Source organism: Pseudomonas sp. GW821-FHT01C01 (genome assembly GCF_059422645.1).
Genome location: NZ_JBWKXF010000001.1, coordinates 230,686 through 288,356, shown reverse-complemented (window position 1 = coordinate 288,356; position 57,671 = coordinate 230,686). Strand labels below are relative to the sequence as shown.

Annotated in this window: 46 protein-coding genes and 3 pseudogenes (2 of these 49 only partly in view); 25 read left to right on the top strand and 24 right to left on the bottom strand. The window is 57.5% G+C overall.

Annotated features, from left to right (window positions below):
• Nucleotides 1-80, top strand: the 3' portion of a protein-coding gene (locus AC07XF_RS01145) for a hypothetical protein (RefSeq protein ID WP_495025060.1). 352 nt of this gene lie to the left of the window's left edge; only the last 80 of its 432 coding nucleotides appear in the window; the start codon falls outside the window, past its left edge; the stop codon is at nucleotides 78-80.
• A 568-nt stretch (nucleotides 81-648) separates the two neighbouring features.
• Here the strand turns inward: AC07XF_RS01145 and AC07XF_RS01140 are convergent.
• Together AC07XF_RS01140 and AC07XF_RS01135 are read right to left on the bottom strand one after the other, a co-directional pair.
• The gene (locus AC07XF_RS01140; RefSeq protein ID WP_495025059.1) at nucleotides 649-2,034 is read right to left on the bottom strand and encodes a DEAD/DEAH box helicase; all 1,386 of its coding nucleotides are present in this window, start codon (nucleotides 2,032-2,034) and stop codon (nucleotides 649-651) included.
• Nucleotides 2,031-2,612, bottom strand: coding sequence for a VspR family transcription factor (locus AC07XF_RS01135; protein ID WP_495025058.1), 582 nt, complete (start codon nucleotides 2,610-2,612; stop codon nucleotides 2,031-2,033). Before AC07XF_RS01135 ends, AC07XF_RS01140 begins: the two co-directional genes overlap by 4 nt.
• Nucleotides 2,613-2,723: 111 nt before the next feature.
• Between AC07XF_RS01135 and AC07XF_RS01130 the strand changes: the two genes are divergently transcribed.
• Together AC07XF_RS01130 and AC07XF_RS01125 are read left to right on the top strand one after the other, a co-directional pair.
• Nucleotides 2,724-2,978, top strand: a complete 255-nt coding sequence (locus tag AC07XF_RS01130) for a helix-turn-helix domain-containing protein (protein ID WP_495025057.1) — start codon at nucleotides 2,724-2,726, stop codon at nucleotides 2,976-2,978.
• Nucleotides 2,979-3,626: 648 nt separating this feature from the next.
• Nucleotides 3,627-4,615, top strand: a pseudogene (locus tag AC07XF_RS01125) (site-specific integrase); the annotation flags it as partial.
• A 10-nt stretch (nucleotides 4,616-4,625) separates the two neighbouring features.
• On the opposite strand, the gene AC07XF_RS01120 reads toward AC07XF_RS01125, so the two are convergent.
• Together AC07XF_RS01120 and AC07XF_RS01115 are read right to left on the bottom strand one after the other, a co-directional pair.
• Nucleotides 4,626-6,938, bottom strand: coding sequence for an AAA family ATPase (locus tag AC07XF_RS01120; protein ID WP_495025056.1), 2,313 nt, complete (start codon nucleotides 6,936-6,938; stop codon nucleotides 4,626-4,628).
• A gap of 255 nt (nucleotides 6,939-7,193) precedes the next feature.
• Nucleotides 7,194-8,801, bottom strand: coding sequence for a tyrosinase family protein (locus AC07XF_RS01115; RefSeq protein WP_495025055.1), 1,608 nt, complete (start codon nucleotides 8,799-8,801; stop codon nucleotides 7,194-7,196).
• A gap of 649 nt (nucleotides 8,802-9,450) precedes the next feature.
• On the opposite strand from AC07XF_RS01115, the gene AC07XF_RS01110 reads away from it, so the two are divergent.
• The 4 genes from AC07XF_RS01110 (at nucleotide 9,451) to AC07XF_RS01095 (ending at nucleotide 13,576) form a co-directional block, all read left to right on the top strand.
• The gene (locus AC07XF_RS01110) at nucleotides 9,451-10,200 is read left to right on the top strand and encodes a DJ-1/PfpI family protein (protein WP_495025054.1); all 750 of its coding nucleotides are present in this window, start codon (nucleotides 9,451-9,453) and stop codon (nucleotides 10,198-10,200) included.
• Between the two features lie 115 nt (nucleotides 10,201-10,315).
• Nucleotides 10,316-12,496, top strand: a complete 2,181-nt coding sequence (locus AC07XF_RS01105; protein WP_495025053.1) for a multicopper oxidase family protein — start codon at nucleotides 10,316-10,318, stop codon at nucleotides 12,494-12,496.
• Nucleotides 12,497-12,539: 43 nt separating this feature from the next.
• Nucleotides 12,540-12,809 carry a hypothetical protein gene (locus AC07XF_RS01100; RefSeq protein ID WP_495025052.1) on the top strand — a complete coding sequence of 90 codons (270 nt, stop codon included), beginning with the start codon at nucleotides 12,540-12,542 and terminating at the stop codon, nucleotides 12,807-12,809.
• Nucleotides 12,800-13,576 (top strand): copper chaperone, encoded by a 777-nt coding sequence (locus AC07XF_RS01095; RefSeq protein ID WP_495025051.1) that lies wholly within the window; start codon nucleotides 12,800-12,802, stop codon nucleotides 13,574-13,576. The genes AC07XF_RS01100 and AC07XF_RS01095 overlap by 10 nt, the downstream gene beginning before the upstream one ends.
• A 95-nt stretch (nucleotides 13,577-13,671) precedes the next feature.
• Here AC07XF_RS01095 and AC07XF_RS01090 read toward each other — a convergent pair.
• The 7 genes and pseudogenes from AC07XF_RS01090 to AC07XF_RS01060 form a co-directional block, all read right to left on the bottom strand.
• Nucleotides 13,672-13,838: pseudogene (locus AC07XF_RS01090) on the bottom strand (VOC family protein); the annotation flags it as partial.
• Between the two features lie 390 nt (nucleotides 13,839-14,228).
• Nucleotides 14,229-14,555: a hypothetical protein gene (locus AC07XF_RS01085; RefSeq protein ID WP_495025050.1), complete on the bottom strand. Its 327-nt coding sequence runs from the start codon at nucleotides 14,553-14,555 to the stop codon at nucleotides 14,229-14,231.
• A gap of 513 nt (nucleotides 14,556-15,068) precedes the next feature.
• Nucleotides 15,069-15,779: an SDR family NAD(P)-dependent oxidoreductase gene (locus AC07XF_RS01080; RefSeq protein WP_495025049.1), complete on the bottom strand. Its 711-nt coding sequence runs from the start codon at nucleotides 15,777-15,779 to the stop codon at nucleotides 15,069-15,071.
• Between the two features lie 66 nt (nucleotides 15,780-15,845).
• Nucleotides 15,846-16,346: a nuclear transport factor 2 family protein gene (locus AC07XF_RS01075; RefSeq protein WP_495025048.1), complete on the bottom strand. Its 501-nt coding sequence runs from the start codon at nucleotides 16,344-16,346 to the stop codon at nucleotides 15,846-15,848.
• Nucleotides 16,347-16,494: 148 nt separating this feature from the next.
• Nucleotides 16,495-17,379 carry a LysR family transcriptional regulator gene (locus AC07XF_RS01070; RefSeq protein WP_495025047.1) on the bottom strand — a complete coding sequence of 295 codons (885 nt, stop codon included), beginning with the start codon at nucleotides 17,377-17,379 and terminating at the stop codon, nucleotides 16,495-16,497.
• Between the two features lie 141 nt (nucleotides 17,380-17,520).
• Nucleotides 17,521-20,313 carry a 2-oxoglutarate dehydrogenase E1 component gene (locus tag AC07XF_RS01065; RefSeq protein ID WP_495025046.1) on the bottom strand — a complete coding sequence of 931 codons (2,793 nt, stop codon included), beginning with the start codon at nucleotides 20,311-20,313 and terminating at the stop codon, nucleotides 17,521-17,523.
• A gap of 217 nt (nucleotides 20,314-20,530) precedes the next feature.
• On the bottom strand, nucleotides 20,531-21,559 hold the full coding sequence (locus tag AC07XF_RS01060; RefSeq protein ID WP_495025045.1) for a GlxA family transcriptional regulator: 1,029 nt from the start codon (nucleotides 21,557-21,559) through the stop codon (nucleotides 20,531-20,533).
• A 302-nt stretch (nucleotides 21,560-21,861) separates the two neighbouring features.
• Here AC07XF_RS01060 and AC07XF_RS01055 point away from each other — a divergent pair, with 302 nt between their 5' ends.
• Complete coding sequence (locus tag AC07XF_RS01055; RefSeq protein WP_495025044.1) at nucleotides 21,862-22,941, top strand: NAD(P)H-dependent flavin oxidoreductase; 1,080 nt, start codon at nucleotides 21,862-21,864, stop codon at nucleotides 22,939-22,941.
• Between the two features lie 693 nt (nucleotides 22,942-23,634).
• On the opposite strand, the gene AC07XF_RS01050 is transcribed toward AC07XF_RS01055, so the two are convergent.
• Nucleotides 23,635-24,288 (bottom strand): methyl-accepting chemotaxis protein, encoded by a 654-nt coding sequence (locus AC07XF_RS01050; RefSeq protein ID WP_495025087.1) that lies wholly within the window; start codon nucleotides 24,286-24,288, stop codon nucleotides 23,635-23,637.
• A gap of 2,068 nt (nucleotides 24,289-26,356) precedes the next feature.
• Between AC07XF_RS01050 and AC07XF_RS01045 the strand changes: the two genes are divergently transcribed.
• Complete coding sequence (locus AC07XF_RS01045) at nucleotides 26,357-26,503, top strand: helix-turn-helix domain-containing protein (RefSeq protein ID WP_081501637.1); 147 nt, start codon at nucleotides 26,357-26,359, stop codon at nucleotides 26,501-26,503.
• On the opposite strand, the gene AC07XF_RS01040 is transcribed toward AC07XF_RS01045, so the two are convergent.
• Entirely contained in the window at nucleotides 26,497-26,817 is a 321-nt protein-coding gene (locus AC07XF_RS01040) for an Abi family protein (RefSeq protein WP_495025086.1), read from the bottom strand. The genes AC07XF_RS01045 and AC07XF_RS01040 overlap by 7 nt on opposite strands.
• Nucleotides 26,818-27,863: 1,046 nt before the next feature.
• Between AC07XF_RS01040 and AC07XF_RS01035 the strand changes: the two genes are divergently transcribed.
• Both AC07XF_RS01035 and AC07XF_RS01030 read left to right on the top strand, forming a co-directional pair.
• A complete protein-coding gene (locus AC07XF_RS01035; RefSeq protein WP_495025043.1) occupies nucleotides 27,864-28,730 on the top strand; it encodes a hypothetical protein in 867 nt (288 codons plus the stop codon).
• Entirely contained in the window at nucleotides 28,708-29,130 is a 423-nt protein-coding gene (locus tag AC07XF_RS01030; RefSeq protein ID WP_495025042.1) for a hypothetical protein, read from the top strand. Before AC07XF_RS01035 ends, AC07XF_RS01030 begins: the two co-directional genes overlap by 23 nt.
• 574 nt (nucleotides 29,131-29,704) lie before the next feature.
• On the opposite strand, the gene AC07XF_RS01025 is transcribed toward AC07XF_RS01030, so the two are convergent.
• Both AC07XF_RS01025 and AC07XF_RS01020 read right to left on the bottom strand, forming a co-directional pair.
• On the bottom strand, nucleotides 29,705-30,541 hold the full coding sequence (locus AC07XF_RS01025; protein ID WP_495025041.1) for a hypothetical protein: 837 nt from the start codon (nucleotides 30,539-30,541) through the stop codon (nucleotides 29,705-29,707).
• A 563-nt stretch (nucleotides 30,542-31,104) separates the two neighbouring features.
• Nucleotides 31,105-32,643: an LA2681 family HEPN domain-containing protein gene (locus AC07XF_RS01020; protein ID WP_495025040.1), complete on the bottom strand. Its 1,539-nt coding sequence runs from the start codon at nucleotides 32,641-32,643 to the stop codon at nucleotides 31,105-31,107.
• 327 nt (nucleotides 32,644-32,970) lie between these two features.
• On the opposite strand from AC07XF_RS01020, the pseudogene AC07XF_RS01015 reads away from it, so the two are divergent.
• Nucleotides 32,971-33,358, top strand: a pseudogene (locus AC07XF_RS01015) (site-specific integrase); the annotation flags it as partial.
• On the opposite strand, the gene AC07XF_RS01010 reads toward AC07XF_RS01015, so the two are convergent.
• The 4 genes from AC07XF_RS01010 to AC07XF_RS00995 all read right to left on the bottom strand — a co-directional run bounded on the left by AC07XF_RS01010 (nucleotide 33,344) and on the right by AC07XF_RS00995 (nucleotide 36,157).
• Complete coding sequence (locus AC07XF_RS01010) at nucleotides 33,344-33,577, bottom strand: hypothetical protein (RefSeq protein WP_495025039.1); 234 nt, start codon at nucleotides 33,575-33,577, stop codon at nucleotides 33,344-33,346. The pseudogene AC07XF_RS01015 and the gene AC07XF_RS01010 sit on opposite strands and share 15 nt — an antisense overlap.
• 110 nt (nucleotides 33,578-33,687) lie before the next feature.
• The gene (locus tag AC07XF_RS01005) at nucleotides 33,688-34,449 is read right to left on the bottom strand and encodes a PAS domain-containing protein (RefSeq protein ID WP_495025038.1); all 762 of its coding nucleotides are present in this window, start codon (nucleotides 34,447-34,449) and stop codon (nucleotides 33,688-33,690) included.
• Between the two features lie 12 nt (nucleotides 34,450-34,461).
• Complete coding sequence (locus tag AC07XF_RS01000; protein WP_495025037.1) at nucleotides 34,462-35,109, bottom strand: response regulator; 648 nt, start codon at nucleotides 35,107-35,109, stop codon at nucleotides 34,462-34,464.
• Entirely contained in the window at nucleotides 35,078-36,157 is a 1,080-nt protein-coding gene (locus AC07XF_RS00995) for a sensor histidine kinase (RefSeq protein WP_495025036.1), read from the bottom strand. The genes AC07XF_RS01000 and AC07XF_RS00995 overlap by 32 nt, the downstream gene beginning before the upstream one ends.
• A 290-nt stretch (nucleotides 36,158-36,447) precedes the next feature.
• On the opposite strand from AC07XF_RS00995, the gene AC07XF_RS00990 reads away from it, so the two are divergent.
• The 9 genes from AC07XF_RS00990 (at nucleotide 36,448) to folD (AC07XF_RS00950) (ending at nucleotide 47,601) form a co-directional block, all read left to right on the top strand.
• Complete coding sequence (locus tag AC07XF_RS00990; protein ID WP_495025035.1) at nucleotides 36,448-36,960, top strand: dimethylamine monooxygenase subunit DmmA family protein; 513 nt, start codon at nucleotides 36,448-36,450, stop codon at nucleotides 36,958-36,960.
• On the top strand, nucleotides 36,957-37,886 hold the full coding sequence (locus AC07XF_RS00985; protein WP_495025034.1) for a PDR/VanB family oxidoreductase: 930 nt from the start codon (nucleotides 36,957-36,959) through the stop codon (nucleotides 37,884-37,886). The genes AC07XF_RS00990 and AC07XF_RS00985 overlap by 4 nt, the downstream gene beginning before the upstream one ends.
• A 9-nt stretch (nucleotides 37,887-37,895) precedes the next feature.
• Nucleotides 37,896-38,912, top strand: a complete 1,017-nt coding sequence (locus AC07XF_RS00980) for a heme-dependent oxidative N-demethylase family protein (RefSeq protein WP_495025033.1) — start codon at nucleotides 37,896-37,898, stop codon at nucleotides 38,910-38,912.
• A 32-nt stretch (nucleotides 38,913-38,944) separates the two neighbouring features.
• A complete protein-coding gene (locus AC07XF_RS00975; protein WP_495025032.1) occupies nucleotides 38,945-40,075 on the top strand; it encodes an aminomethyl transferase family protein in 1,131 nt (376 codons plus the stop codon).
• A 29-nt stretch (nucleotides 40,076-40,104) separates the two neighbouring features.
• Entirely contained in the window at nucleotides 40,105-40,971 is an 867-nt protein-coding gene (gene purU / locus AC07XF_RS00970) for a formyltetrahydrofolate deformylase (RefSeq protein ID WP_495025031.1), read from the top strand.
• Between the two features lie 46 nt (nucleotides 40,972-41,017).
• A complete protein-coding gene (locus AC07XF_RS00965; protein ID WP_495025030.1) occupies nucleotides 41,018-42,385 on the top strand; it encodes a trimethylamine monooxygenase in 1,368 nt (455 codons plus the stop codon).
• Between the two features lie 14 nt (nucleotides 42,386-42,399).
• Nucleotides 42,400-44,742, top strand: a complete 2,343-nt coding sequence (locus tag AC07XF_RS00960; RefSeq protein ID WP_495025029.1) for a trimethylamine N-oxide demethylase — start codon at nucleotides 42,400-42,402, stop codon at nucleotides 44,740-44,742.
• A 160-nt stretch (nucleotides 44,743-44,902) separates the two neighbouring features.
• Nucleotides 44,903-46,582, top strand: coding sequence for an APC family permease (locus tag AC07XF_RS00955; RefSeq protein WP_495025028.1), 1,680 nt, complete (start codon nucleotides 44,903-44,905; stop codon nucleotides 46,580-46,582).
• Between the two features lie 95 nt (nucleotides 46,583-46,677).
• The gene (gene folD / locus AC07XF_RS00950) at nucleotides 46,678-47,601 is read left to right on the top strand and encodes a bifunctional methylenetetrahydrofolate dehydrogenase/methenyltetrahydrofolate cyclohydrolase FolD (RefSeq protein WP_495025027.1); all 924 of its coding nucleotides are present in this window, start codon (nucleotides 46,678-46,680) and stop codon (nucleotides 47,599-47,601) included.
• A 124-nt stretch (nucleotides 47,602-47,725) separates the two neighbouring features.
• On the opposite strand, the gene AC07XF_RS00945 is transcribed toward folD (AC07XF_RS00950), so the two are convergent.
• The 5 genes from AC07XF_RS00945 to glnT all read right to left on the bottom strand — a co-directional run bounded on the left by AC07XF_RS00945 (nucleotide 47,726) and on the right by glnT (nucleotide 53,642).
• Entirely contained in the window at nucleotides 47,726-49,051 is a 1,326-nt protein-coding gene (locus tag AC07XF_RS00945) for an ammonium transporter (RefSeq protein WP_116263715.1), read from the bottom strand.
• A 235-nt stretch (nucleotides 49,052-49,286) separates the two neighbouring features.
• Nucleotides 49,287-50,609 (bottom strand): FMN-binding glutamate synthase family protein, encoded by a 1,323-nt coding sequence (locus AC07XF_RS00940; RefSeq protein ID WP_495025026.1) that lies wholly within the window; start codon nucleotides 50,607-50,609, stop codon nucleotides 49,287-49,289.
• 20 nt (nucleotides 50,610-50,629) lie between these two features.
• Nucleotides 50,630-51,313, bottom strand: coding sequence for a protein glxC (locus AC07XF_RS00935; protein ID WP_495025025.1), 684 nt, complete (start codon nucleotides 51,311-51,313; stop codon nucleotides 50,630-50,632).
• Nucleotides 51,314-51,324: 11 nt separating this feature from the next.
• Nucleotides 51,325-52,230, bottom strand: a complete 906-nt coding sequence (locus tag AC07XF_RS00930) for a class II glutamine amidotransferase (RefSeq protein ID WP_008003702.1) — start codon at nucleotides 52,228-52,230, stop codon at nucleotides 51,325-51,327.
• A gap of 77 nt (nucleotides 52,231-52,307) precedes the next feature.
• The gene (gene glnT, locus AC07XF_RS00925) at nucleotides 52,308-53,642 is read right to left on the bottom strand and encodes a type III glutamate--ammonia ligase (RefSeq protein WP_495025024.1); all 1,335 of its coding nucleotides are present in this window, start codon (nucleotides 53,640-53,642) and stop codon (nucleotides 52,308-52,310) included.
• Nucleotides 53,643-53,929: 287 nt separating this feature from the next.
• Here glnT and AC07XF_RS00920 point away from each other — a divergent pair, with 287 nt between their 5' ends.
• The 4 genes from AC07XF_RS00920 to AC07XF_RS00905 all read left to right on the top strand — a co-directional run.
• The gene (locus tag AC07XF_RS00920; protein WP_008003699.1) at nucleotides 53,930-54,529 is read left to right on the top strand and encodes a helix-turn-helix domain-containing protein; all 600 of its coding nucleotides are present in this window, start codon (nucleotides 53,930-53,932) and stop codon (nucleotides 54,527-54,529) included.
• A gap of 240 nt (nucleotides 54,530-54,769) precedes the next feature.
• Nucleotides 54,770-55,636: a formyltetrahydrofolate deformylase gene (purU, locus tag AC07XF_RS00915; RefSeq protein WP_495025023.1), complete on the top strand. Its 867-nt coding sequence runs from the start codon at nucleotides 54,770-54,772 to the stop codon at nucleotides 55,634-55,636.
• Nucleotides 55,633-56,538: a bifunctional methylenetetrahydrofolate dehydrogenase/methenyltetrahydrofolate cyclohydrolase FolD gene (gene folD, locus AC07XF_RS00910; protein WP_495025022.1), complete on the top strand. Its 906-nt coding sequence runs from the start codon at nucleotides 55,633-55,635 to the stop codon at nucleotides 56,536-56,538. The genes purU (AC07XF_RS00915) and folD (AC07XF_RS00910) overlap by 4 nt, the downstream gene beginning before the upstream one ends.
• Nucleotides 56,520-57,671: the 5' portion of an FAD-dependent oxidoreductase gene (locus AC07XF_RS00905; protein WP_008003692.1), read on the top strand. It continues 90 nt past the right edge of the window; the window shows 1,152 of its 1,242 coding nt (coding positions 1-1,152); its start codon is at nucleotides 56,520-56,522; its stop codon lies off the right edge, out of view. Before folD (AC07XF_RS00910) ends, AC07XF_RS00905 begins: the two co-directional genes overlap by 19 nt.

The following is a 57,671-nucleotide window of genomic DNA, read 5'->3' as shown; positions in this document are numbered from 1 at the left end:
CGCAGGATGTGCTTTTTTCCGATGCCGGTAAGCTACTGCTCGCAGCTACGGACGAGGTGTCAGGCATTACCCATGGATAGATCAAGCGCCATTCCAGTACCGCATTGGTCCATCTATGTCTCGCGCCCCTCAGCCGCTGTTCGACACCATCGAGTGCTTCCACGAGCTCAATTTTCTTCAGCTCGGTAAGGACTGTCTCACTTTCCAGCAATACCGATTTTACGTATTCCTTTCATTACTGCCTCTCGTGAGCGCTGGGAACGGGGCTTGATTGCTGCGCTCGTCGTATGATCACCGGCAGCCATGAAGTGCTTAAGCAAGCGCTACTGGCCAATTCGCCTAGGTTCATATGGAGCCCAATAAGGTATAGAAGCGAGCAGTAACGGTACCCTCCTCCACGGATTGAATCTGCAAAAACGTCTTCTTTGGGGCGAAGACGGCCCGTCCGTACACCAAACTGAAGTCTCTTCACGAAATAGAATCCCCTTCAAGTTTCCAGCTGAAAAACGATCCTTGGGCTTCGAGTGTAAAAGAAAGGCGGCAGTTGGCTGAATTCAGCGGAGCGGTGGATCACAGTGTTCCAACACAGGCGGTCGTTTTGGTCATTTGGCCAAGAACGATATGGTCTGGTAATGGATAAAAAACACATCAGAAAACGGCCAGCAGCTGCTGGCGATAACTTTTCGAGAAGCTTATTTGATAAGTCGATATGGGGGCCAAATCGACTTGCGATAAAAACTTCTGCGCTGTAGCGGTAGGCGCTGAGCTTCCTGGTTCTCCAGGGAGAGTTTGCACGGATCTATCCAACTCACCGTCTATTGAGCAAGGCTCAAATTCAGATGCACTTACAGCGCAGACAACAGCCAAATCATCCGGCAAATCATCGGCGATGCGCTGGGAGAATCGCTTCAGTGTCGGCTCTGCCAAGACGAACAGCCAAGCCTGATCGTCAATCTCGCCCATACGGCGAAGGACTCTTCCCAAGACCTGGCGGTAATGCAGTTCAGTACGAATTCGACTGAGGTAGCAGCAAACCTGGAGCCGAGGGATATCAGTTCCCTCGCTGATCATTCCCACAGCAACAATCCAACGGCAGTCACTATTTTTGAACCCGTTGATTACCAGCTGCGCATCTGGGGTTCTGGTGGTCACGACTTGGAAGCTTTCGCCCTTGCCCTTTAGCGCCAAAGCAACTTGGTGGGCATGTTCGATATTCGTAGCAACAACCAAGCCCGCGGCATTCGGTTTGAGCATTCGCACTTCATCGAGTTTCTTGCTTCCCAGATCGAGCAACTGGTTGAGCGCGTCCTCATGACAAACCAGGTCCTCGTATGAGACCGGAGATTCACGCAGCAGCTTAGCGATGCTGGGAAAAAGTTTGACGGTGCTATCGTTCGCGAAATCCTCTTTGAGCCTCAGCATCTGGTTATCTACCAGAACGATGCGAGGCGACCGGCAAACCCCGTCGGAAATGGCTTCTTTGAGGCCGTAGCGATAGTCGCAAATCAATCGGCCTTCCGGGTTGGAGTAACGAGCCAGCGCAATGCCTCTGTCATCGGAACGCCATGGTGTGCCCGATAGTGCCAAGGTGAAGGCAGCACGATCCTGCATTTTCAAAAGAATTTGTTGCCCCCAAGCGTTGCTCAAAAGCGGATCGTATCCGGAGCAGTGATGGATCTCGTCGAATACTGCAAACACGCGGTAGTCGTCGAAAAGCCGCCAGAAAGCTTCATCCTGGTGTTCCATCGCTTGATAGGTACTCGCGGCTCCTACGGCACCGATAAGTCCATCCAGGCGCCTCCCCAATACTGCAGAGAATGTCGAGCGAAAGCCGTCGACGACTTGGCATGACGGAGCAAAACAGAGCACGAGATCAATCTTGCCCTGCTCCAACAGTTGTCGAGCCAGCTCCGCGGCCATTCGTGTCTTTCCTGCCCCTGGAGTGGCTTGACAGAAGAAGTGCGGCGTTCTGGTGTAGTGTTCCAGTGCAATTTCAATGCATTGGCTCTGCCATTTTCTCGGCGATGCTTTCATCGTGCGGACATGACCGTCTTGAGCGTCTTTTCGACCGCTCGGAGATGCCCTAAAAGACGTGAGCTTCGGTCTCGAGCTTCCAGATACTCACCTTCGACTTGGTCTTTCAGATGCGGCATTTCGTCGAGCAGCTGCTTATAGCGCTCCGCCTCTCCCATCGAGGAAAGGAAGTCGAGACGAATCTCTTTGAGTATGGATTCCAGGTGCTCGATCACATCTGGGCCTGACTGCTCCGGGTCAATGCTTTGTAAGGGCTGGTGAATCGGTTTACTCACCGGCTTAGCACTGCTCTCGTACCCATTATCGATGAGCTCCACCTGCAAGTTCGCCGGAATACTCTGCCAGTGATAGATCTGCCCCCGCTTTTGTCGTTTTTCATCCTGAATGACCCATCCGGTCCGCAGCATGCGTCGGATCTGCTCATAGACATATCGACGCAAGTCGCTGCTGTTGAAAGTCATACCCGTCAGGTGAGCAGCGTATGCGTTACGTAGATCCTGGGTCGTAAACTGGCGTAGGTGCCCCTGCTGAAACAGGTCGTAGAGTCGCCTGTCGACGATGAATGAATCGGATTTCATGCAGGCACCTGGAAAGGAAATTCGCGGAACGGCCAAAATGCGGATTATAATCCGTGGTTGATTCATCCGCAAACGCAGGATAGTGCCGCCTCAGTGGGAACCGAGGCGGTTATGCATCAGCTTGCAAAGGCGTTGGGCGAAAGAATACGGATACAACGGAAGGCCAAAGGATTTTCCCAAGATGCCTTGGCGCACTCGTGCAGTGTCGATCGTAGCTATATGGGGCGTATTGAGCGCGGTGAAGTGAACATCACCGTAGAAAAACTATATCGCATCGCCACCGTGCTGGAATGCGAGCCTCAGTTCCTCTTGCCCGAAACGTTTTCTCTCCACGAGTTAGCTTCTGATCTGGCGGCAAGCGACTGAGCCAAGATTAGCCACCAAGCAAGCATTGAATGGAATTTAGCTATCCATCTCACTTTTTGCTCCGGACCGATTGCCTTCGCAATGGGCTCTTCCCTGCCGTTCGAGTTCGGATTGATCTGCGGCAGCGACCCAAACAACCGTTCTGCCGCCGTATCGGTTCATTATTTCTCAGACGCCTCTCTATTCAGTATTTGATTCCTAACAAGCCCTAAATCAGTGCCGCGATGGGCGTTGATTCCGCATGGAAAATTAATAACTCGAACGCTTGTGCCACAATCGCCCCCCGCGATCTTCTCGTTGCACAGATTGTTGACACGGTAAGTTTTGAGCAATAAGGTGGGTTCACTCGCTCTGGGATTCGCGGGCGTGAAGCCTCCCCCTAGAGACACAAGACAGGCTCACTCTAGTAGTGGGTCTTTTTTTTATCCGTACCGCAGAGAGTGGCCTGTCAACGCTCCAGGGCAGATGACGATTTTATGGGCGCGGCATGATCCAGGTTGTGGAGTGACTAGGCCCTAGAGACATCGCCTCCCTCAGCCGCTGATCGACACCTTCGAGTGCTTCCACTAGCTCAATTTTCTCCAGCTCAGCAACGAGCGCTCTACTGTCCAGCAATATCTCAAAAGTTTCGATGACTGTTGCCGCGCCATGGACAGCTACTTGGTAGCGCGGGGTTTCTTGAAGTCCTACGCCGGCAACCAATCAACCTTCAATTCCTTCAGAACGCACGTCGAACGCTTGCTGCTGTGGGCGGTGATTGTGGCTCGTAAACCTCTACTGGATCTGCGCCGCTCCGATGCGGAACAATTCATGAAGTTCTGTCTTAACCCGCCCGCGGACTGGGTCGGTCCCATGATCAAATCTAGGTTCAAACGCATCGGTGGCCGTAAGCGGCTTGAATCAGATGAATACATAGTGAATCCTGATTGGCGGCCATTCTTGCACCGTTTCTAAACGTGAGCGCAAGTTGGCGGCTGAGACGATGAGCGATCTCTCCTCACGTACTTACCATATGGCCCAGGGAGCGGTGGCTCAGGTCTTCGCTGTCTGCGGCAGCTTCTTTCAACACGTGATGGATGAAGGCCTTACGGAAGCGAATCCGTTTCGCTCGATCAAACAGAAGTCCATCTACAAGCAGCGAAACACACTGGACGTCGCGTCTCGGTCGCTGACCGAGTTGCAGTGGGCTTCGTGATTGATACAGCGGAACAGATGGCCGACGACGAACCTCGCCATGAGCGAACGCTTTTTGTCGTGGCGACGCTGTTTGCGATGTACCTTCGGGTCTCTGATCTGGTCGGGCGTGACAACTGGCGGCCGACAATGGGAGATCTGCGACGGGACACAACTGGCAACTGGTGGTTCCACGTCGTTGGTAAAGGCAACAAAGCCGCCAAGATCAGCGTGCGAGACGAATACATCGAGCGCTATCTGGTGAGGTATCGCCAATCTCTACAGCTCTCTCCCCTGCCCTCACCGCAGGAAAAACGCCATTAATTACCACGCTAAAAGGTCGCGGTGGGCTGTCGGATCGATATGTACGATCGTTTCTTCAAGCGGTGTTTGATCTCGCGCTGCACCGTATGCAGAGTGAAGATTGGAGTGAGGATGAGATTGATAAACTTCGCCCTGCCTCCAAGATTCCATCTAGCTGAATTTTCTCATCTGGATGAACCCCAGCGCGCCTTTGGCAAACGGCAGCAGCTCCGCAGCATTGATTTCTACCCTGGTACATCCCCCAGAGGTGTCATGATGAAATGCTGCAGCGAACTCGTTAAAACTGACCAGCTCTGCATGAATCGGATGCAAAAGTGCCAGGGGATTTGGGGCGACCGCCTCTTTGACTTGGCCCAGCATGTCGCCCACCGTCTGCCCTTCAGTGAATTTTTTGGGAAAACATCGATGCAGGTGCCCCTCAACCAGCAGACGCAAGGATTTGGCCACTTCGAGCAAGCTGACGGTAGGGTCTCCGTCGATGAATCGCTCAACGAGTTGGTAATGCTTGTAGTATTCCGAGGAGCAATAGTCATCCAGATCGAAATCGTCCAGCCGACTGTAATCCTCCGAATCCCGATGTAGGGAAAGCTCTCCTGTCTTTCCAAGCTTTTTACGCGCTACACGCCGTTTGACCTCACGCAGAAAGTGAGCATCGTGGGCCAAAGCGATGACTTGCGAGCATTGCTTGACCATCTGCAGCACTGCCTCAACCGTGTTATGACGGCGATGCTTATCCAAGCTGGTGAAAACGTCGTCGAGTACTACCGTAGCGCCGGATCGATTAGCGTCGGAGAACAGTCGGGCAAGGAAGAAAGCAAACGCCAACGTCCTTTTGTCCCCTTCGCTCAAAGCTGAATGGAACGAAAAGTCCCCTCCCGCGCCGGGGCCAACGATGACAGTGGCGCCTCTCACCTTCAGCGCATATTCAGAACGCAAGCCTCCACCTTTATAGGTGGGTGCCAAGGCTTGGATCTCGAAAGGAGCCGCGAATTTACGAAGCCAATCGTTAATGGATATTTGAAAATCCTTCAGCGTTTGCTCCATCAACCTGTCTAGCTCAGTACGAGCAGTATCTCTCGCGATCTCTGCGGACTTCAGCTTCGTCTTTGCAGTGGCCAGCTCTCCAACAAGAGCAACAACCGGAGCGTCAAACCTCATCTTGGCGAGCATGAGCGCGGATCGAGATGCCTCAAGTCCCGTAATATCCGGTTTAGCTAGCTTCGCCTTGTATTCAGCGATCTCATCGTTGAGCTTGATAATTTTTTGATTGAAGCCCGTCGCAATCTGGGCAAGCTCATTCAAACGCTCTACCACTTTCAGGAATGGCGCGGAATCGAGTGCAGTCAGCGGATCTCCTTCCTTTTGACTGATTATCATAAGCAGGTCTGCCTCAACCTCATCGAGCACTAGCCGCGCGGCCAGATTGTCGAGAACAGGAATATCGGCGATTTCCAGGCTTTCAGCCCATACGCTTCGAAGGCCCTGGTTGTATTCATTGGCAGCACTCCACCCCCCAAGATTCTGATCACCAAGCCTCAACAGCACAGTCTGACGAAGTGCAGTAATGCGACGCTGGTATTCAGAGTAGGAACCGTCGAAATACAATTTGTAAGCCTTGAGCAAACTCAGCTCATTCGTTGCTTGGCCGCAAAACGGGCATTCATCTTCTGGAATATGCTGGAGTCCCTCGGCAGCCCATCGCTCAGTTGCTGGCCCACTGTGTTTGGCAAAATGGGCTTTCGCTGTTTGTTCTGCGGTGACTGAAATGCTCTCAAAGGAGCCTTCCAGAAGGCTGGGCAGACCTTCGAAATTAAACGCAGGAATATTCACCATTTTGAAAGCTGGACGGCTCAATATCTGTTGGGATGCCCGTGCTTCGTTCAGTTGCCTATCGGTCTCAACAATCTGGGCGTCGACATCTTTAATTGGCTTGAGCTTGGTAAATTGGCTAACCGACAAATTGCCTTTGTACCCCTGCAATTTTCCCTCGGCGGCGGCGACTTTCGCAGTACAGTCCCGCACAGTCGCGGACTCAGTGTCGAATTTCGTCCGTTGGACCACAGCCGCGTCGCCAAGCGCCAGATTGAGTAGCGCCTCCCGTTGCTCGGGAAGAACACCGGCCGTTGCGTATACATTGTGATCTACAAAAGCCTGGTTGAAGACGTGTAGGTTCGGTTGCTGCCCCTTCCAGGAGCTTCCATCGAATTCGGTACTGAAGGGCGGTGAGCCGACCCCAGGATGGAATCGGAAATGGACTTTCTGGGAGGTCACTGCGCCAATAGTTTTGCGGTCGATCAGATTCTGAGCATCGAACGTTGAACACGCCAGTAGAATCGATGACAGCGTCGACTTCCCACGGGCGTTGTCGGCGTAAATTAGGCTGACTTTTTCCAGATCTATGGGTTTCGTGATCCCTTTTTTGATGACACCGACGTTATCGATACAAATGATTTTTTCGAGCATGCGAATCCGATTCCTCTACGACTGTCCCTATTTTAGGAGATCTGCAATTCCCAGGACTGATGTGCAGTAGTTCAAGCTAACCTGGGCAACTCGGTCTTTGTTCCTGCGTGCATGACCAGGGCGAGATGAGAACCCGAACGCATCAATTGCTCAGGCTCAGATCGTGATCCGTCCCCATCGACAAGCCCCCCCAGGCGCAGCGACCGAAGATTACCTTCGGCCGCCGCGCCAACAGTGGTCAAAGCCTGCTGTGGGTCAGTAGGTTTCCAGCTTAAACGGCGCGTCCGCAGTGGTGGCGTTGCCGGTGCTGAGCAGACCTGCCGCATTTGGCCGCTTCAGGACAGTGTCACGGGTCTGTATTTCCACCTCGATACTGTCGTCGTCAATCGCCGAGTTATCGGCGTTGAGTGGCAGCTTGAAGGTGGCCTTGGCTTCCAGGTGCGTCTGGCAGTTCATGCAACCTTCGACGTGCCAACGGCTGAGGATCGGCCGGGTACCTAGGTACTCGCGCTTGCCGTCGACCTTGACGTAGGCCGAGATCAGGAACGAACCACGGATTTTCGCGCGGTTGATACGGCTGACCCGCAGGGTCTTGCCGGTTGGCTGCGGTGCCTCGGCCTTGAACAGCAACTGCTTGGCGGGTTGGGCATAGGCATCCAGGGAACCGGCGCCATAGACGTAGCCCAGTTGCTTCTCGATGTTGATGCAGTCACGGGTGGTGAAGGGTTTGCCGTCGGCCTTGACGAAGGGGTCCAGGGTGGTGTCCAGGCTCAGTATGGCGTTCGGGTCCAGGCCCGCACCGCCCGCAGGGGGTTGCACGCCGTCGGGTTTATAGTAAGTGGCTCCGGGATCCTGGGGGTCGATGCTGAATTCATCAGTGGCCCCTTGCCGGCGCTGCCAGGTCCAGAACACATAGTCGATAAAGCAGTGGTGGAAGAAGAAAACCGGGTCCAGGCCAGCGGTTTCATTCTCGCCCATATCGCCATTGGCCCCGGGAATCGCCGAACTGTCGCCCTGGCCCGGGTAGTCGAAACCACCGACCGCCAGGTGCATGAAGTTGTGGGGTTCCTCCAGCGACACATAGTGAGGGCCCTCCGGGACGGCGTCGTTCTTCGCGCCGGCGGAGGTGGTATTGGAGAACAGCGTGTAGCTCGGAGAGTCGAGGCAGGCTTCGAAGCGACTGAACACCTCGCCGCGCCACTTGCCACCAATCTTGATCTTGCCGCTCAGCCAGGTGCTGACGTTCTCATTGAGGTAGGTGATGTTCTTCGCCGTGTCCTTGAACTGCGCGTTGTGTGCCGCCGTGGCAACGCGGTCCGATTCGGTGCCCAACAGCCCGGACAGCGGATAGCGCACGGTCTCGTAGCCCTCGGGTTTGCTGTAGATGATCGGTGTGTCCTTGACCTCATCGGTGATGGCTTGCGGGAACACGAAAGAGCGCAGCGGGTTTTCGATCTTCTGACCGTCGATCACGAAGTATTCCTGGGTCAGGGCCGAAGGCAGGCCATTTTCTCGTGACTCGTCGCTACATTCATCCCAGAACGGCAGGGTGACGTTTTCACATTTGGGGATACTGCGCAGCGCCTCTTCCAGGCGCCAGAGATAGGCACGGTGCCAGCTCGGAAAGAGCACCGTGCCATGCTGGCAGTAGCCGCCCCACCAGTTAGGGTCGGTCTTGCCTTCACCACGGAACGGTTCGCCATGCAGACCACCGATGGAGAAGAAGGAGTTGGGGTGGCTGGCGGGAAGATCCTTGACGCCTTTCCAGGCGCGGATCAGTGCTTCAAGTTCATCTTTCTTGCCGTGGTCATAGTCGTACTGAACATCACTGAGAGAACGGCGTACACGAGGGGCGGATGACATGGTGACCTCCTTGTTGCCAGAAGTCCCGAAAGGCTCGGGGGGTACTGCTCCGTCGTCAGCATATATGGGTTCTAGCAACGTGCCAGTACGAACGCCAATACACAGACCAGCGGCTCATATTGGTCGAAAACAGATGGGCGACAAGGTCAGGATTCAGATTATTGACTAGGAGTTGCCGACGGACCGTCCTTCCCTACTGAGCGGCCAGTGATCTGGACGTTGACCCACACCCCATACCAGGACATCGTTGTACTCGACGATGGTTGGGTTCAATTTTCGATCAAGCAATACCAGCTTCGCCTCTGTGAATTCAGCACTGGCACTGAACATGAGTGAGTTCGTCAGCCCCATCTGGGCGCTGTATACCTGACGATTTCAGCCTGTGGGTTCCCCCCGGTTCCTCGCTAATCACTCCCCCACACCTCCATTGATATCCCCAGCGTCGCTCAATACCACTCAGCACCTGCCTGAGAAAACGCCTTGCAGGTGGAAGAGCGCCAACTATGCTCCCCAGAAGCTGCCCTTGGGTATTGGTTTCAGGCAGCAGGACCTCCGGTTTTGCCGTCCGGACATCGCAACGTTGATTAGCAGGACGCTACACACCTGACGACGCAAGCGCGTTCGCCGCAGTGTTCCCCAGGAGGGAGCCATGCCCGCACCAGGACAGTACTTGATTGCAATCCCGGTCTACGATGGCGTGGACTTGCTCGACGTCAGCGCCCCGTACGAGCTGTTCAACTGGATGGCTCAGCTCGAACCGCAGCACAACCCCGCAGCCCCACCCCGAGTAGTTCGGCTGATTTCCCTTGATGGGCCGTCCATCACCACCCGGGACGGCTTGACGCTCGGTGGCGATTTACCGATTTTCGATCAACATTCTGAATACATCAGTCTGCTGTGGATTCCCGGCGGCGAACCTGACGACTTGCAGCGCCTGATGGGCGATCACCAGCGTATGACCTGGCTGTTGCGACAAGGCGAGGCCGCGAAATTTTCCGCCTCCGTCTGCGAGGGGGCATTGCTGGCAGCCGCGGCCGGCTTGCTGGACGGTTACAATGCGACGACTCATTGGGCCTTCATCGCCTGCCTGAAACTCTTCACGCGCGTTAATGTGGTGGAAGGCTATCCGCGCTACATCGTCGACAGACAACGCATCACCGGTGGTGGTATTTCGTCGGGGCTGGATGAGGCATTGAAAATCATCGCCTTGATCTCCAGCGAGATCGTCGCCCAACAAGTGCAGTTGACCATCCAGTACAACCCCGCCCCTCCCTTCACCAGCGGCGACCCTTCCGTGGCCCAGCCGCCGGTCTACACCCCAGGCGCCGGACGCACCTGCGACTTTACCGGCATGGCCACGACCATCGCCAATGTGCTCAAGAGCAGAGGTTCTTCGTAGGAAACGTGCAGCCACCGCAGAGTTTATGCCGCTTCCCATGTAATTCAGCTGATCAAAGGACACGCGGCCGTCAAGGCTGTCGCACACATTCGCGCAGTGGCGCAGGGAGCACAACATGACTTCGCTTCGTATAGTCCTGGCCGGGTTGATGGTCTGTACAGCCTCCACGGCAGCGCTCGCCGAACTCGCCGCCCAGCCTTTCCTCGCACCGCCCAGGCTCCTTGAAAAAGGACCGACGGGCACGCTGAAGGCGACCGAACTGGCCGTTCCGGAAGGTGGTTGCAACCCGGCGGGTGACATAACACGTGACGGTCAGACCGTCGAACTCAACCTGCAAGTGCAGAAGCGCGAAAACTATATCTACAACCCGGGCAATCCCGACGGCGCCAAGGACAAGGTTAAGCTACGTTCCTATGGAGGCTGCCTGTCGGGACCGCTCATCGATGTGCAGCCAGGTAATACCCTGCGGGTGCACCTGGACAACCAACTGGAGAAAAACGATCCCAGCTGTCCGGGGGGAAGCGATCCGGCGAATGGTGGGGCTGGTTGCTTTAATACGATCAATTTGCATTACCACGGGATGCACGTCTCGCCGTCGGGCAACAGCGACAACGTGCTGTTGAACATCGCGCCACAAACCAAATTCGAATACGAGATCAACATCCCCACCGATCACCCTTCGGGCACCTTCTGGTACCACGCGCACCGGCATGGTTCCACAGCGCTGCAAGTTGCGAGCGGTGCCGCGGGCGCCCTGATTGTGCGCGGCAACCGCCCCTACACCGGCAGCAATCCAGGCGACATCGACACCATTCTCAAGAACGCTGCCGGGAAGCCCATTACCGAACAAGTCTTTCTGTTCCAGCAAATCCCGTATGCCTGTTTCGACGACAAGGGCGCCATCATTACGCAAAAGGATGGCACCTGGACGTGTCCCAGCGGCAAAACAGGTGTGGTAGAGAACTTCGATGCCCAACTCTCCTCGGCCACTGTCTGGGATGAGAGCGGTCGGTTCACCAGCATCAACGGCGTGGTGCAACCGACCCTCCAAGGCATTGCCGCAGGAGATATCCAACGCTGGCGCTTCATTCACGGGGGTATCCACGACACCGTGAACCTGCAGATCGTGCCCATGAACACGACCAATCCCAAAGCCAGTCTCGCGCTCAAAGGTGTGCTCAGTGGTACACCGAAGGAACAGGCTGCGCTGATCGCCGACCTGTGCCCGGTGACCGTGCCCGATTCCAGCACACCGGTCGAGCTCGTCCCTCAATTCGAGATCGCCGCCGACGGACTCACGCGCACCGCCATTCGCCCCATCGGCGTGAACAAAAAGAGCGTCAGCGGTGGCGTTGGCAGCAACTTCCTGCAACCCGGTTATCGCAGTGATGTGTTGCTGATGTTCCCCCGCGATGGCACCTACTGTGTGCTGAACCAGGCGGCAACACCCGCAGAACGCGCCAATGCCGGCCCCAATGGTGGCCCGGGCGGCCAGGGCCCGAACGAAACCCAATTGCTGGCAACGGTGATCGTCTCTGGCGGCAAGGTCGTGACCGACGATCCGCAAAGCTATATCCAGCAAGCGCTCTACGACGCCAACAAAACGGACCCATCGCTGCCCGCCACGGCCCTCGAAGGATTGCGTACCGGCAATCTGAACCCTTGGCGCGGGATGGACGACCTCAAGGATGCGGTGGTCAACAACGACATCCAGAAGGCTGACTTCTTCATCGGCAATCCTCCATTCCCGCCCTCACCGCCTGCCACCCCGCCGAGAAAGCCGGGAGATCCGTGGACAGGCGCATTTGGCTTCTTCATCAACTACAGGTCCTATGACCCGGAACGCATCGACTTCACTCGCCAGGTCAACACCACCGACGACTGGGTGCTGAGCTCGCAGGGCGAACCTCATATCTTTCACATTCACGTCAACCCGTTCCAGGTGATGGACGTGCTCTACGCCAAACCCGGCGAGAAACCCAAAAGTATCTTCGGCCCCAATGGCGAGTGCCTGGTTCCGGCCGACGAACTGGGCCTGCAAAACCAATACTGCGGAATGTGGCACGAGTTCAAGGACACCCTCTTCGTGCAGAACGATTACCAGGTGTTGGTGCGCACGCACTACGACCGTTACATCGGCGAGTTCGTCATCCACTGCCACATCCTCGACCACGAAGACGGCGGCATGATGACCAATATCCAGATCGTTCCAGACCTCAAAGCCGTTGGCGGCGGCATTGGCATGACCGGCATGAAGCACGCCTCGAATCAACCGTCGGACCCCCATCAACATTGATGGGTAATCCCTTTGCACGACAATTGACGACAAGGAGTCGGGCATGACAATTAACTCAACAACCGCGCCTGTCACCCACCCCACCTGGTATGGGCAGATCCGCGATATGTTCACCTCCGAGGACCGGGGACACATGGCCAGGCAAGGCCTCGACCTGGCCAACTACGGCGTGGAGGTGAACCACGCCGGCAACATCTACCAACAAGTGGCGGCGGGCAACATGCCGTCGGGGCAACCCTGCTCCCCTGACTGGGTGGGTAAGCGTTCTCAAGCGAAGTGGTGTCGTGAGTGGCGAGCGACCTTATGCGGTTAGGCCCTGTTCTACGCAGTTTTACTTACGCCCCCTGGCCATTGCTTTTGGCCACGGCGGGACTCGGCCTGGCCCTTTCCGCTTACAACGAGGTCAACACAGAAGGTCCCGCGTTTTGCGTGGCCGTGAATGGGCTATCGATCATCACCAGTTGGCCCGCTGCACTGCAAGCGGAGCTCGCACTGAACCCACTCCACCGAATCCTGGTGGGTTGGGCCTTGATGCTTCTGGCCATGATGCCGCCCCTTTTGGCGATGCCACTCATCCATGTCTGGCGCTCTAGCCTGCCGAGCAGGCGAATACGAGCGTCAGTCGGGTTCCTGCTCGGTTACTGTGCGCTGTGGATGGCCGTCGGCCCCATCCTGATAGCCCTGGCGCTGCTGCTACAGATTGCTGTCGTAGAAAACGCCCTGGTCGTGGCACTGCTGATCGCGATGCTATGGAGCGCGAGCCCGTGGCACCACGCAGCACTCAATCGTGGCCATCAACGGCGGCGAATCGGCCTGTTCGGCTGGGCTGCCGACAGGGATTGTCTAATCTTAGGCATGACGCATGGCGTCTTTTGTATTGTTTCGTGCTGGGCCTGGATGTTAGTGCCGCTTGTTAGCGGGGCATGGCACTTTCCGATGATGTTGTTCGCAGGCGTAATCTTGCTTGCTGAACGGCTCACGCCTCCTGGCCCACCACGCTGGGGCTGGCACCCGGTTTTTTCACCGATTTACCTTTACACCCTCCTCACTAAACGCAATGCGCAGCGTCCCCATGGTTAAAGGGCCTTGTTCAAGCCACCGTGCAACCTTACGTCTACTCTTACTTGAGAGTAAGGACTAATGACGAAGCACCTAATGATGCCTCGTCATGAAGCTTAGGCTGGGGTGAAGCAGTACGCGCCAGCTTGTTACCATCGAGGTCCCGTGCGTAAGCTGCATAGGCGTTGGGTGCCCAGCCTCAGGGACCTGGTGCACCTTCATTGGTGCCACCACTGGCCAGTGCTGCGGCATGGAAGGCGTCAATGGCTGCGCGATCCGGTGCAGCACGCTAAGGGCTACCAGGTGCTGATCTTAGTGGCGCTGCAAGCTATTGCCGGCATACCCCATTACATTGGTAGCCACGAACGTGATGAGCTGCGTCGCGCCTTCGCATCAATCACCTCATCTACTCACGCCAACCGGCCAAACAGTCCATGGAACGGTCAAAAGCCCGCACCATATCGTGTTCTATCGTGTGGTAAACGACGACGTGTTTGAGGTCGTCAGACTCCTTCAGGACGCCATGGAGGTGCAGTTGCACCTATCTAACGACTGATCGGGGGCGGTTTTGATATTGGAAGGACCGACTTTTTCAACAGAATCGGCCAATAGCTGTCGGTCGCGAGGTCGTTCGAGATCTGAACTGAGGTTGAAGTCAGCTGGTCGATCAATATCATTCGCTCGTAAGGGAGTCGTTAAAGAAATCATCTTTAGCAATCAGACCGAAATCATCGCCGACAATAGCCGTATCCGCACGTCCGTCATCGCTGAGTAGACTCTGAGTACGCCGCTCCAGCTTGAGATTAGCAACTGCCTGAAAGAAGCAGTCTTCACACAAGTGCAGCTCGTAGCGCTCGCCATCATGTTTCGTGCCATACCCCCAGTGTGCCTGTAGCGTGGCGAATTGAAGCCCGCCACTTTTCACCCGGGTGGAGAGCTGGCAGACGTCGCACATGACATCCATGACGGATTCGATTTCGACCTTACCGGTAATTTTCATCACTACCTCCCAACCAACCGTTCCAAATGAAGATATCAGCATACAGGTGCAGTCGGCTGGCAGTGCTACAACGCAGCTATTGGCTGAGTCGTTGCTAAAAGCTGCATGACTGGGTAATTGCACAGACTTGCCCACCCATTTGCATTCGACCTGACCAGTCATTTGCATCGGATTTTACCATCCCGCTTCGTGACCATGACCGGCAGAGAACGGCCAGGAACAGACGTTCACGGCTGGCTGTGTACGTCCCAATGCGGCGGCCTACCTTGGCACACATGGGGCAAAATCGCACTGGCGCCAATTCCGCACTCCTACGGCATCAGCCCAGCACCTACCAAGACTTGGGCGTACGTACTAACTGAATAGGGGTGTACCCATCAATGCACCATTTGGTCTTGCATCATTCCCTGCTGGACATTTCTGGCTGCCATAATGCACACCAAGGCGATCATTGGCGTTCTTCTCGATTTCAGCAAAAGGCGCCGACTATCGGCGCCCGTGAAGTTCCGGTGCTCAGCGACCGGCACTCTGGCCGCCGTCGATGTGCAGGATTTCTCCCGTGACGAACGCTGCCGAGTCGAGGTACAGGATGGCATCGGTCATATCGCTTATTTCGCCGATGCGGCCCAGCGGATGGAAGCTACCTAGCATTTCGTGGGTCTGCGACGCGTGCATCGGCGTGTTGATGACCCCCGGTGCGACGGCGTTCACACGAATGCCTTTCTTAGCGTATTCGATTGCCAGCGACTTCGTGGCGGAGTTCAAGCCACCCTTGGTCAGGGCCGCCAGTACGGAATAGATACCGCTGATTGCATTATCACCGATGCTGGCTGTCACACTGACCACGTGGCCGTTGCCGTGCTTTTCCATTTCGGCGATGGCGAGTTGGGTGATGTAAAAGAAGCCTGCCATGTTGACGTTCATCACCGCAGCGTAGTCTTCGGCGGTATTTTCGGTAAAGGGTTTACCGATGTAAATGCCAGCATTGTTCACCAGTGTGTCGATCCGGCCAAAGCGTGCGACCCCTTCGGCGATGACACGTCGGGCGGTTTGCGGATCACCGATATCACCTGCGACCGTCAGGATATTCACATCGTCCGACGGTTTGATCGTGCGCGAGGTTGCAACAACGCGGTAGTCGAGCTTTCGAAACGCCTGCACCACTGCTGCGCCTATACCTTGCGACGCACCTGTAACGACGACAACTTTTTGCGAGCAATTCATGCTTTTCTCCGAAACTTAGACAGTCGGGTAAATAAAGAGACAGCGAAAGGTCAAAGCGCGCATGGCTCAGGACGGCAGCACAAGGCCGTTGCCTGGCTCGCCGCCAGCGACGTCAAACGCAGGCCAAATCACGTCCAGGCGGGTGCGGCTAATCAGCCATTGACCATCAACCCGTTGGTACTCGTCGGCGTAGATTGCGAGGAGGATGAGAGGGTTTTCCTCGACAGTTTTTCCGGTCGCCAGGAATTGCAGGTGGCAGCGTCCCTCGGCGCGGTTCTCGTCCAGCAGTTCAACCCATTGGTTGGAAACCAGGTGAGCAAACGGGTAGGCCCCGCGCTTGTGGACGTCGTACTCGGAGAATGCTGTAGATAGGCCAGCGTGGATCTCTTCACGGCCCTTCCAGCAACCGCGATCCACCTGAACAATGGCATCCTCGGTAAACAGCTGGGTGAGCGAGTCGATGCGACCACTGTCCAAATGGTGGCAGTAAAGGACTCGCAGTTTTTTGATGGCTTGCAACGACAGCAGTTTGTTCAGTTCGGTGTTGGGCATGTCGATAGCTGGCATGGTCACGCTCCTCTGTAGGGTTAGGAGCTAACCCCGGTTTAAAGAGGAACAGTTTCCGGTGTTTTTGGAAGGGCGATAAGCCGGTAAAAATCGATTTCACCTTTCGCGATTTGCGAGAAATCAAACCCGCCGTCAAGTTTAAATCCGGTTATTCAAACCCTGCCAATTCCTGTGTGAGGAAGTCGAGGAGCATCGTAACCCGACGACTCGCCACACCTTCGTTGGTGACGGCGTAGAGATTCGCTTCATCGGCAATAAATCCATTTAACGCAGTCGATAACACGCCTGTTTGTAGTTCTTTGCGAATATTCCATGTCGGGCTAATAAATACGCCGTAACCATTGATCGCCCACTGTCGGAGCAGTCCGCCATTGTTGGTCATGCGATTGCCCGACACTTTCACTCCGAACCGTTTACCGCCCTCGGTAAAGTACCAGGTTGAAAACGAGCGGTCGGGCCGCGACATCACCAAACAGTTGTGATGGACCAGGTCCTGCGGCCATGTGGGTTCGCCGTGGGATGCCCAGTAAGCCGGAGCGGCACACACCACGCGGCGTCCTGGCACCAGCAATCGGGCCCTGAGTGCAGAGTCGGACAAAGGACCGTTACGTAGTGCGAAATCCAGGTTGTTGTGAACCAGATCAAGCACGCCTTCGGCCAACAGAAGTTCGAAACGAATGCCGGGATGCAATTGCGAAAAACTGTCGATCAAGGGGGCGATAATTTCAGTGCCAAAATCCTGGGTAGCGGTGAAGCGGATTGGCCCCGTCAAAGGCCCTTCTTTGAAGCTCTCAAGCGAGGTATCCCATGTCGCCAGAATTTTCCTTGCTTCTGACAGGAACTGTCGGCCTTCGTGAGTGAAGCTGATTCGTCGAGTGGACCTCGTGATCAATCGCACCCCTGCGCTAAGCTCCAACTGCTGCAAGGCAACCGTCACTGTCGAGGTTGCTAGCGAATGTTGGCGTGCTGCACCACTCAAACTACCAGCTTCATCGATACCGACAAAGATTCGCAGTGCTTCGAACGTATCCATATTTCATGAGTCCAGAACAATGGATGGATAGCAAGGCTCCCACGCTGAGTGTGTGTCGAGAGGAGTTACCTCCAGCGTACTGTTATTCAGGCGCTGGGCCTCTCATCAAGCAATAGACGGGTGAGAGAACACACATCGTGTTTAAGAGAACGCGCTTTGAATGACTTGACGCTGTTGCTCTACATGCATGGCCATGTTGCCGGGCGCCGTCGAGGCACCGGGTGGTGGGCCGGCATAGCGCAGCGAGGCCATCGCCGGGAGGATCTCGCGCAGATAGTCATCGACGAACTTCCACGCGCCCTGGTTGCGCGCTTCCTCCTGGGCCCAGACCACTGATTGCAGGTTGGCGTATCGAGCGAACTCACGGGCCAGTGCGGCACTCGGAAATGGGTACAGCTGCTCCACGCGTATCAGAGCGATGTGGTCGGCATTTTCAGCACGGCGCCGGGCCAGCAACTCGTAGTAGATCTTTCCGGAACAGACGATCACTTGGGTCACCTTTTCTTCTGCGGCGGGGGTGCTGAAACCTTCACCCAGCACCTCCTGGAAAGAACCCTCGGCAAACTCCTTCAGCTCGTTCACCGCTTCTGGATGGCGCAACAGCGATTTGGGCGTCATCACGATCAACGGTCGGGGCTCGACGTGCAGCGCCTGACGACGCAACAGATGGAAAAACTGCACCGGTGTCGTCGGCTGGGCGACACGCATGTTGTCTTGCGCGCAGAGTTGCAGGTAACGCTCCAGTCGGGCGGACGCATGCTCCGGCCCCTGTCCGTCTTGCCCGTGGGGAAGCAACATCGTCAAGGCACTGTGTTGGCCCCATTTGGCGGCACCGGCGGCAATGAACTGATCGATCACCACTTGCGCGCCGTTGGCAAAATCACCGAATTGCGCCTCCCACAGCACCATAGCGTCAGGACGGGCGATGGTGTAGCCGTATTCGAAAGCCAGTACTGCGGCTTCGGACAAGACCGAGTTGATCACCGCGAAGCGACCCTGCTTTGGCGCTACATGATCCAGGGGGCGGTATTTGCCCTGTCCCCTGAATTCGCGATTCTGCGGATTCAACACCGCATGGCGATGGCTGAAGGTGCCGCGTTCGCAGTCCTCGCCACTGAGCCGCACGTCGACACCGGCAGACAATATCGAGGCGAACGCCAGGTGTTCGCCCATCCCCCAATCCAGCGGTTTTATACCCTTGGCCATTTCCTGTCGGGCATGAGTGACCTTGGCCACCAACGGGTGCAATTTCAGATCCGTAGGCAGATGGGCAACGCGTGCGGCCAGGCCCTCGATGTGCCCCAGGCTCGGCGCTGAATACAGCGTCAGAGGTGCTTTCGTCTGCTGGACGGGAGCCGTTTGCGCCGCTGTAGACGGGGCATTTTCCAGACTTTCACGGTAGGCCTGGGCAATGGACTGAACCTGCTCATTGCTGACCAGGCCCGAAGCGACCAGCCTGTTGGCATACAGCTGACGCACACCTGGATGGGCGCTGATCGAGCGATACATCAGCGGCTGGGTGATGCCGGGGGTGTCCTGCTCCTGATGACCATGGCGGCGGAAACAGACCAGATCGATGACCACGCTTCTGCCGAATTCCTTGCGATAGTCGAGCGCCAGCTGTACCGCATGCACCACGGCCTCGGGATCGTCACCGTTCACATGCAACACTGGCGCCTCGATCACTTTGGCGATGTCGGTGCAGTAGAATGAGGAGCGGGTTTCCTGTGGGTCGGAGGTCGTGAAACCGATCTGGTTGTTCACGACAATGTGCACGGTGCCACCGGTGCCATAGCCTTTGGTGTAGCTCAAGCTGAGGGTTTCCATGACCACGCCCTGGCCTGAAATGGCCACGTCGCCATGGATCTCGACCGGCAGCACACTACTGCGCGAGGTCGTTTCATCCCGCTCGCCCTGGGCCCGCGCCATGCCTTGCACGACCGGGTTGACGATTTCCAGGTGAGAAGGATTGAAGGCCAGGTTCACGGTGACAGCGCCGTCCGGTGTCTCGATGTTGCCGGTGAAGCCCTTGTGGTACTTCACATCGCCAGCAGGAAGAACGTTGGCCGCCTTGTTTTCAAACTCATCGAACAGGTAGCCCGGTGGCTTGCCGACGGTGTTGACCAGAACGTTCAAACGACCTCGGTGAGCCATGCCCATCACGACATCGCGCACACCGGTTTTCGCGCCGTGCCGGATCAATTCATCGAGCAGCACGATCAGCGACTCGCCGCCCTCCAGCGAGAAGCGTTTTTGCCCGGTGAAGCGAATATGCAGGTATTTTTCGAGGCCTTCGGCCGCGCTCAGCCTTTCGAGAATGCGGAGCTTTTTCTCGGCCCCCAGCGAAGGTTTTGCGCGGCTGGACTCCAGACGGTTCTGCCACCATTCGCGCTGCTGCGGATCGCTCAGGTACATGAATTCACTGCCCAGGGTGCCGGTGTAGGTAGCCTCCAGGGCCGAAACCAGATCGGCAACCGATCTTTCGCCTGTCCAGAACCAGTGGCCGGGCAGCTCGATTTTTTCCGCGAGGTCGACGCTGTCCAGGCCGTGATACACCGGCGACAGTTCTGCAATGACAGGCTTGGGCGCCCAGCGCAGCGGTTCAATATCGGCCCGGCGCGTGCCGACCATTCGATAGCTGGCGATCAAGGACTGAGCCGCAAGCTGCCTGCGAGTCATTACTTTATCGGGCGCCGCTACCGCCATTGCCTTGCGCCCGGCGCGGCGGGCCAGTTGCACGAACTGCTCGACAATCGGAGTGTGTGCGATGTCATCCGGCTGGCCTTCGCCACTGCCCGACTGCGCACGTAGAGACTCGAAGTAGGTCCGCCATTGCTCGGGGACGGTCAAAGCGTCAATGAGGAACTGCTCATACAACTCTTCAATGTAGGACGCATTACCGCCATACAGGATTGAAGTTTTCTGACTTTGCATAAGGACTCCTCGCGACGCTGCCGTAGTGGATCTCGTTAGTTTTGATGCTAACGAAAATCGAACTTCGCAAGTGCCAAGGATGGCGGGATCAAGGGCCAATCAATAGCGATTTTCGGCCAAGCACAAGCCCTCTACATGGACAGTTTTTACGTGGCCAGAAAGTGGTTGAATCAGGCGAAAAAACGAGATTAAAAAATCTTGATAAAGGAGTGCCTTATCAGGCTGCCGCAGACTTTGTCTTGGGGCGAAGTACCGTCGGAGCAACTTTCTTGATCGGTTTTGCCTGTTGCTCTTTTGCCTTGAAGTGGCTGCGATAGTCTTTGGGCGTCTTGTTCAGGCGTCGCAGGAAAATCATCCGCATCTGGGTCGAGTTATGAAAGCCGCAATTGAAGGCAATGGTTTTCAGTGGGGCATCGGTGTCTTCGAGCATTTTGCGCGCATGGTCCACCCGCACCTGTTCGACGAACACCGCCGGGGTGACCGAGGCATCCCGGGAGAAAATCCGCGAAAAAGTGCGACGGCTCACGCCGACAGCATCGGCCAGTTGGTCCATGGCGAACGCTTCACCGATGTGATCGGTGACATAGCGCAACACCTTGCTGACGATGGAGTCCTCCTCGGGACGCAAGGCCAGGAACGGGCTCGATTGCGACTGCCCGCCTTCGCGGTGGATGTACACCACCAGGCGCCTGGCGACGGTCAGCGCCATTTCGCTGCCCCAATCTTCAGCGACCAGGCTCAGGCACAAATCGATGCCGGCGGATACGCCGGCGGAGGTGAACAGGTTGCCGTCGCGCACGAAGATCTTGTCGGGTCGAATCAAGCTATCGGGGAACTGGTCCTCAAGGCGCTGAACATCATTCCAGTGGGCGGTCACCTCGCGGCCATCGAGCAAGCCGGCGTGGCCCAGCAGAAAAGCACCGTTACAAACCGAACCATAGCGCCGTGAGCCATCGGCCTGGCTGCGCAGCCAATCGAGAAAACCTTCCTCCGGTCGTGCGTCCGGCATCCTGGGGCCGCCGGCCACCAAAAGCAGATCGCATTGACCCGGATAGGTCGAATAGTGGTACGGAACGGTAATCTCCATGCCGTTGGAGCACCGGACATTGCCTGGTCGAACCCCGACCATGGAAACGTCATAGCGCTGATCCGGTGGCAGGAATGAATTCGCCTCGGCAAAGACATCGAGCGGGCCAGCGACATCCAGTGCCTGAACACCATCGAAAACAACCAGTGCGAGTTTCATGTGAGTCGTCCGAGGCGATCATCTGAGGTGGATTGACAGTCGTGCGCCGCCAAGTCGGCGCCACTGCGGGTCGACATAGTTTCTCACCGTTAGCGAGCAGTGTGTCAGGCAATCTTGCACCGTGCAGAACTCAACCCAATGCGCTGTCAGAGTGGCCCGTTTGAGTATGGCCAAAAATCGCGATTGATTGGCTGCCGGATGAAAGAACGAGAAGCCCGCGTGTTCGCTTACTTCTTTACGCTGAAGGTGCACTGATCAAGCCCCCACAGGGGGAAGCGCCAATCAACGGAGGGAGATGACCGATGTGGTACGACACACCCGCAACGCAACTGTTGGGTATCAGGTTTCCGATTATCCAGGGCCCCTTCGGTGGCGGTCCTTCGTCTGTTGAACTGGTCAGCACGGTTTCGAATGCCGGAGGGCTGGGCTCTTATGGCATGCAGTCGCTGGAGCCTGGGCAAATGATCGAGGAGGCCCGACGAATTCGCCTGGCGACGGACAAACCCTTCGCCATCAACCTCTGGATCCCCAGCGCTGACGAGACGTTGCCCAACCCTGACAGCGTGCTGGCGGCGGACCGGCTGTTGCGCCCTTACTTTACCGAGCTTGGCAATGAAGTCCCGCCGGCGCCTGAGCGTTTCATTCCCGACCCGAATGAGCAGATGGAGGCCATGCTGACCATCAGGCCGCCGGTGTTCAGTTTCGTCTTCGGCATTCCACCAGCAGGCATTCTTGAGGCGTGCAAGGCATTGGGCATTTTGACCATGGGCACTGCCACCACGGTGCAGGAAGCGCGGGCGCTGGAAGCAGCCGGTGTCGATTGCATCGTGGCATCGGGCTTCGAAGCCGGTGGTCATAAAGGCTCGTTTCTGGAGCCTGCGCATGCTTCGTTGACGGGGATTTTTTCGCTGATCCCACAGATCGCAGATCAGGTGGCGATTCCAGTGATCGCTGCCGGAGGTATCGCCGATGCACGGGGCGTGGCAGCGGCCCTCGCCCTGGGTGCTCACGGTTTGCAGATCGGTACGGCATTTCTGGCCTGCAAGGAGTCAGCGGCGAGCCCTGGTCATCGCAAAGCCCTGAGGGAGCAGGCCACCACACTTACCAAGGCTTTCACAGGGCGCCTGGCAAGGAGCCTTTGCAACCGCATGACCGCAGACATGGATCAAAGGGATTCCAGACTGGCGCCTTATCCGGCACAAGCTTGGTACATGAGGCAGCTCGCCAGAGCCGGGTTGAGCCAGGGCCGCGATGATTTCAGTTCCCTGTCAGCGGGCCAATCGGTGCCTCTGATACGTCACGACAGTGCGCAAGCATTGATGGAGGCAATCATCAGCGAAACGCCGCTGGTATTTGAGAAGTTTGGGGCGCCTCGGACGTGATTCAATCGATATGTCCTTGTTTGTCTTTCAACCTCATACGAATGGTGAGCATCTTCGGTATTTCAGGACTGCTTGAAACGATCAGGGCTTGAGTCCAGCCGCTTGAGCGTCCGTGAGTGGCTGTTTGGGCCGCTGGCGCGGCGCAAACAACATTACGAGAGCCGTTGTACTACTAGGAGCAATTCGCGCTTCCGTTTGCTGGTGACACAATCAACGCCAGCGAAACTCAGTTTTAAATGCGTCCAGCGTGTTTTGAACATTCCCCTGGATGTGGTTACGCAGGACAACGGCGAAACCCTTGGGATGATTTGGACGCAATTCGTAAAAAATTTGATTGTTGTACCTAGACTGACGGACAGCAAAATTTCTCCGCTGTGAATACACCGTCTGCTAGGGGTTGACTACGACCCTTCAGGCGGGCTGCTGCGGCCAATTGCTATATGTCGCCACAGACCGCTTTGGGTCGGTCGCAGCCCTTCGTGACAGGCAGCCACAAGCAGTCATTCGTTTTGCGGTAACAACGCTGGGGAGTGCGTTTTAGAAAGTGCGCAGGAGCTCTCCGGTATCAACCAGGCTCTCTGCGATGGCTGCCGCTGCTGCCATGACTCGACTCATCAATTGGGTCCACTGCAACCCTGGCGCCCTTCGAAAATGCGGGCTACCTTCATGGTCAGCCCGCCCTCGCCTGCCTTCTTAAGCAGCCGCCACGCGTCCATTGCTGTTGTTGCTCACCTCAAACTGCCCCACCAGTTTTTGCAGTTTATTGGCATTGAGCCTCACGGTCTCGGCACTGCCTTGCAACACCACCACCGTCTGACGCATTTGCGCGGAAGACTGGTCGACCTGTTTGATCGTCTTGCCGTAATCGAGGCTGCGTTTGTTGAGCTGCTGAATGATCGCAAACATACTTTCCACCGCGTGATGCAACTGCACGTTTTCCGAGGAAGCATCTTCGGCCAGGCGCAGGCTGTTATCGACGTCCTTGACGCCCTCCTTCATGAAGCTGACGGCGTTTTGCGTTTCGTTCTGCAAGCCTTCGACCATCTGCCGAATGTCGTCGGCGGCCCGAGAGGTGCGTGAGGCAAGACTGCGTACCTCTTCGGCAACCACCGCAAAACCTCGCCCATGTTCGCCGGCGCGCGCGGCCTCGATGGCGGCATTGAGTGCCAGTAGATTGGTCTGGTTGGTGATATCACTGATCAGGCCGGTGATGTTGCCGATTTGCGTCATGCGGCTGTCGAGCAACTGCACGCTTGAAGAAGAGCGTTCGACCACATCCCGAATCGACTGGGTTCCTGCCTGCACGGCGAGAAACTGCTCGCGGGCACGGGTAACGACTTCGTCCATTGCCTGCTTCATTTGCTCGGCGCTGGCAGAGGCCTGCTGGATCTCGCCCAATTGGTCTTCAACGATAATCATCATGTGATGCACAGCTTCGGCCACCTCAGCCGAAGTGACGCCAGCTTCCTGGCTGCGCCCCAACATCATCTGGTTGGTGGCGCCGACGGTGCGACTGGCCTTCACCACTTGCCCGACAACCGAGTCCAGATTATCGATGAAGCTGTTGATCCAGCGCCCCATGTCACCGGTCTCATCGTTGGCCATTCGTGTGGTGTCCAGACGTTGACGAAGGTTGCCCTCGCCCTCGGCGATGGTCCTGATCACACCCGTCATCTCGCTCAACCTTTGCGCAAGCCGTTTAGGCCCCAACAGGCTGAACAGCACAGTGGCGCAGACCATGCCCAAAACCTCGACGGCATCGATCATCCCCTGTGCCAGGCCGCTGTAATGCTGGACCGTGTAGTTGCAGGCAAAGAGCCCTGTCATGGTTGCGAGATAAGGTTTCATCAAGCCATAGCTGAGTGAGCGTCGGCGGTAAACTTCCTCCAGATCGGCCTCACACATCATTCCCCAGCGATCAGGTGATCCTGGCAACTGGAACGTAACCCCCTTGCCAACCACCGGAATGTGCCGATAGTCCGAGTAACCGGGATAAGTCACGAACAGATTGGAGCCCATGCGGATAGTTTCGCGCACACCAGGGTGCAATTCCTGGGTCGCTGGGTCAGTGAAGCGCAGTTCCAGCTCAGTATGCCGTTGAATCTGCACGGTCTTATAGGGCGTGTGCACGCCACTTTTCAGGTTTTCGCCGTGGGTGAAAGTACCGTCCTCGAAACGTGAGCGCGACAACGCGGTGCCCGGTGCAATCGCCGGATCAAAGCGTGATTGCGCCATGAACAAATAATTGTCGCCCGATTCAGCATAGATGTGCCCGGCCTCGCGTTGGATAAGATCGCCCAACACATCGTTTGGCACGCGACCGCAGAGACAGCCAAGGACTTTTCCATCAGCCTTCAAAGGCTGATAAAACATCAACGTGATTTCATCGTGAAAGCGTGAAGTCGATGGACCGATTTGCAAGGTTAATGAATCGCTGTAAGGACCGTGAAGAAACGGTGCCTTCAATCCTTCGGCCAGGGCACGAGTTTTCTCAAGCTGATTTATACCGCGTCCGCTCCAGGTGGAGGCGATGACGGCGCCGTCGACCCCCACGACAAATAGCTCGGAAAAATCTTCGGCCTGGCTGAGCTTATCCATCAGCGAACTGCGGTCGATATGGGCAAAATCCCGACCGAGATTTTCCGCCAGCTCAGCGAGGTGCTCCCATTGCTCGCGCGTCCAGTTATGTAGCAATTGCGCACGGGTTTGTGCAATGGCTTCAAAGGTTTGTTCGATCACCGGGTATGTCGATTGATTGAGTCGGCATGACCAACCCATCGCAATTTTTCCAGTTTTGCCGAACCAGGGTAACCAGTGCTTCTCGCTAGAGGATAACTGCATAACCTTACTTGAAAGCGACATTTGCCTCTCCAACCGCGACATTCGGATGGCGAGTTGATAGCAAATACCAAGCCAAGTCGTAAGCAGCCTAACCATTTGCACTGTTCGAAGGATATTCTGCAGTCGACAGCATTCTGTTTGCTTTAGCCCGCCAGACTGCATGCTCCAACTCAGTGCGCCAAGCGCCACATGCTCTGAAAAAGCGCTGATTTCGGACTTAGTTTCGAGGGTCCGGCATACGTGGCATTATCGGGATGCAGCCTACCGCCCCAGAAGTCGGAGCTATGTCGTTCAATCGTTTTCCGCATGGACCAAATCTGATTCATGCAAGGAGGATGTAAACAGCGTTGGCTTGCTCCATTCGTTATCGATACGGGCCGTGATGCGAAATCGAAATTGCACTCCGGCAGAGAACGGCCGAGAGTGTATAAAAACGAAAGCCATAAAAATCGGAAGCGAATAACTCAACATTGCTGCCGCAGGTAACTAGTAGTACCCAAGCGTTTGCAACGTTCTGGCAAGATTCAAGACAGGTTGTAATTTTTCATCAAGTACTACTCACCCAAACGGATACATGCTGTCCAACACACGGATGGAGATCGCCACCATGGTCGGTTGCACAAGAGAGATGGTCGGGCGCGTACTGAAAGAACTCTCTGTGGCGGGCTTGATTTCCATCCACGGGCGGAAAACCCTGGTGCACGTGGCTGCCAGTCATTGATGTGCTTGCCCCAAACTCCCCTGGTATGTGAGGCAGGCCTGCAGTAGGGCCGGCCTCTCCCACACTCCACTATCCATTTCTCCCCAGTCCCCTCCCCAGAAACCCCTCTTGTGAAGCGCCAGGGTGTTACGGCGAAATTGCACTCCGATGGCCCTAGCGTACTCTGGCGCACCTGCCGTGATCGAAGCGTTCCATAGTCGGCCATGATGGGCGCAGACGTTACGAAGCAGGGTCAAACTCTGTAGCCAGATCGACAATACGGATTGCCAGAGGAATGCACAGCCCTCGCACCTCTTTTTACAAACTATATGCATACAGGGCCAGTTGCACAACCAAACCAAATAATTACAGGGATTCCAGTAATAATAAGTGAGACCGCCCCCAAAAAACACCAGATAAAAAATGACGTAATTTTTAATCGTACTTTTTTTGCCAAATAAATATATGTTGCTAGAAAAACAAGCCATGTAATTGCAACTGGTATCCCAAGGCGCAACCCCCGAAGAATGGGAATCAGATTTACTAAAATCTCAGCAGTCACTAAAGAGAGAAGTGATACACCTACACACAGCAGCATTACAACTAACGGACTAAAACCATTCTCATTGCGCGCATTTCGATATACGCTAATCAGTGCGAGTAGCAATATGACGAATGGTATTGCTGTAACAATAAAGACGTAAGGAGTAAGTGGATAATACACTTTGCTTGATCCTCATGATTAATTCACGTGATCGTGGTGGCCGATCGCGCCTCAGTGAACAAAAATCAGTGATTTAAGGTACCTGACCAAGCATAGCCACTAATTTGCCATTGTTATTCACGACGGCAGCCATGGCCGCTTTTTGCCTGTCTGGACTGACCGCCATGGGTCGCACGCTGCCCTTCGCGACAGGCACCGATCGGCCAAAAGCAGTCACTCGCATAGCTTATATCGACCCACGGCGGACGGTCTCGACTGGCTACTTTAGCCAATACTTACCCATTTTTGAGGAGAACTATCCTGAGAGGGTGCTACCGGTGAATCCCATCTCACCTGAATGCATCGAAGATCGACGATCAGTAGTTGGAGACAGGCTACGCTGCACACCAAGGGCCAGGTTTGCCAGATTCCCATATCTGATATACTGTTTGGATGAACAGTGTTTTCTGGTAAGGCGACCCCAACATAACGAAAACCCTATGCGCCCTCGTGAACGACGAAGACATTTTGCCATCATTGGAATTAGAATCGGCGAATTTCAGGGGGGCGCAAGGCTCTAATCAGATCGCTCAGGTCGCTTAGCGCGTCTATCGATTGTGCAGACGAGAGTTTTCAGGCAGCCCTGGTGCTATTAATCATTCATGGAAGTAGGTCGCAATGCACGAGACGCTGAAGATCAAGATCGATTTTGCCAAGGAGCGCCACAGACCCGCTGAAATATTCCAGGCCATGAGCATCTACATAGAAGCTTACCAGGCACTTGGGCAAGTTATTGCAATGAGCGTTGGCGCGGCAGGTGACTTTGAACTCCGATTGGAAAATGTCGAGACCGGATCGATAGCGAGTTTGCTAAAGTCCGTTCCAGGCAGGGTAAGAACATGGGTGGAAGATGCTGTCTTTGATGCTGGGGTGAGATTAGCAGGTGAGCTTTCTGAAATCGACTCTACCAGCACTGAAGAAGACGTAGATCTCTTGGCGGCGAAGCTGGAAGATCACTTGAGCAAGTTTGATTTTGGCCAAACCGTGGATCCTATGATCGATCGCAAAGCTTTGGCAGTCGCTTTGAGTAAGCTTTCGGAAGCCAACAAACGGTTGCTTCCAGAAGAGAGTGCTACGGCTACCCTAACGGAAGCTCACTGCGTAACTCCGATCAACACGCATTGGCGCTTCAATGCCAATCCCAAGGATATGTTTTTGGGAACAAAGGAAAGCCACATTGGTGTAGATAAACTTTATGTGAGGGCTCCGGTCAATATCGGAAAGGGCGCATGGGCCATGCTAAGTGTCAGCACTGGTAGTCGATATAATGCGAACATTTCTGATCTCGGCTGGCTAGAAGGGTATCAGGATGGGTTGATAAAACCTATTGGGCCAAAAGATGTTATGGAGGCTGAAGTTGCCTACGAGATTTACACGCCGCCTGCCGGGAAAGGTAAACCTTTCATATCCAGTGCGAAAATTAAAAGGGTAATAGACATCCACCGAGATGTGGGGCTTCAGCATGAACCCAGAACTCTCCTCTAGAGACCGCAAGGCTATTTTAGCCGAACTTATGTCCGAGTACCTTTTTATCGTGATTCCCTTCACGATGCTGGTGCTCATCAAGCTGTATGCGTACACATGGCAGGAAATTGTGCTTTCAGCTGATTGGTCGCTGGGGTCTTGCATCATTTTTGGTCAGGTTGCAGTCAGAATGACGAGATCGGCCATCAAGCACCGTTCTGCCGATGATAGGTTTTTGGGTTGGTATGCTTCCAAACGCTTTTTTATGGTAGCGGTGTCATTGTTGTTCTATTTTGGGATGATTGCGCAGCCAACCTTGAAGCTGGGGTTTGCGCAATTTATTTTGTTCGGACTTGCCAGTTACTTTCACTTCAAAGATGGTGTGGCGGCGAGAATCCTTGAAGAGCGAATAGAAGTCTAAGAGTCCTCATAGTGAGGCATCGCTGGCACCATTTTCTTAACATGAATGGTGCCTCTGCGCATATTTCGCAACAAGCAACGAAGGAGGAAGATGAGGCTAATAATATTCTCCCCATCTTAACCTCCTCTGATGGAACTCGCTTGGTTTGCTATGTTTACTTATGACCGATAGCTGCCGCACGAACGACGGCATTCGGCCGATTGTGTTGAAAAAGTCGGTCTGCCCAAACTGCTTGATTATTCACTGGTGAAAACGCTTTTTTGCACTCTGCTACGTGAAATCCGAGTCTGGAAGACTCTACGAAAAGTAAAGATTTCAATCTCGGATGCGTACTTTTCTGATGCGCAAACCATGCCCGACTTTTTCAACAGAATCGGCCAGGAGCGGCCTTTTGTGGACGGATCAAATCGACAAAAGGCAGTTATTAATTTACACCTACGAACTCAAAGGTAACGGAGCTTATGCTAAAGGCCCGCCTGCTATTCTTCTTAATCTATGGGGTATACTGACGCACGCAATATCGAGCCAGAGTGTGTAAAAACGCTTTCCGATTGGAATCCTCTCCATGTAGGTCTTAGGATTTATCAGCCTTGTTCTCGATTGCTTTAACCACGTCGTGCGGGATAAATCTCCCCAGATCATCGGGAATCTTTTGCTCTATAACGCTCCTAGCCATATCGTATTTTCGATGGCTTTCCTGCTCCGCCTCAACCGCTGACTTGAACTTGGTGATTGCGGAATACAATACTTTCATTTGATCTGCTACCTCTCGATAAAGAGAGCTAAGTTCTAGCAGGCGATACAGCTGCCCTTCTTTGACCTTAAGATATGCAAATGGCGAAGACTTCCAGTTTGCCGGATGGTCATCTTCACGATGCCTACTGTACGTTGTGAAATCCTTATAAAGCTGGATTTGACTTTCAATAACCCTAGGAAACTCATCCGTCATGAACTTCTCAACAGCCACCCATTGATATTCGGTTTTTTCCGCCCCCATAAATTCGTCAATTTTCTTTTGTATGGAGCGGATCGGCTGCTCTGGTGTGAAAAATCTACGTCTGGCGAACTGAGCCATTGGATGTTTGATTTCTTCAAGATAATCCGAAAACTCAAGCGCGTTATATTTGATTGCATCAGTCGCTGCGACTAATTCCTCATATGCCTGTTGTGTATTTTTGGTCTTCGCTTCGAGATCTTTGGCAATCCCTGGAACCTTAGACTCGGCATCTCTGACTTCATCTGATACCACCGCGGCAGCTAAGTACGCCAGAGCATCAGATAGGTGATGATCGGGTGTATCTCGGGTTGCTACGTCTTGTGCAGCCGCGTAAACCCAGTCGTAAACTTTGTTCGAGCCATGCTCGCGAATAAGATACGAAAAAGTACAAGATAAACCAGTGTATGCAGACATGAACTATTCCTTCGCTCTATACTGGGGGACGTTTTTAGTGAATACGCTTCGCGATCCACCTCAATTCTTTATGCTTACAGTTCGGAGAGGATGGCACTTTGCACTACCTCAAAGATCCAGTCAAAACCTGTAGCGCCTGCAACTGATCCTGGCTGTGTGTCTCCTCTAGGCGCACCAGTTGTGGCATCGCCTGCCTCCTCTCCCCAGAAACACCATATTCCGACTAGCGCACCGCCGTCTTTCCCTATCCGAGCGGCCGCTCTTGGTCATCATCAGTTCGAAGGACCGCTGTGGGTCGATTCTGTTGAAAAAGTCGGCCATGGTTTGCGCGTCAGAAAAGTAGGCGTCCGAGATTGAAATCTTTACTTTTGGCATTGGCTTGCGGACTCGGATTTCGCGTAGCAGCGCGCAAAGAAGGCATTTTCACCATCCAATGAGCAGTCAGTTTTGGATGACCGACTTTTTCAACAGAATCGGTCGATTGCAGCCCTTAGTGACACGCAGAAATCGGCCAGTAGCAGACGGTCAGTTCTATAAACAAACACCTCCAATTTTCCACACAGCTATCGCTTGAAGTCGTCCGGCAGGACAACGAGTGGCATTGGCACGACCAGCTCTTCTTTGTCTTCGGCCCTACGACGCTCTTCATGATGCATGGTAAGCGACAGATAAATGAGCGCCGACCGAACCAATTGCATTAGCCTCAAGGTCTTCTGCTCTAAGTCAGATCGGGAGATGTAGTAGGCCAGCGGATCATGGTATCTGTCGTGTTCACTACATACAGGCATCAATCTCTCGTGAACTTTTACGTACCGGTGCTCCATGTGGTTTCGAAGTTCAGCAAGGGCAAGCGCTTCAGGTTCGGTTGTGCCTTTCACGCCCTCTTCATATAGGTCCTTGCTTAGCCAGTACAGACCACGGAGCGGCCAGTTCTCTGACTTAGCTACAGTCTCTCGTAAGGCCCCACCCTTCTTCTCAAACCAGATTGTTCTGAAGCTAACTTGTTGCGCAGGTATGCCTAGCTCAAGGTAGAAGTTCAGGAAGTAGGCGATCTTGTCGAAGATCGAATAGTTAAGCCGAAACGCCATTTTGACCTTCTCGATCGAGAGCCCGAAAGACGAGTAGTCCAGCGTGTCATACAGAAGCACTCCGTGATCGGAGTAATGGGCATCGACTGCATGAGTACCTTCCCAGAGCATCCACCTGGCTGACGCGAGCATCTGTTTGAGCTCGTTGAACATTCCTGTGACGATTGGTGGCTCACCGGTTGGCAGCGTGAAATTTGGCAGTGTAAGGATGTCGCTGGAAGCAATAGAAGCCTGGGCAACATCATTTAGCGGGTTGAGGAACAGGGTGTGGTTCAGACACCAGCGACGGTAGGCCTGTTCCGCCGCGCAATCGCCTAACGACCAACCATCCAGCCGGTAGGAATGGCCTATGGCTGCCAAGTCGTAGTACTGCCCTATCTGCTCAGCCGTTTGCGCAAACAAATCCCGCAATCCTGGATCCCCCAAGTGAGGAAGCGTGCTGATGAGTTCCACTGCGCTGGCGAGGTCACGATGAGCATGAAGGGCAAAGACCCCCTCATGACCAGGATCGTACAGTATCGAGGCGTAATACATTAGTCCTTGCCCCCGGTTCGCCATAGCCATCCAAAACTGCGGATCAACTTCCAAAGCTGCGTTCCAGCTGGCGCGAGCTTCCACGAAACGGCCCACAGCATCGAACTGGTTGCCTAGATTTGTTAGGATCTGACACTTCCTAAGCTGATCCAGCGCTTCGAACCCTGGGCCGTGGGCCGCCCGGCGGAGGTGAAAAATCTGCTGCTGAATTTCTGGCTGATCGAAGTCCCACAATCCTTCTCGGTCGCAGTATCTGCGTTGGTAGCGACACGCCCACGCATTGGCGCGGAAGTAGTCGAGAAGTGCCAGTTGATCATCCTGGAGCTCACGCGTCTCTAGCTGGTCTGCGAGCTCGACCACATGATCAATGAGAGACACATTGTCGGTATTAGAAGCCTGATCGACCAACATAGCGATGATGTTGAGCGCTTCTGTATTGGACAGCCCATCCAGGTTCAGCTTGTCGCTTCGACCACTCACCACGAATCCCTCTCATCTAACTGTATTTGAATCGGCGCAGTCTACGCCCTCCTTAATGACGCCCGTACCGGGCGCCAGATATCGCTACAGGAGCTTGGACCTTCCGCCTGAAGAGGTGCAGATTTCACAGCATCACAGCGGGGTAGCCTGGAACTGGTGGAAAAGCGCTCTGTGGTTTTCCACCCTACGCGATCTCGGGAGTTCTGTAGGGTGGGCAACGTTTACTTGTCCACCAGCTTCAGCAACAGGCAGCTATGGGTCGGATAGCGACCACCACGCACTGTGCCTGATCCACCCTTGTCCTCCCCCAACGTGGAGGACAACACCATGAACACTATTGCTACATACAGCCATCAGCCTTGGAACAAGGGAAAGCTAATAGGACAGAAAGCCCCCGCTCCGAGCCAGAGATATCTGGGCCATCCGAGTCAGCCTCCAGTTCGCGGAGAAGATGCGGGATTTGGCGCTATTCAACTTAGCAATCGACAGCAAGCTGCGTGCCTGTGACTTAACCAAGCTGCGAGTACGAGATGTAGTCCCTGGAGAACATGTCTCGTCACGGGCCATCGTGATGCAGCAGAAAACTCAGCACCCAGTACAATTTGAAATCACTGAGAAGACCCGAACGGTTCTAACGGCTTGGATGTATCAGGCTCACCTCCGTGGCGAGGACTTCTTGTTTCCGACTCGGTTGCATGGCTCAGACCATCTCACCAGGTAATACGTTCGAATGCGCATGCCGACGCATATGTCGCCAGGCAAAGACACCGAGAATCACGCCGGCACCGCTTAATGACAGGCCCTGTAATAAATTGGCACGACTTTGCCCCAGCATCTCTACGCCATACAACAACGCCGCACTGGCATCGCCAACCAGCAGAAAACCGCTGAAATCGAATGTCCGGGAACTGACGTGATCTTGTTTGGGAATCAAGACCAGCGCGGCAATCTAGGCCAGCACACCCAACGGTAGATTGAGGTAGAAAATCCACGGCCAGGAAGCGTCAGTGACGATAAAGCCACCCTGCTACTCCGACACTTCGTTCAACACCCCTGACCCTGAGTTGCTTTACGCTCGAAAATCGCCCCCTCGATACCCAGTACTTCTCGATTGTCGGCATAGATGCCCACACCTTTTTCCCAGACCTGCTTGATCGATTGATCCGCGCATCGAATCCGGTAGTTGAGCTCGAACGGCTCCTGCCGGGACAAGGCATATTGCACCTCACGCCAGACGTAATCGGCATCCTGTGTCAGGATCAGGCTGCTGTAGGTGAAGTCATGGTTGTCCACCAACCGCTCCGCCGGGTAGCCGGTGAGTTGCAGACAACCGGCACTGACGAATTCCATGGTCCAGTCGCGGTTGTTGCGGCCGCGATAGATCAGCCCCGGCATGCTGTCCAGCAGGTTCATGCTACTGCGCTGACTCGCTTGCAAGGCAATCTCCCGCCGCTTGTGCGCGGTGATATCCCCCGCCACCAGATAGAAGCCATTGTTCCCGCGCTTCAGACTGACCTCGAACCAGCGCAATTCCCCCGAAGGGTGGACGAACCGCAGCCGCTGGTTAAAAGACGTTTCGGGGCGCCGTCGCAGTTCATGCAAGGCCTGACGCCATAACGAGCGGTCCTCGTGGTGCACATAGTCGATCAGATGGCGCTCTGCATCCGGCAGGTCCATCAGCTCGACCCAGGCCAGATTGAAGTGGGCGATTTGACCGGTATCCCGTAACTCAAGCAATGCTGCAGGAAAGCGGTCCATCAGGTGCAAAGGCTGTGTCTGCATGAATGCCTCTGGAGGTTCCATCATCTAATGTCGCTCCTAATGTCTCACCGATGGGCCGTTATGCACCCACGCCGCCAGCTCAAGGCGTGAGTGCAGATTGAGCTTCTGCAAAAGATTCTTCACGTAGATTTTGACCGTGCCATCGCTGATCCCCAGCTCCCGCCCGATCTGTTTATTGCTCATGCCGACAGCGATCAAGGCCAGCGTCTGGCCCTCGCGCTCGGTCAGGTTACCGGTATCGGGCTGATCCGATCCGGGCACTGGCTCGCCTTGGTCGGCGAGCAACGAGACCAGGGTCGAGTCCAGGACAATCGTGCCCTTGTTGCAATTTCGCATGTAGGTGAGCAACGCATCTGGCTCGGTTTCCTTGAGCACATAACCACTGGCACCCAGGCGCAGGGCCGTCAACAGCTCAGTGCGATCCATCGACGCGGTCAGCACCACTACCTGACAGTCGAGACGCAGCTGCCGCAGTTCATCAAGTACCTGCAAACCACTCAAGCCAGGCATGTGCAAGTCCAGCAAGACCTGCTGTGGTGCCAGGCTTACGGCCAGGTTGATGCCTTCGCGGCCACTGGCGGCCTGCCCCACCACTTGGTAGTCATCGCTGGCGCCGAACAGCTGTGCCAGTCCCTTGCGAAACAGCGGGTGATCATCGATCAGTAATAAGGTCGTGCAGTCCATCGTGACTCCCTTGTGGCAGGTCCAGGTTGGGGGAAAGGCCCAGGTGTACGCGCACTCCGTGAGGACGAATCGCTTCAATAGACAAGCGAGCGCCGATGCTGGCGGCGCGCTCGCGGATAATCGCCAGGCCGAAGTGGTTTTCCTCGCAAGACGCCGGGATCAGGCCGATGCCGTCGTCCTCCACCGAGATAGCGGCATCACCGTCCTGGTTTTGCCGCAACTCGATGCGCACGTGTCGCGCATGAGAATGACGCACTGCATTGGTCAAGGCTTCGCGAATGATCTGCAGGACCTGTAGTTCGGTTTCCGGACTCAAGGCATCGTCGGCCAGGCGATTGTCCAGTTCGAAAACGATGATGCAGCGTCGCGAAAACTCTGCCACGGAATCGGCCAAGGCCTGACGCAATGAGCGCCCGTCCATGGTCAGACGGGCACTGGTGATCAGCTCCCGCACCTGCCGTTGCAGCTGGCTCAAGCCACCGCGCAGCTCCTGTAACGTAGCGCTCGCCTGCTCTGGCTCCTTCATCCGTGACTGTAGAAAACGCGCCTGGAACGACAGGTAGCCCAACTGCTGAGCCACCGAATCGTGCAGCTCACGGGCCAAGGCACCATGCTGCGAAGTGGCCTGTTTGCGCTGTTGCTCACGCTTGTGACGCAGCAAACGCACGGTCACCCCGACCGCCTGCGCCGTCTCCTCCAGCAACCGCTGCCAGCTTGCGTCGACCGGCCTCGGTGTATCGAGTAACAACTGGCCTTGGTTCGGCCCATCATCCTCGGGCAAGGCACACAGCAGACGATGCACGCCGCGCTGCCGACAAGGCGCGCAGACCTGCGGCACGTCACTCAGGGTTGCGTTGCGCCAAGGGCAGCTCCCTACATCCTGACAGCCATCGATCAGCCCCCGGCGCGCCGGCCCCAGGTCTTCGCCGCCGAGGATCAGATTCAATCTGCACGTAGGCACCAGTGCTTCGAAACGGTCGAGAAACCTCGGCAAGGCACCGTCAGCGTGCACCTGGCACAAGGGCAACCCGACCAACAGCCTGCGCACACTGCGCATCTGTTCGGGTCGGATACGCCCAAACCAGCGTGCCCACCACTGCGGTCGTGTCTGCACTGTCGATGACTCCCCGTCCCGTTGCTCAACCTTGCGTAAACACGAGCAACTTCCATGCCCCGAAAGTCCCGCAATCGCGGACTACCTCCAAAGAGATAACTCTTTTTCCAGATTGAGAAGATTTTCCCCGTAGGAAATTATCTTCCCCAACAGGAAACAAGAAGCCTGTCCAACACCCACTATTTCGCCCTTCAGACCAGTGCGGATCAGCCAGGAACGCCAGCATGACGGATAGACACAGCGCCGCCCTCGACCGACTTCACAGCCTTCCACGGTATCGCCAGCCGCTGCCGCGCGAAGCCGTTACCCGGCACATCGTGGTGATGCAATCGGCAATAGCCTGCGCGCCTTTTGTCGGCGAGTTGGAACAGCCTCTGGTACTGAACGGTGAGAACGCCGACTTCGCTCGTCGACTGGACAATGTGCTGGCCAACGCCACCGTCGGTAGCCACCTCTACATCATGGGCGACGAGGCCTTTATCTGGCGTATCCACGGGCTGGCACGCAGCGCCGGGCTGGAGAACGACGAGATCGACATCAGCCGCTCGATCGGCGGCGCACGCCTGGTCTATTGCGTGCACTGCGGGCTGACACAGGCGGCGGGGCCGGAGTCGGTCCTGACCTGTATCGGCTGCGAGGTCGGACTGGATGTCCGCGAACACTTTTCCCAACGCCTGGGCGCCTACCTCGGCGTTTGCACCAATCCCGATCAGCCATACGCCGGAACCACGTCATGAGCGCCGTCCTCAAAGTCAGGGTCAGCACAGCGAAAATGCTCACGCCGGTGGTGCGCGAATTCACCCTGGAGTCGTGCGCCGGTCCCATGCCTGGCTTCTCCCCCGGCAGCCATGTGCAGGTTCACCTGCCGCTGGCCGAAGGTAAACTGCGCAACGCCTACTCACTGACCGGCGATCCTGCGGACAACCGCTGTTACCGCATCGCCGTGCGCCTGCAAGAAGCCTCCCGCGGCGGCTCACTTTACCTGCATCAGCGTGTCCAGGTCGGCGACACCCTGGAGATCTCGCCACCGGCCAACCTGTTCGCCCCGCACTTGACCGCCAGCCTGCACATCCTGATCGCCGGCGGTATCGGCATCACACCCTTCATGGCCTACATCGCGGCCCTGGAGCAACAACAGGCAAACGTCGAACTGCATTACCTGTGTCGCCCAGGCGCAAGCGATGCCTACCTCGATGTGTTGCAACAGCGCCTGGGGTCGCGCCTCCACATCTACGACCGCCGTCCGGACCTGAGCAGCATCCTGCGTGACCGGCCTTTGGGCAGCCACGTTTACACCTGCGGCCCACAACCCTTGCTCGATGCTGTCCGGCAACAGGCCAAAGCCCTTGGCTGGCCGAAAAGCCGGGTGCATTGGGAAGCCTTCAACGCTGCGCAACCGGGCCAGCCCTTTGACCTGGAGCTGCAGCGCAGTAGCCGACGCCTCAGGGTCGGTGCCGAGCAAAGCCTGCTCGAAGCCCTGGAGTCCGCCGGCCTGCAAGTGCCCAATCTGTGCCGCGGCGGGGTCTGCGGTCAGTGCATGACCCGCCATGTGAGCGGCGAAATCGAACACCGCGACAGCTTTCTCAGCCCCGCCGAACAGGCCGAGTTCCTCATGCCCTGTGTCTCGCGCGGCTGCGGCCCTTCCGTTTCGCTGGATCTTTAGGAGTCGACCATGACCATTCAATCGAGCCCTGTGCTGACCTATCGCGACGACTTCAGCTTTCGCAACAGTCCCGCGGCGATCCGTCGTTTTCCCTTTCCCTTCAGCGAAGACAGCTATCTGTATTCGGTGAACATTGAACCGGCCAGTTCCCGCGATCCCGGTTCGATCTATCAGTACCGCTTTGACATCGACGAACACTACCGCTCGGAAATGGCCGAGCGGGCGCTGGTCCTGGACCAGGATCCGCGCCGCTATCTGGTGCTGCCGCACATGCAGGTCGCCGCCTGGGATGCCCTGCAGATGCTGATGGAAAATCTTTCCACCGATTACCCCCAATCGTTTCAGCTGGAGCGCAATGGTGATCACTGGCATTGGCGCAATCAGTTGCTGGAGATCGATCAGCGCTTTGTGTTCGGCGATGCCACGAGTCTGCCGTGCGAGCCGCTGGAGTTCATCGGCCGGCAGGTCCAGGGCGATTTTGCCCTGCTCGATCAGCGTGACGACGACTTGTTCATGGATGCCGGCATCGTCACCAGCCCGGCCGACTGGTCCTTGGCCTTCGACGCCGGCATGAGTTTCAAGCAGTGGCATTCGCCGGTGCCCATGGCCCACCAGATGGGTATCTTCGACCGTGCGCTGAAGTACTTGCTCAACCTGCAAGTGGGGCAGCCGGTGCGGCGTCTGAACTGGACGCTGACCATCAATCCGCGCCTGGACTCCTCCCCCGAGACTTTCCATGAATGGGGCGCCGACCGCGGCCGCATCACTGCCGACAACGTCGGGCAACAGGTGCACTTGCGGGTCGAACTGCAGGTGATGGTACGCCTGCCCCGCAGCAATGCGGTGATGTTCAGCATCCGCACCTACCTGATCAGCATGGACGAACTGGTCACTCAGCCTGGCTGGGGCTGCCGCCTGCACCGCGTGCTGCGCGACCTGCCCGAGCCGATCGCCGACTACAAGGGCATGACCCGGTACCGCCAGACCCTGGTCGAGTGGCTGAGCCGCTTCGACCCGCAAGCCTGACTTTCCAACTTTCCCACGACAAGGATTTTTACATGACTCATTCATGGCGTATTTCTGCACTCGCCGAGCGCCACCGCGCACTCGGCTCGAACCTGGAAGATTGGAATGGCATGGGCACTGCCTGGACCTATGCCAGCGACCTGGCCGATCACCATCAGGCGATCCGCACCCGCGCCGGACTGATGGACGTTTCCGGGCTGAAAAAAGTCCACTACGTGGGTCCCCATGCCGAAAGCCTTCTGCAATGGGCGACCACCCGCGACATCGCCAAGCTCTACCCAGGCAAGTCGGTGTACGCCTCGATGCTCGACGAGGATGGCAAGTTCGTCGATGACTGCGTCGTCTACCGCACCGGCCCCAACGCCTTCATGGTGGTCCATGGTGCTGGCACTGGTTACGAAATGCTGGTGCGTTCGGCCCAGGGCCGACAAGTGGCGGTACTGTTCGACGACGACTTGCACAACCTGTCGCTGCAAGGACCACTGGCCGTAGACTTTCTTGCCGAGCATGTGCCCGGAATCCGCCAGCTGCCTTACTTCCATCATCTGCAAACCCGGCTGTTCGACCGCCCGGTGATGATCTCGCGCACCGGCTATACCGGCGAACGCGGCTACGAGATTTTCTGCAAGGCCGCCGATGCCCCGGCGCTATGGGACACGATCCTCGAACAGGGCGCCGGTCTGGGCATCATCCCTTGTGCCTTTACCGCCCTGGACTGGTTGCGGGTAGAAAGCTCGCTGATGTTCTTCCCCTATGACAACTCGCAGATGTACCCCTTTGCCGATCAGAAGGCCGGCGACACCCTCTGGGAAATGGGCCTGGATTTTACCGTCTCGCCGGACAAACGCGACTTCCGCGGCGCCGAGGAGCACTTCCGGCTACGTGGCAAGGAGCGCTTCAAAATCACCGGTGTGTTGCTCGAAGGCGTCCGTGCCGCCGAGGCTGGCGACACGTTGTGGCAGGGCGACAAGCAAGTCGGGGTCATCACCTGCGGCATGTATTCGCGCCTGAGTAAACGCTCCATGGCCATTGCCCGCATCAACGTCGCCTGTTCCGCCCCAGGTCATGCCCTGCAGGTACGTGGCAGCCAGGAAAGCGCCGCCGTGACCCACACCCTGCCCTTCGACGACCCGGAAAAAACTAAGCGCACGGCCAAGGGCTGAGCCTCCACCACTTTCATAGGGAGCCCTCGATGGACACCTCCAGCGAACACTACATTCTCAAGATCAACTGCCCGGCAGCGTCCGGCATCGTCGCCGCAATCAGTGCCTGCCTGACCCGGCAGCAGTGCTACATCAGCGAACTGGCGCAGTTCGACGATGAGTTCACCGGGCAGTTTTTCATGCGCGCGGTGTTCCGTTTCAACACTGGCGTGAGCGGCGATATCGGTGCCCTGCGCGAGGGCCTGGGAGACTTGGCCGGCGGCTTCGACATGCACTGGCAACTGTTCTGTTCCAGCGAGCCGACCCGGGTACTGCTGATGGTCAGCAAGTTCGACCATTGCCTGACCGACCTGCTGTACCGCCACCGCAAGGGCGAGATGGACATGCAAATCACCGCCGTGGTCTCCAACCACCTGGACCTGCGAGCGATGGCCGAACGCGAAGGCATCCGCTTCATCTACCTGCCGGTCACCAAGGACAGCAAGGCCAGTCAGGAAGCCGAACTGATGCGCATCGTCGAAGACACCCGGACCGACCTGGTGGTGCTCGCCCGCTATATGCAGATTCTGTCCGACGGGCTGTGCCAACAGTTGTCGGGGCGCGCCATCAACATCCACCACTCATTCCTGCCCGGTTTCAAGGGCGCCAAACCCTATCACCAGGCGTACGACCGGGGTGTGAAGCTGATCGGCGCCACCGCCCACTACGTCACCAGTGACCTCGACGAGGGGCCGATCATCGAGCAGGAAATCCAGCGAGTCGACCATACGCACCTGCCCGATTCACTGGTTGCCATCGGCCGCGACACCGAAACCGTCGCCCTTTCCAAAGCCCTGAAATACCACCTGGAACATCGAGTGTTCATCAACCAGGACAAGACAGTGATCTTTCGCTGAGCGCCGCTGCTGTTTTTATCCGATGAATTCATTACGAGGCACGATCATGACCTTACGCGTGGCAATCATCGGCGCCGGCCCTTGCGGCATGGCGCAACTTCGAGCCTTCCAGTCGGCCCGCGACCAAGGCGTCGAGATTCCGGAACTGGTCTGCTTCGAAAAGCAGAGCGATTGGGGCGGCATGTGGAACTACACCTGGCGTACCGGCCTGGACGAAAACGGCGAGCCGGTGCACGGCAGCATGTATCGCTACCTGTGGTCAAACGGACCGAAGGAATGCCTGGAGTTCGCCGACTACACGTTCGAAGAACATTTTGGTCGCCCCATCGGCTCCTATCCACCAAGGGAAGTGCTCTGGGACTACATCAAGGGCCGCGTCGAAAAAGCCGGGGTTCGCGACTACATCCGTTTCAACAATGTGGTGCGCCAGGTCACCTTTGACCAAGAGACTCGCCGCTTCACGGTGGTCGCCCACGACCACGGCAGCGATACCCAGACCTCGGAACAGTTCGATTATGTGATCAACGCCTGCGGGCACTTTTCGACGCCGAAGATGCCGTACTTCCAAGGATTCGAGCAGTTCGCCGGGCGCATCCTGCACGCCCATGATTTCCGCGAGGCGCTGGAGTTCAAAGGCAAGGATCTGTTGATCGTCGGCAGCAGCTATTCCGCCGAAGACATCGGTTCACAGTGCTACAAGTACGGCGCCCGCAGCATCACCAGCTGCTACCGCACCGCGCCCATGGGCTATGACTGGCCCGCCAACTGGGAAGAAAAACCGCTGTTGCAGCGCCTGGAAAAAAACCGCGCGTACTTTATCGACGGCACCCACAAGCACATCGATGCGGTGATCCTCTGCACCGGCTACAAACATCACTTCCCCTTCCTGCCGGACGAGCTGTGCCTCAAGACCGACAACCGGCTATGGCCGATGAACCTGTACAAGGGCATTTTCTGGGAGCCCAACCCGCAACTGATCTACCTCGGCATGCAGGACCAGTGGTACTCGTTCAACATGTTCGACGCCCAGGCCTGGTACGCCCGCGACGTGATCCTGCAACGCATCGCCCTACCCGACCAGGCACAAAGGGCCGCCGATAGTCAGGAATGGCATGCCCGTGAACAGCAGCTTGAAACCAACCAGCAGATGTTCGAATACCAGGGTGCCTATATCCAGCAACTGGTGGACGCCACCGACTACCCGAACTTCGATATCGCTGCAGTCAACGACACCTTCCTGCACTGGAAGCACGACAAGGCCCGCAACATCATGGGTTACCGCGACAAGTCCTACCGATCGCTGATGACCGGCACCCAGTCGCCACCCCACCACACGCCTTGGCTGCATGCCCTTGACGATTCCATGGCGGCGTACCTCGCTGAACCGCCGATGTCCGTCAAGTCGATCGGTTGACCCGGGAGCCCACCATGAACGCACCTCGTGTTTCCCGTCCGCGGGAGCCCGGACTCTTTGCCCGGGCCCCGGCCCTGGAGCGCTATCGGGTGGCCGCCGGCGGCCTGACCCTGGTCGCGCTGCAGCCCGGCGACAGCCTGCAAGTGATCGACCTCGAAGGCCGGCAACCTTGCGAATTGCTGGCCGTGGATATGCTCGGTCGCAGCGCCCTGGCGGCCTGGGCACTGAGCGGTTCGACGGCCTGCGGGTTCATCGGCGCACGGCTCGCCGAACCGACCTTGCAGTCGCGCCGCATTGGCCAGGCGCTGATCCGACGCGCGATTGATCCACAACACCTGCCCAGCGCCGCCTCACTCTGGGACGAGGACAGCCCTGCCGACTTCAGCCGCCGCTTCGTCGCCAGCGATGAGCTACTGGTGATCGTCGCGGCACCCGACGGACCGACCGCCGTTGACCGGCAATACCGGCCCAGCGAGCTGCGGCTGCTGGTGACTCGAGCCAATCCCTCGCCGCTGCTGCTCCCCGCGTTGCCCGAACCCTTGGGCGAGTTACTCGACGAGTTCACCATCGGCGCCGGCACCGCCCACAGTTACACCGTTGGCAAAGGTCAGTATGTGCAGGTGCTGGATGTCGCCGGTCGCCAGTGCTCGGACTTCGTCGCTCTGGATCGACGGGCACTGGATCGCGGCCTGGAACTGGACCTGGACCAGACCGTGACCCGCACCCTGAACGGCAGCGCCTACCCGGCACCGGGACTGTTCTCAAAGTTTTTCGACCGGCAGATGCAGCCAATACTGGAGGTTGTGCGCGACACCGTCGGCCGCCACGACTCCTTCGCCCTGGCCTGCGCCGCGCGCTACTACGAGAGCCATGGCTACTTCGGGCACGACAACTGCAGCGACAACCTCAGCCGAGTGCTCGCGCCCCATGGAGTCAAGGCCCGCAATGGCTGGCCGGCGATCAATTTTTTCTTCAATACCGGGATCGACGCGCACCAGCAGATGACCCTGGATGAACCCTGGTCGCGTCCCGGCGACTACGTGCTGCTGCGAGCCATGACCGACTTGGTGTGCGGCAGTACTTCGTGCCCGGATGACATCGACCCGGCCAATGGCTGGAACCCGACCGATATCCATGTCCGCGTCTACAGCGAAAAGGAGCGTTTTTCCATCGCCATGAGCACTCGAACCACGGCAGATGCCGACCCGATTCTCACCCGTGAGTCCGCGTTCCACTCACGCACCAGCGCCTTGACCGGCAGCTTCGTCGACTACCGCAACTGGTGGTTGCCACTGCGCTATGACGACTATGGCGCGATCGAGGAATACGTCGGTTGCCGCGAGCGAGTGGCGGTGATGGACCTGACCGCCCTGCGCAAATTCGAAATCATCGGCCCCGACGCGGAAGCCTTGTTGCAGTACTGCCTGACCCGGGATGTGCGGCGCCTGGCGGTCGGTCAAGTGGTGTACTCGGCCATGTGCCACGAGCACGGCGGCATGCTCGACGACGGCACCTTGCTGCGCCTGGGCCCGGACAATTTCCGCTGGATCTGCGGCGAAGACTACGCCGGGGTCTGGCTGCGTGAGCAGGCGCAGAAGCTTGGCATGAAGGTCTGGATCAAGTCCGCCAGCGAGCAGATCCATAACCTGGCGGTGCAAGGCCCAATGAGCCGCGAGCTGCTCAAGCAGATGGTCTGGACACCCCCTACCCAACCGAGCCTGGAAACCCTCGGTTGGTTCCGCTTCCTCGTAGGCCGCCTGGACGGTTACGACGGCTGCCCGCTGATGATCTCACGCACCGGCTACACCGGTGAACTGGGTTACGAAGTCTGGTGCCAGCCTGAGGATGCCGAGCGGGTCTGGGACCGGATCTGGCAACTGGGCCAACCCTTGGGCCTGGTGCCGTTGGGGCTGGAAGCGCTGGACATGCTGCGCATCGAAGCCGGGCTGATTTTTGCCGGCTACGAATTCAGCGACCAGACCGATCCGTTCGAGGCCGGAATCGGCTTTTGCGTACCGCTGAAAAGCAAAACCGATGACTTCATCGGTCGCGACGCCCTGCTACGGCGCAGCGCCCATCCCGCCCACAAGCTGGTGGGCCTGCAACTGAGCGGTAACGAAGGCGCCCACCACGGTGACCCGGTGTACCACGGCCGGGCTCAGGTCGGCGTCATCACCAGTGCCTGCCGCTCGCCGCTGCTGGCCAGCAATATCGCGCTGTGCCGGGTCGACGTGGCCTGCGCCGACGTCGGCACAGCGTTGGAGATCGGCAAAGTCGATGGCCTGCAGAAGCGCATCAGCGCCACGGTCACCGCAGCGATTTTCTACGACCCGGACAAGAGCCGGGTGCGTAGTTGATCAACCTTTTGACTGCCCATACACACCTGTAGGAGCGAGCCTGCTCGCGATGAACGTCAACGATAACCGGGTTGCCTGACTGTCCGCGGTGCCTGGATGTCCATCGCGAGCAGGCTCGCTCCTACAGGGTCCTGCTTTTTTCAGACATGGGAATACCAAGATGGAAGCGACTACGTTCGAGGCCGTACCGCAGGCCGCCAGTTCAGTGGGCAGCCTGCACCGCAAGATCGATTGGCGCGGGGCGTTCTGGGTCGCCAGTGGCGTGCCCGCCCTGGTGCTGTTTTCTATCGGCGCGATTGCCGCAACGGTAGGCAAACCGGCCTGGATCGTCTGGATCGTGTCGATCCTGTTCGGCTTCATCCAGGCCTTCACCTATGCCGAAATCGCCGGGCTGTTCCCACACAAATCCGGTGGCGCCTCGGTCTACGGTGCAGTCGCCTGGGTGCGCTACAGCAAGCTGATCGCACCGGTTTCGGTGTGGTGCAACTGGCTGGCCTGGTCCCCGGTTTTGTCCATTGGCTCAGGGCTGGCGGCCGGTTACATCCTCACCGCGCTGTTTCCCGCCGACGCGCTGATCAACACCTGGCAATTGACTTTGGTCGATCTGGGCTGGATCAAGAGCGGCCTGTCGCTACGGATCAACGCGACATTCGCCATCGGCCTGTTGATCCTGCTGACGGTCTTTGCCGTGCAACATGGTGGCATCCTGCGCTCGGCACGCCTGACCCTGGTGCTCGGTGTGACGTCACTGATTCCATTGCTGCTGGTGGGGGTGGTGCCTTTGTTCACCGGGGATGCGGCCCAGGCCAATTTCCTGCCGTTGTACCCGCTCGCGCATGATGCGGCCGGGCAAGTCATCGACGGGCCATGGGACCTGTCCGGCTGGTCGCTGATGGCCGGCGGGCTGTTCATGGCTGCGTGGTCGACCTACGGATTCGAAACGGCGGTGTGCTACACCCGGGAATTCAAGGACCCCAAGCGCGACACCTTCAAGGCGATCTTCTATGCCGGCTTGCTGTGCATTCTGGTGTTCACCCTGGTACCCCTGGCGTTTCAAGGCAGTCTCGGTCTTGGTCAGTTAGTCACACCGGCCGTGCTCGATGCCAGCGGTGCAGTCATCACCCCTGCGGTCTACAGCGGTCTGTTAGCGCCAGCGATCTACAGCGGCATGGGCGTTGGTCAGGTCATGGCGGACAGCATTGGCGGCGGTAAGGTGGTCGCCAACATCGTGCTGATCATGCTGGTCCTGGCCACATTGCTGGCGATCATGACCTCCATGTCCGGTTCGTCGCGCACCCTGTATCAGGCATCGGTGGACGGCTGGCTGCCAAAATACCTGGGGCGCACCAATGAACACGGCGCCCCCACCGCGGCAATGTGGACAGATCTGTCATTCAATCTGCTGCTGTTGCTGATGTCCGATTATGTATTCGTGCTCGCGGCGTCCAACGTCAGCTACATCATCTTCAACTTCCTCAACCTCAATGCCGGCTGGATCCACCGCCTGGATCGTCCCGACTGGGTACGACCATACAAAGCTCCCACCCTGTTGTTGGCGGCCGGCGGCGTACTGAGTTTCGTCAACCTGGCCTGCATGGGACTGGGCGCCGATATCTGGGGCGCGGGGACGCTGGTGACGGGCCTACTGCTGGCGTTACTGATCCTGCCAGTGTTCTGCTTCCGTCACTACGTACAAGACAAGGGGCGCTTCCCGCAAGCGATGCTCGACGACCTGTACGTTCAAGCCGATGCCGGCCTGAAACGCGCCGGCTGGTTGCCCTATGCCACGCTGATCGCGGGCGTGTTGGTGGTATACGGCTGCCATCAACTGGTAGCCTGAGCGTCCTTGCCTGCAGGTCTGTGATGAGTCATCGGGGTGCAACGGCGCCTCGATGATCGCATCGTCCCCATACAATCAAGACAACGGTGACTCTTTTGATCAGCACCATCCCCGCACTTGCCCGCGAAATCGACGGCAAAGCCATCGCCGCCCAGGTTCTCGAGGAGGTTCGAGAAGAGATTCAGGTCCTGGCGCGACAACAGATCTACCCTGCCCTGGCCGTGCTGCTTGTCGGTGAAGACCCGGCCAGCGAGGTTTATGTGCGCAATAAACTGCTGCGGGCCAAGGAGGTCGGCATCCGTTCCCTGGAGTACCGTCTGGCGGCAAACGTAAGCCAGAACGATGTACTGGAACGGATTGCGCAACTGAATGCCGACGTCACGGTCAACGGCATCCTGGTGCAATTGCCATTACCGGCCCATATCGACGAGGCGGCAGTGATTCATGCCATAGATCCGATCAAGGACGTGGACGGCTTTCATCGGGAAAACGTCGGTGGACTGGTCCAGGGCATTGAGGTCCTGACGCCCTGCACACCCAGCGGCTGCATGCGTCTGCTGCACGAAACCTGCGGTGACCTGAGTGGCTTGCACGCGGTCGTCATCGGCCGTTCGAACATTGTCGGCAAACCGATGGCGACGCTGCTGTTGCAGGCCAACTGCTCGGTCAGCGTGGTGCACTCGCGCAGCGTCGATGCTCCAGCATTGTGCAGGTTGGCGGACATTGTCGTCGCTGCGGTGGGCCGCCCCAATCTGATCGATGCCAGTTGGCTCAAACCCGGGGCGGTGGTGATCGACGTCGGCATCAATCGTATTGCCAACGAATCGGGCAATCGCCTGGTCGGCGATGTTGATTACGCCAGTGCGCGCACCGTGGCCAGCGCGATCACGCCGGTGCCCGGTGGTGTCGGGCCGATGACCATTGCCTATCTGCTGAAGAACACCCTGATCGCCAGCCAGCTACAGCGTGCTGCCCAGACGCACGAGCAGTCGTCGGTCAGTCACCTGGCATTGAGCTGAGCCCAACTGTAGGAGCGAGCTTGCTCGCGATGGACTCAATAGCGCCGCGTTTAGCCAGTAAACACGCGTTATCGTTAACGACCATCGCGAGCAAGCTCGCTTCTACAATGTTCAACAGTAACGATCAGTGGTTGTAGGCACGTTCGTTGTGCTCGGCCAGATCCAGGCCCATTTCCTCCACCGATTCATCGGCGCGCAAGCCAACCAGGGCATTCACCACTTTCAAAATGATCCAGCTGATGACGAAGCAGTACACCGTCGTCAGCAGCACCCCCTTGATTTGCGCCAGCACCTGACCGCCCATGGTCACACCTTCGACCAACCCACCCAGGGACGGTACGCAAAAGACGCCGGTCAATACCGCGCCGATCATCCCGCCGATACCGTGCAAACCGAACACATCAAGGCTGTCGTCGTAACCGAAACGCCGTTTGAGCACGGTAACGCTCAAGTAGCAGAACACCCCGCACAGCAAACCGATCGCCAGGGCGCCACCTACACCCACATAGGCACACGCAGGGGTAATGCCCACCAGCCCCGCCAGCGCACCACTGGCCAGACCCAGCGCACTCGGCTTGCCTACCTTGAACCACTCGGTGAACATCCAGCCGAGGATCCCGGCGCAGGCACCCAGTTGGGTGTTAAGCATGACGATACCGGAGGTGCCGCTGAGGCCGCCGCCGGACCCGATGTTGAAACCGAACCAGCCGACCCAAAGCATGGCCGCGCCGGCCATGGTCAGGCTCAGGTTGTGGGCCGGCATCGGCGTATTTTCGTAACCCTTGCGCTTGCCGAGGATCAGGCAGGCGGCGAGCGCAGCGACTCCGGCATTGATGTGCACAGCGGTGCCACCGGCAAAATCGAGCACGCCCCAGTTATGCATCAAGGCACCCGCACCACCCCAGACCATATGCGCCACCGGGGCGTACACCAGGGTGAACCACAGCGCCATGAACAGTAGCGCCGCCGAGAACTTCATGCGTTCGGCAAACGCCCCGGCGATCAGCGCCGGGGTGATGATGGCGAACGTCATCTGGAAGGTCACGAACACCCCTTCCGGTATCTCGCCGACCAGGCTTTCCGGAGTCATTCCGGCGAGAAACGCCCGGCTCAGCCCGCCGACAAAACTGTTGAACGTCACCTCCCCTTCAACCATACCGGTGGTGTCGACCACCATGCTGTAACCGTAGATCACCCACAAAACGCCCACCAGTCCGGCGATACCGAAGCACTGGGTGAACAGCGACAGCATGTTTTTCGCCCGCACCAGACCGCCATAAAACAACGCGAGGCCCGGCAGACACATGAACAACACCAGCACCGCCGCCGTCACCATCCACGCGGTGCTGCCGGTGTTCAGGGTCGGCGCTTCAGCCGCCTGCGCCAGCGGCACGAACGCGCCGACGACCGACGCGCCAAGTAAGGATTTGCCGAGAAGACGATTGACCATGTTCAAAGCTCCTGCAAAAGAATAGAAAGTGTCTGGCAGTGAGCAAAAGTGAACGTACGCGGATCTCTCAGGAGACCTCTTGAACAGGAATGACCTGACACGATTGGTCAGGCCTTCCAAACACCTGTGGCGAGCGAGCTTGCTCGCGCTGGGTCGCATCGCGCCCCCAAAAAACAGCGAGTGCTGCGCACTCGAGCGGGAGCGAGCTCCCTCGCCACAGAGGGTAAATCGGCCCTCAGTAACCCGAACCCGGAATCCAGCTTGTGCCCGCCAGCGGCACCCGTGCCATGGCGGCCGACTCCACAGTCAAGGCCACCAGGTCTTCAGGATCCAGATTGTGCAGGTGCGACTTGCCGCAAGCCCGCGCCATGGTCTGCGCCTCCAGCACCAGCACCCGCAGGTAGTTGGCCAGACGGCGACCACCTTCCACCGGGTCCAGGCGCCTGGACAGTTCCGGGTCCTGGGTAGTGATACCGGCCGGGTCGCGGCCGTTCTGCCAGTCGTCATAGAAACCGGCCGCCGAACCAATCTTGTGCAGTTCTTCATCCAGTCGCGGGTGGTTGTCGCCCAGCGCAATAAGCGCCGCCGTGCCGATCGCCACTGCATCGGCACCCAACGCCATGGCCTTGGCCACGTCGGCCCCGTTGCGAATCCCCCCCGATACGATCAATTGAACCTTGCGATGCATGCCCATCTCTTGCAAAGCCTGTACCGCTTGCGGAATCGCCGGCAAAATCGGAATGCCCACGTGTTCGATAAACACTTCCTGGGTCGCCGCGGTGCCGCCTTGCATGCCATCGAGCACAATCACATCGGCCCCGGCCTTCACCGCCAGTTTGACGTCATAGTAAGGCCGGCTCGCGCCGATCTTCACATAGATGGGTTTTTCCCAATCGGTGATTTCGCGGATCTCGGCGATCTTGATCGCCAGGTCATCCGGGCCGGTCCAGTCCGGGTGACGGCAGGCACTGCGCTGGTCGACGCCGATCGGCAAGGTGCGCATGCCGGCCACCCGCTCGGTAACTTTCATGCCCAGCAACATGCCACCGCCACCGGGTTTGGCGCCCTGCCCCAGGACGATTTCGATGGCGTCAGCCTTGCGCAGGTCATCGGGGTTCATGCCGTAACGGGACGGCAGATATTGATAGACCAGATGCTTCGACTGACCTCGCTCCTCCGGGGTCATGCCGCCGTCGCCGGTGGTAGTGCTGGTGCCGGCAATGGTGGCGCCACGGCCCAGTGCTTCCTTGGCATTGGCCGACAATGCACCGAAGCTCATACCGGCGATGGTCACTGGAATCTTCAGGTGGATCGGCTTCTTGGCGAAGCGATTGCCGAGGATTACGTCGGTGCCGCACTTCTCCCGATAGCCTTCCAGCGGGTAGCGCGAAACGCTGGCGCCGAGCAGCAGCAAGTCGTCGAAGTGCGGCACTTTACGCTTGGTGCCGCCGCCGCGAATGTCGTAGATGCCGGTCTCGGCAGCACGCTGGATTTCCTGGATGGTCAGGCGGTCGAAGGTCGCGGACTCGCGCAGCACTGGAGTGTTCTTCTCGCTCATATCTGTTCTCCTCGCGTGGATCAGTACGCGGACGCGTTATCGACTTTGAAGTTGTACAGCTGACGGGCCGAGCCGTAGCGCTTGAAGTCAGCCACCTTGTGCTCGAAACCGGCGCGGTTGAGCAGCACTTGCAGCTCTTCCAGGTGTTCGGCGCGCATTTCTTTCTCGATGCAATCCGAGCCCAGGGAGGCGACGGTGCCCCGCACATAGATGTGGGTTTCGTACAGCGAATCGCCCAGGGCATCGCCCGCATCGCCGCACACCACAAGTCGTCCGGCCTGGCCCATGAAGCAGCTCATATGGCCGATGCTGCCACCGACCACAATGTCGATGCCCTTCATGGAAATGCCGCATCGGGCACCGGCATCGCCTTCGATCACCAACAATCCGCCATGGGCGGTGGCGCCGGCGGCCTGGGACGCGCTGCCCTTGATCCGCACCATGCCCGACATCATGTTTTCCGCGACGCCGACCCCGGCATTGCCATGCACGGTGATGCACGCTTTCTGGTTCATGCCCGCGCAGTAGTAGCCGGCGTGCCCCTGGATATCGATGGACACGGCCTGGTTCACCCCAACCGCGAGGTTGTGCTTGCCGTTTGAATGGGTCACCACCCACTCGCGGTCTTCTACGTTGTTGACCTGGTCATGCAGCGCCTGATTGAGATCACGCACGGTGGCGGTGGAAAGATCGATGGTTTTCATGTGTGCGCTCCTTAAGCTGACTCGCGTTCCCAGATGTACAGGGTGGCCGGTGCCGGCTCCCAGATCCTGGCGTGTTCGATACCCGGCAGGCTCGACAGCGCCTGATATTCGGAGGCCATGGCAACGTAATCGTCGGTCTCGGCGAGAATCGCCGGTTTGCAGGCAATCGGGTCACGGATCACCGCAAAGCCATTGCGGGTACCAATGGCGAAAGTGAAGAAGCCGTCCAGGTCCTCCAGCGAATGATCCAGCGCCTCCTTCAGCGAATCGCCTTGTTGCAGGCGCCAGGTCAGGTAGCCGGCGGCCACTTCCGTGTCGTTGTCGGTTTCGAAATGGATGCCTTCGCGCTTGAGTTCCTGACGCAGGCGGAAGTGATTGGACAGCGAACCGTTATGCACCAGGCACAGGTCGGCACCGGTGGAAAACGGGTGGCTGCCTTCCATGGTCACCGCGCTTTCGGTGGCCATGCGGGTGTGGCCGATGATATGGCTGCCCTTCATGCTGGCCAGGCCGAAGCGTTGGGAAATTTCCTGGGGCAAGCCCATGCCCTTGAGGATTTCGATGCTCTGCCCGGCGCTCATGATGCGGATGCTCGGGGCCAGATCGGCGAGGGCCAGACGGACTGGCGTTTCTTCAGCATGGATCTTCAATACGGCGGCGCTGGCGTTCTGAAACCAGTCCAGCGAACAGCCCAGACGGCCTTCCAGTTCGCCCATCAGGGTTTTCCAGTCGAAGGCTTCGGTTGTCGCCTGCAAGGTCAGCTTGACCCAGCCATCGGCCACTTCATCGCCATAGATGGCGAAACCGGCACTGTCCGGGCCACGATCGGTCATGGCCTGTAGCATCGGTTCGAAGAGCTGACCGAGCCGGGATTCCAGCTGCGGATTTTTCAGGTAAAGGCCTACGATTCCACACATGACAACAGTCCTCACTATGTTCGGCAGCCACACGTTTCAAGCTGCGAGATGGTTCGTTTGGGCGCGCCGGCTGGCGCCTAGAAAAATTCGGTGTAGCGCTGCACTTCCCAGTCGGAGACATGGCGGCTGTACTCCACCCACTCCATGCGCTTGAGCTTGATGAACTCGCCAACGATCTGCGGGCCCATGACCTCGGCGAACAGCGGGTCGGCTTCCAGCGCGTCGCAGGCTTCCTTGAGCGATTGCGGCAGAGTCTTGATGCCGCGCGCGGCAATCTGCTCCAGGCTCAGGCTGTAGAGGTTTTCGTTGCAGACGTGGTCGATTTCCAGCTGGCGGTCGATACCGTCGAGGCCCGCCGCGATGATCGCCGCGCTGACCAGATAGGGATTGCAACCGGCATCTGGAAGGCGGAACTCCAGGCGGCCATAAGGCACCCGCACCATCGCCGAGCGGTTGTTGGCGCCGAAGGCAATAAAGGCTGGCGCCCAGGTCGCGCCGGACAACGAATTGCCCACCACCAGACGCTTGTAGGAGTTGACCGTCGGTGCGGCGAAGGCGCAGAGCGCCGGGCCATGGGCAAGCAGGCCGGCGGCGAAGTGATAGGCCATTTTCGACAGGCCCATGCCGCTCGGATCACTGGCGTCGTGGAACAGGTTCTTGTTCTCGGCGCTGCTGATCGACAGGTGAAAGTGCATGCCGTTGCCGGCGCGCTTCGGATCAGGCTTGGGCATGAACGAGCAGATCATGCCCAGGTCATTGGCAATCTCGCCGGCGGCCATGCGAAAGAACGTGAAACGATCCGCCGAAGTCATGGCGTCGCTGTAGGTGTAGTTGATCTCGAACTGGCCGTTGGCATCTTCGTGGTCGATTTGATAGACCTCGAAATCCACCGCCTGCAACGCTTCGGTCAGGCGTTCGAGGAACACCCGGGAACGCGACAGGCCTTTGTAGTCGTAGCAAGGCTTGTCCAGGTTGTCGCTGGCGTCGACCAGCTGCAGTTTGCCCTGCTCGTCGCGGCGCATCAGGTTGAATTCGGGTTCCAGGCCGGTGTTGAGCGTCCAGCCCTTGTCTTCCAGGCGACGGACCTGCTGCTGGAGCACGTAACGGCTGTCATAAGGATGCGGTTTGCCGTCGACATGACCGATACACACGATCCGGCCATAACCCGGCTGCCAAGGCACCGGTGTCAGCGTGGACAAATCGCCACGGGCCATGAAGTCCGGACCGTGGGGTTCCATGCCCATGCCACTGATGGCGAACCCGGCAAAACCCGCTCCGTCCTCGGCCACGGCCTTGAGTCCACAGATCGGCACCGATTTGGTCTTGGCCGATCCATGGATATCGACAAACTGCGCAAGCACATACTTGATCCCGTGCTTGTCGATGATGCGCTGGGTTTCTGCTGGCAACATTGCTCGTCACTCCTCGCGAAAAAGGGCAAATCATTGTGGATAGGCCGTCACTTTCTTTTGATATTCCTGAAAAGAAAGTTAGTTTCCCAATAGGAATGCAAGGCCCTTGCCAGAATCGCGAATGAAAAGCTGAAGTGCCGTAACCAGCGCTTTTGTGCTGTATATATGGGAATATTCTTTTCCCGGTGGGAATACCGCCCAATGGGCTGGAGAGGAACGCCGAGATTTGCACTTTCTCAGTGCGAAACTAATATTACTGAACAGAAAGTGTGCAGGATCTAAAGACTATGCCGACCGAAACCGCCCCGCGCCTCAAGCTCGAGCAATACCTGGGTTTGCAAATCAAACGCCAGCGCCAGGCGCAGGACCTGAAATTGTCCGATGTGGCGAAAATTGCCGACATCAGCCAAGGCATGTTGAGCAAAATTGAAAACGCCCAGGTCTCCACCAGCCTCGATACCCTGAGCCGCTTGTGCGACGTGCTCGGCCTGCCCTTGTCGAAGTTGTTCAGTGAGTACGATCAGCAAGATGGCAGCGCGCAGTTGGTCAAAGCCGATCAAGGCATGGAAGTGGTTCGCCGCGGAACCGAGAAAGGCCATACCTACCATCTACTCAATCACACACGCGGGCCGAAGAAGAGTTTCGAGGCCTACATGGTGAGCATGGATGACGCCAGCGAGGAGTTTCCGACCTTCTCCCATCCCGGCACCGAGTTTCTCCACCTGCTCGAAGGCGAACTGATCTATCGCCATGGCAATCAGTTGTACCGCATGGAAGCCGGTGACAGCCTGACTTTCGAAGGGGAAATCCCCCATGGCCCGGAACAACTGGTGCAAGTACCGATCCGTCTGCTATCGATCATGAATTACGGCAACGACAAAGAATAATCCCCGCCCCACTCCCCGTTCGATTCCAACCCTGAGGCCGATCTGTGTCGGCCTCAGGCGTTTTCCTGCCAGTTAAAAAACTTTCACAAAAATTCTGGACGCGGCGCGGGCATTCCCCTATAAAGCCAACTTCAGGAATATTTTATTCCCCATAAGAAAATACCCTCATGGACGAGATTGCTGTTGTCGATGTTTTTTTCGCTTTGCGATGAGCTGCCGCCATCTTCCCGAGGACGTGTCATGCAACACGAAAAAAACCATTTCATCATCAAGATCACCTGTCCCGCGGTGTCCGGCATCGTCGCGGCCGTCACCACTTACCTGGCGGACAACGGTTGCTACATCGGGGAGATGGCGCAATTCGATGACGACTTCAGCGGCCGTTTTTTCATGCGCGCGGTGTTCCGTTTCAACGACGGCCACCCGGGTGATATCCAGCAGATCAAGGAAGGCTTCAGCGACGTCGCCAAGGCGTTCGACATGAGCTGGGAACTGCACGACACCCGCGAGCCGATGCGTGTGTTGCTGATGGTCAGCAAGTTCGACCACTGCCTGACCGACCTGCTCTACCGCTACCACAAGGGCGAGATGGACATGACCATCACCGCCATCGTCTCCAACCACCTGGACCTGCGGCCCATGGCCGAACGCGAAGGTATCCGCTTCATCTATTTGCCTGTGACGAAAGACACCAAGGCCCGGCAGGAAGCCGAACTGATGAAGATTGTCGACGAGACCGGCACCGAACTGGTGGTGTTGGCGCGCTACATGCAGATCCTCTCCGATGACCTGTGCAAGCAACTCTCGGGCCGCGCGATCAACATCCATCACTCGTTCCTGCCTGGGTTCAAAGGTGCCAAGCCTTATCACCAGGCCTACCAACGCGGGGTGAAACTGATCGGCGCTACGGCGCACTACGTCACCAGCGACCTCGACGAAGGGCCAATCATTGAACAGGAAGTGCAACGCGTCGATCACGTCTATCTGCCGGACGACCTGGTCGCCACCGGCCGTGACACCGAAACCGTGGCCCTGTCCAAGGCAGTCAAGTACCACCTGGAGCACCGGGTTTTCCTCAACCAGGACAGAACGGTGATCTTTCGATGAACACGCCCCGACTGATTGACGGCAAAGCCGCTGCCGCGCGTGTGTTGATCCAGGTTCGCAAGGACGTGGACGGCCTTCGCGAGCAAGACATCCAACCGGCCCTGGCGGTGATTCTGGTGGGCAGCGACCCGGCCAGCCAGGTTTACGTGCGCAACAAGATCCTGCGCGCTGAAGAGGTAGGCATTCGCTCCGTGGAGCATCGACTGCCCAGCGACACCAGCACCGAACAACTGCTGAACCTGATCGCCACGCTGAATGCCGACTCTTCGATCAACGGCATTCTGCTGCAATTGCCGTTGCCGGTTCACATTGACGAATTGCGCGCCCTGGAGGCCATCGCCCCGGCCAAGGACGTCGACGGTTTTCACAGTGAAAACGTCGGTGGCCTCAGTCAGGGCCGCACCGTGCTGGCCCCCTGCACGCCCAGCGGTTGCCTGTACCTGTTGGAACAGACCTGCGGCGATCTGCGCGGTAAACACGCAGTGGTGATAGGCCGCTCGAACATCGTTGGCAAACCCATGGCGGCCCTGCTACTCAAGGCCGATTGTTCGGTGACCGTACTGCATTCGCGCAGTCCGGATCCGCAGGGCTTGTGCCGTCAGGCCGACATCGTCATCGCCGCCGTAGGGCGGCCGAAACTGATCGACGCCAGCTGGCTGAAGCCCGGCGCGGTGGTGATTGATGTCGGCATCAACCGCATCGACGACCAGGGCCGCAGCCGTCTGGTGGGCGACGTCGATTTCGACAGCGCCCTGCCCCACGTCGCAGCGATCACCCCGGTGCCCGGCGGTGTCGGCCCGATGACCATTGCCTTTTTGATGAAAAACACCGTGACCGCAGCCCTTGCGCAACATCAGGCTCGACGCAGCCAATCGGAGGCTCTATGCCGTTCAATCTATTGAAATACGGGCTGAGTTCGGAGTACCCGGTGGACGTCGATCTACCGCCGCCGCGGGAACTCAAGCCGAGCTATGACGTGGTGATCATTGGTGCTGGCGGGCACGGCCTGGCCACCGCCTATTACCTGGCCAAATACCACGGCATCACCAACATCGCGGTATTGGAGAAGTCCTATCTGGGCGGTGGCAATACCGCGCGCAACACCGCGGTGATCCGCTCCAACTACCTGACCAGCGAAGGCGTGCGTTTTTACGCAGAGTCGGTGCGGATGTTCCAGTCCCTGTCCAACGAATTCGATTTCAACATCATGTACTCCGAGCGTGGCCAACTGACCCTGGCCCATACCGATGCCACCGTGCGTTCGTTCCGCCAGCGGGCCGAGGTCAACAAGCACTTCGGTGGTCGCAGCGAAATGATCGACCGCCAGCAGATTCGCGAACTGGTGCCCAGCCTCAACCTCGACCCCGGTCACCTGCCGGTGCTTGCCGGGCTTTGGCACATCGACGGTGCCACCGCGCGTCACGACGCCGTCGCCTGGGGCTACGCCAAGCAGGCGGCCAAACGCGGCGTAGAAATTCATCAGCTCACCGAAGTCCAGGACCTGATCATCGAGAACGGTGCGATCACCGCGGTCAAGACCAATCGCGGGACCATCAAGTGCGGCTGCGCCGTGCAGGCAATCGCCGGGCACAGTTCGTTGCTGATGGCCAAGGCCGGAATCCGTTCACCGATCCAGACTTTCCCGCTGCAAGCCATGGTCACCCAACCGTTCAAGCCGTTTCTCGATCCGCTGGTGAGTTCTTCGGCACTGCATTGTTACGTGCAGCAGACCAGCCGCGGCGAAGTGGTGTTCGGCGGCGGCTCCGATCCTTATCCGCTGTTCAACACCCGCTCCACGCTCGATCTGAAGGAAAGCCTGCTGGCCCACGCCATCGAAATGTTCCCGTTTCTGGCCAACGCCAAGCTGATGCGCCAATGGGCCGGGATCACCGACATGACCCCGGATTACAGCCCGATCATGGGGCTTTCGCCTGTGAAAAATTACTACCTCGACGCCGGTTGGGGCACCTGGGGTTTCAAGGCTACACCGATCTGCGGAAAGACCATGGCCGAACTGGTGGCCAGCGGCGGCAAG

What these genes read in the sequence shown, in the direction of transcription:
- AC07XF_RS01140 (WP_495025059.1), bottom strand. Translation starts at nt 2,034, where the DNA reads ATGAAAGCATCGCCGAGAAAATGGCAGAGCCAATGCATTGAAATTGCA.
- AC07XF_RS01135 (WP_495025058.1), bottom strand. Translation starts at nt 2,612, where the DNA reads ATGAAATCCGATTCATTCATCGTCGACAGGCGACTCTACGACCTGTTT.
- AC07XF_RS01130 (WP_495025057.1), top strand. Translation starts at nt 2,724, where the DNA reads ATGCATCAGCTTGCAAAGGCGTTGGGCGAAAGAATACGGATACAACGG.
- AC07XF_RS01120 (WP_495025056.1), bottom strand. Translation starts at nt 6,938, where the DNA reads ATGCTCGAAAAAATCATTTGTATCGATAACGTCGGTGTCATCAAAAAA.
- AC07XF_RS01115 (WP_495025055.1), bottom strand. Translation starts at nt 8,801, where the DNA reads ATGTCATCCGCCCCTCGTGTACGCCGTTCTCTCAGTGATGTTCAGTAC.
- AC07XF_RS01110 (WP_495025054.1), top strand. Translation starts at nt 9,451, where the DNA reads ATGCCCGCACCAGGACAGTACTTGATTGCAATCCCGGTCTACGATGGC.
- AC07XF_RS01105 (WP_495025053.1), top strand. Translation starts at nt 10,316, where the DNA reads ATGACTTCGCTTCGTATAGTCCTGGCCGGGTTGATGGTCTGTACAGCC.
- AC07XF_RS01100 (WP_495025052.1), top strand. Translation starts at nt 12,540, where the DNA reads ATGACAATTAACTCAACAACCGCGCCTGTCACCCACCCCACCTGGTAT.
- AC07XF_RS01095 (WP_495025051.1), top strand. Translation starts at nt 12,800, where the DNA reads ATGCGGTTAGGCCCTGTTCTACGCAGTTTTACTTACGCCCCCTGGCCA.
- AC07XF_RS01085 (WP_495025050.1), bottom strand. Translation starts at nt 14,555, where the DNA reads ATGAAAATTACCGGTAAGGTCGAAATCGAATCCGTCATGGATGTCATG.
- AC07XF_RS01080 (WP_495025049.1), bottom strand. Translation starts at nt 15,779, where the DNA reads ATGAATTGCTCGCAAAAAGTTGTCGTCGTTACAGGTGCGTCGCAAGGT.
- AC07XF_RS01075 (WP_495025048.1), bottom strand. Translation starts at nt 16,346, where the DNA reads ATGCCAGCTATCGACATGCCCAACACCGAACTGAACAAACTGCTGTCG.
- AC07XF_RS01070 (WP_495025047.1), bottom strand. Translation starts at nt 17,379, where the DNA reads ATGGATACGTTCGAAGCACTGCGAATCTTTGTCGGTATCGATGAAGCT.
- AC07XF_RS01065 (WP_495025046.1), bottom strand. Translation starts at nt 20,313, where the DNA reads ATGCAAAGTCAGAAAACTTCAATCCTGTATGGCGGTAATGCGTCCTAC.
- AC07XF_RS01060 (WP_495025045.1), bottom strand. Translation starts at nt 21,559, where the DNA reads ATGAAACTCGCACTGGTTGTTTTCGATGGTGTTCAGGCACTGGATGTC.
- AC07XF_RS01055 (WP_495025044.1), top strand. Translation starts at nt 21,862, where the DNA reads ATGTGGTACGACACACCCGCAACGCAACTGTTGGGTATCAGGTTTCCG.
- AC07XF_RS01050 (WP_495025087.1), bottom strand. Translation starts at nt 24,288, where the DNA reads ATGGACGAAGTCGTTACCCGTGCCCGCGAGCAGTTTCTCGCCGTGCAG.
- AC07XF_RS01045 (WP_081501637.1), top strand. Translation starts at nt 26,357, where the DNA reads ATGCTGTCCAACACACGGATGGAGATCGCCACCATGGTCGGTTGCACA.
- AC07XF_RS01040 (WP_495025086.1), bottom strand. Translation starts at nt 26,817, where the DNA reads ATGCATATAGTTTGTAAAAAGAGGTGCGAGGGCTGTGCATTCCTCTGG.
- AC07XF_RS01035 (WP_495025043.1), top strand. Translation starts at nt 27,864, where the DNA reads ATGCACGAGACGCTGAAGATCAAGATCGATTTTGCCAAGGAGCGCCAC.
- AC07XF_RS01030 (WP_495025042.1), top strand. Translation starts at nt 28,708, where the DNA reads ATGAACCCAGAACTCTCCTCTAGAGACCGCAAGGCTATTTTAGCCGAA.
- AC07XF_RS01025 (WP_495025041.1), bottom strand. Translation starts at nt 30,541, where the DNA reads ATGTCTGCATACACTGGTTTATCTTGTACTTTTTCGTATCTTATTCGC.
- AC07XF_RS01005 (WP_495025038.1), bottom strand. Translation starts at nt 34,449, where the DNA reads ATGATGGAACCTCCAGAGGCATTCATGCAGACACAGCCTTTGCACCTG.
- AC07XF_RS01000 (WP_495025037.1), bottom strand. Translation starts at nt 35,109, where the DNA reads ATGGACTGCACGACCTTATTACTGATCGATGATCACCCGCTGTTTCGC.
- AC07XF_RS00990 (WP_495025035.1), top strand. Translation starts at nt 36,448, where the DNA reads ATGACGGATAGACACAGCGCCGCCCTCGACCGACTTCACAGCCTTCCA.
- AC07XF_RS00985 (WP_495025034.1), top strand. Translation starts at nt 36,957, where the DNA reads ATGAGCGCCGTCCTCAAAGTCAGGGTCAGCACAGCGAAAATGCTCACG.
- AC07XF_RS00980 (WP_495025033.1), top strand. Translation starts at nt 37,896, where the DNA reads ATGACCATTCAATCGAGCCCTGTGCTGACCTATCGCGACGACTTCAGC.
- AC07XF_RS00975 (WP_495025032.1), top strand. Translation starts at nt 38,945, where the DNA reads ATGACTCATTCATGGCGTATTTCTGCACTCGCCGAGCGCCACCGCGCA.
- purU (WP_495025031.1), top strand. Translation starts at nt 40,105, where the DNA reads ATGGACACCTCCAGCGAACACTACATTCTCAAGATCAACTGCCCGGCA.
- AC07XF_RS00965 (WP_495025030.1), top strand. Translation starts at nt 41,018, where the DNA reads ATGACCTTACGCGTGGCAATCATCGGCGCCGGCCCTTGCGGCATGGCG.
- AC07XF_RS00960 (WP_495025029.1), top strand. Translation starts at nt 42,400, where the DNA reads ATGAACGCACCTCGTGTTTCCCGTCCGCGGGAGCCCGGACTCTTTGCC.
- AC07XF_RS00955 (WP_495025028.1), top strand. Translation starts at nt 44,903, where the DNA reads ATGGAAGCGACTACGTTCGAGGCCGTACCGCAGGCCGCCAGTTCAGTG.
- AC07XF_RS00945 (WP_116263715.1), bottom strand. Translation starts at nt 49,051, where the DNA reads ATGGTCAATCGTCTTCTCGGCAAATCCTTACTTGGCGCGTCGGTCGTC.
- AC07XF_RS00940 (WP_495025026.1), bottom strand. Translation starts at nt 50,609, where the DNA reads ATGAGCGAGAAGAACACTCCAGTGCTGCGCGAGTCCGCGACCTTCGAC.
- AC07XF_RS00935 (WP_495025025.1), bottom strand. Translation starts at nt 51,313, where the DNA reads ATGAAAACCATCGATCTTTCCACCGCCACCGTGCGTGATCTCAATCAG.
- AC07XF_RS00930 (WP_008003702.1), bottom strand. Translation starts at nt 52,230, where the DNA reads ATGTGTGGAATCGTAGGCCTTTACCTGAAAAATCCGCAGCTGGAATCC.
- glnT (WP_495025024.1), bottom strand. Translation starts at nt 53,642, where the DNA reads ATGTTGCCAGCAGAAACCCAGCGCATCATCGACAAGCACGGGATCAAG.
- AC07XF_RS00920 (WP_008003699.1), top strand. Translation starts at nt 53,930, where the DNA reads ATGCCGACCGAAACCGCCCCGCGCCTCAAGCTCGAGCAATACCTGGGT.
- purU (WP_495025023.1), top strand. Translation starts at nt 54,770, where the DNA reads ATGCAACACGAAAAAAACCATTTCATCATCAAGATCACCTGTCCCGCG.
- folD (WP_495025022.1), top strand. Translation starts at nt 55,633, where the DNA reads ATGAACACGCCCCGACTGATTGACGGCAAAGCCGCTGCCGCGCGTGTG.